This is a genomic window from Kitasatospora sp. NPDC001603 (assembly GCF_040298365.1).
Taxonomy (GTDB): domain Bacteria; phylum Actinomycetota; class Actinomycetes; order Streptomycetales; family Streptomycetaceae; genus Kitasatospora.
The window spans coordinates 1-44295 of sequence record NZ_JBEPAA010000066.1 but is presented as its reverse complement, the minus strand read 5'-3'; the positions used below and the strand labels follow the sequence as shown (position 1 = coordinate 44295).

Sequence of the window (44295 nt, the reverse complement as noted above, 5' to 3'; positions counted from 1 at the left end):
CGACGGCCTGAGACGGGCCGTGCCGCCGGACCGACCGGTCCGGCGGCACCGTGGGGCGGGCCCGAGGGCCCCGGGTGCGGGGCGCGCCTTCAGGCGGACCCGGCGCCGCCGCGTCGCCGCAGCAGCCAGAATCCGCCGATACCGCCGACCACCAGCGCCGCGCCGCCCGCCAGCTCGGCGGGGTCGGCCGCGACCGAGCCGCCGAGACCGGTCTGCACGGCGCCGTGCGGGGCGACCTGCTGGCTGCCCGCACCGGACTGGCCGAGCGAGCCGGCCCACTCCCCGGCCGCCTTGCCCCACTCGCCGAGGCTCTGGCCGGGCGAGGAGGAGGCTCCGGAGGACGCGGCGACGGTGGTCACCGTGACGCTGGTCGAGAAGGCGGCGCCGTCGGGGCAGGTGCCGTCGACCTTGCTGTCGCCGCCGGCCTTGCCCGCCAGCCGCGCGGAGCCGGTGTGCCGGCCGTCCGATCCCAGGGTCAGGGTGGCCGGGCCGCCCTCGAAGGCCTGGGAGCTCGCGGTGATGGTCTTGGCGTCGGGCTTGTCGGACTTCTCGCAGGAGACCGTGACCGTCACGGTCTGGCCCGGTGCGGCCTGGGACGGGCTGACCGTGGCGGCGCCGTCCTTGGCCAGCGCGAGGGGGGCCGCCAGGCCGGTCAGCACCGTCGCGCCGATCAGGGCGGCGGCGGCCGTACGCGTGGGGCGCATACCGGAACCTCCGGGATTCTCGGGCGCGGCCGGGGACTCCGAAGTCCACGTGATCGAACAACCACACCCAGTCATTCACCGACGGTAGGCACACACCCAGCGCCCGGCCACCGCTCTGGCCCGTTCGGGCGAGCCGCCGCTACGGGGCGTGACGCCGGGCCCGGCCGGCTCAGAGCTCCAGGTCGACCACGACCGGGGCGTGGTCCGACGTCCCCTTGCCCTTGCGGGCCTCGCGGTCCACGTAGCTGTCCGTGACGGCGTCGGCGAAGGGCTTGTTGGCGTAGGTGAGGTCGATCCGCATGCCCCGGTTCTTCGGGAAGGCCAGCTGGCGGTAGTCCCAGTAGGTGTACGGGCGGTCGTACTTCAGCGGGCGGGGCACGACGTCCTGCAGACCGGCCTCGCCCAGGGCGGCGAGGGCGGCGCGCTCGGCGGGGGTGACGTGCGTCAGGCCCTCGAAGGCCGCCACGTCGAAGACGTCCTCGTCGGTCGGGGCGATGTTGAAGTCCCCGAGGACGGCGAAGGGGCGCTCCCCCGCGGCGTCCTCCAGCGAGGCCAGGCGCAGGGCCTCCAGCCACTCCAGCTTGTAGCGGTAGTGGGCGTGGTCCACCTCGCGGCCGTTGGGCACGTAGACCGACCAGACCCGGACCGGGCCGCAGGTGGCGGCGATGGCCCGCGGCTCGGTGTCGGGCAGCAGGGCGCCGTCGGCGAGGAAGCCGGGCTGGCCGGGGAGGTCGCGCACCACGTCCTCCAGACCGATCCGGGAGACGATGGCCACGCCGTTCCACCGGCCGGTGCCGTACGCGGCGGTCTCGTAGCCGAGCTCGCGGACCGGCTCGTAGGGGAAGGCGTCGGTGGAGCACTTGAGCTCCTGGAGGCAGAGCACGTCCGGCTTGGCGCTCTCCAGCCATTCCAGCAGCTTGGGCAGCCGCGCGGTGACGGAGTTGATGTTCCAGGTGGCGATGCGGACGGTCACGGCGGGCGGCCTTCCCGGTGGTACGGACGAGGGTGGGCGCCCGGCAGGACGCCCACCCCGAATCTACCGCCCGGCACCGACAGGCCCGCGGGCCCGCGGGCCCAGGGGCCACCGCCGTCGGGCGTCGGGCGTCAGGGCGCGGGGCGCACCACCGCCGCCGCGCCGCCGCCGCGCCGCACCGGCTCGGCGGCCGCCACCCAGCGGCCGTCCGGCAGGCGCTCGACGCCGGTCGCGGCGCCGATCTCGGGCGTGCTGGTGAACACGTGGCCGAGCGCCTCCAGCCGGGCCCGCTCGGGCAGGTCCAGGAAGGCCGGCTCGGCCTGGGTGGCGGCCGTGTTGCGCTGGCTGGCCCGTGGCGCGGCGATCGCCTGCTCCAGGCCGAGGCCCCGGTCCAGGCGTCCGAGCAGGACCTGGAGGGTGGTGGTGATGATGGTCGCGCCGCCGGGCGAGCCGGCCGCCAGCACCGGCTCGCCGTCGCGCAGCACGATGGTCGGCGAGAGCGAGGAGCGCGGGCGCTTGCCCGGTCCGGCGAGGTTCGGGTCCGGCACCCCGGGGGTCAGCGGGGTGAAGTTGAAGTCGGTCAGCTCGTTGTTGAGCAGGAAGCCCCGGCCGGGGACGGTGATGCCGCTGCCGCCGGTCTGTTCCAGGGTGAGGGTGTAGGAGACGACGTTGCCCCAGCGGTCGGCCACGGTCAGGTGACTGGTGCTCAGGCCCTCGTAGGGCTCGGGCTGGGCCGCGCCGGTGTTCGCGCAGTCGGCCGGGTGGCGCGGGTCGCCGGGGGCGAGCGGGCTGGTGAGCGCCCGGTCGGGGCTGATCAGGCAGGCCCGCGAGGCGACGTACCGGGGGGAGAGCAGTTCCTTGGCCGGGACGTCGGAGAAGGCCGGGTCGCCGACCCAGCGGTTGCGGTCGGCGAAGGAGATCCGGGAGGCCTCCAGGAAGTGGTGGTAGTACTGCGTGTCGTCGTACCGGCCGACGTCGCCGTCCTCCAGGATGCCGAGCGCCTCGCCGACGGTGGTGCCGCCGGAGCTGGACGGGGCGATCGAGTAGAGGTCGTAGTCGCGGTAGGCCACGTGGGTGGGCTGCTGGCGGCGCACCTGGTACGCGGCCAGGTCGGCGGCGTCCACCTTGCCGGGGCGGGCGTTGCGCCCGGAGGCCGGGTCCACCGGCGGGTGCTGGATGGTCCGGACGATGTCGGCGCCGAGGTCGCCCCGGTAGAGCGCCGCGGTGCCCTGCTCGCCCAGCTGGCGGTAGGTGGCGGCGAGCTCGGGGTTGCGGAACGTGGAGCCGACCGCGGGGAGCTTGCCGCCGGGCAGGAAGAGCTTCGCGGTGGCGGGGAAGTCCTTGAACCGGTCCTGGTTGAGCGCGGTCTGATCCTGGAAGGTCTGGTCGACGGTGAAGCCCTGCTCGGCGATCCGCCGGGCCGGCTTCAGCGCGTCGGCGAAGGAGCGCTTGCCCCACTGCCGCACGGCCGTCTCCCAGGTCGCCGGGGAGCCGGGCACGCCGACCGACAGCCCGCTGGTGACGGCGTCCGCGAAGGCCAGCGGCTTGCCGCCCTCCAGGAAGAGCGACGCGTCGGCCGTCCGGGAGGCCGTCTCGCGGCCGTCGATGGTGGACACCCGGCCGCTGTCGTGGTCGTAGTAGACGAAGTACCCGCCGCCGCCGATGCCGGCCGAGTACGGCTCGGTGACACCGAGCGCCGCCGCGACGGCGACGGCGGCGTCCACCGCGTTGCCGCCCTTGCGCAGCACCTCGATGCCGGCCGCCGTGGCGTCGGCGTCCACGCTGGCCACCGCGCCGCCCCAGCCCACCGCCTCGGGCACCTTCGGCGGCGGGGCTGCCGCCCCGGCCGGCCCGGCGGCGGAACAGACCAGAGCGGTGGCAAGCAGGAGCGGCGGGGCGATTCGGGCCAGAGCTCTCATCCGGAGGCCTCCTGAGTTGACGTCAACTCCGTTGTTTCACAGGAGGCATGGCTCGGACAACAGGGCGCCGCGACTACCGGCGGGTAGTCCGGCGCTACAGCACGCTGCGCTCCACCCGGCGCCGCTTGATGGTGCGGAAGCGGCGGGCGACCTGGCGGGCGAGGTCGGCGGCGCCGACCAGGCCCGCCTCGTTGCCCAGGGCCGCGTGCGCGATGGTCGCCTCCGGCCGGAAGCCGCGCCCGGTGAGGGTGCGGCGGAAGGCGTCGCGGGCCGGGGTGAGGAGGAGGTCGCCGGCCTCGGAGACGCCGCCGCCGACCACGAAGCGTCCCGGGTCCAGGGCGGCCGCGAGGTTGGCGATGCCGACCCCGAGCCAGGTGCCGACCTCGTAGAGCAGCTCGACGGCGGTCGCGTCACCGGCCCGGGCGGCCTCGGTGACCAGCGGGCCGGTGATGCCCTCGACCGCGCCGCCGGCCCTGGCCAGCAGCAGCTGGACCACCGGCGACTCCTCGGCGACCAGCTCGCGCGCGTCGCGCACCAGGGCGTTCCCGGAGGAGTACTGCTCCCAGCAGCCTCGGTTGCCGCACGGGCAGCGGTGGCCGCCGGGCACCACCTGCATGTGCCCGAACTCCCCCGCCAGCCCGTACTTGCCCCGGTCGACGTAGCCGTCGCGGACCACCGCGCCGCCGATGCCGGTGCCGAGGGTGAGCATCACCATGAGGTCCTCGCCGCGCCCGGCGCCGAACCGCCATTCGGCCCAGGCCGCCGCGTTGGCGTCGTTCTCGACGATCACCGGGAACCGCAGCCGCTCGCTGAGCGCCTGCTGGAGCGGTTCGTTGCGCCAGTTCAGGTGCGGGGCGAAGAGCACCCGGGAACGCTCGGCGTCCACCCAGCCGGCCGCGCCGATGCCCACCGCGTGGACGTCGTGGCGGTCGGCGAGTTCGAGCACCAGCTCGACGATGACGTCCTCGACGACCCGGGGGCTCTTGCTCTTGTCGGGGGTGTCGGTGCGCAGCTTCTCCAGCACCTTGCCCTCGCCGTCCACCACGCCCGCGACCACCTTGGTGCCGCCGATGTCGACGCCGATGGTGGGCAGCCGCAGGAGGCCGGCGGGCAGGGCCCGGCGGCGGCGCTCGGCCCGCGGCCCGAGGCCGAGCAGGCTGGGCAGGACCGGTGGCCGGGAGGCGGCGTTGGGGGTGGTCACGGCTGCGGACGCTCCTCACGGGGATCACGGGAGTCACGGGGTTCAGGGGTGTCGGTGCCCGGGCGGGCCAGCTCGTGCGAGAGCTCCTCCAGGTCGGAGCCGCCGGCCATCTCGGTGGTGAGCTCCTCCAGGCCGATCTCCGCCCGCGGGTGGCTGCCGGCCATCCGGCCCCGCTTGAGCAGGGTGAAGTGGTCGCCGACCAGGTAGGCGTGGTGCGGGTTGTGGGTGATCAGCACCACCCCGAGGCCGGCGTCGCGGGCGGCGGTGACGTACTTGAGCACCACCCCCGACTGCTTGACGCCGAGTGCGGCAGTGGGCTCGTCCAGGATCAGCGCCTCGGCGCCGAAGTGGACGGCCCGGGCGATCGCCACGCACTGGCGCTGGCCGCCGGAGAGGGTGCCGATCGGGCGGTCGACGTCGTGCAGGTCGATGCCCATCCGGGCGAGCGCCTCCCGGGTGGTGGCGCGCATCCCGTCGGCGTCCAGGCGCAGTCCGCCCCAGCGCCGCAGGCCCCGTTCGGAGCCGAGGAAGAAGTTCCGCCAGACGGGCATCAGCGGGACGACCGCGAGGTCCTGGTAGACGGTGGCGATGCCGCGGTCCAGCGCCTCGCGCGGGGAGCCGAAGCGGACCTCCTCGCCGCCGACGGTGAAACGGCCCTCGTCGTGCCGGTGCAGCCCGGCGATGATCTTGATCAGGGTGGACTTGCCGGCGCCGTTGTCGCCGAGCACGCAGCTGATCTCGCCGGCCCGCAGGGTGAGCGAGACGTCCTGGAGCGCCCGGACGGAGCCGTAGGTCTTGCCGACGCCTTCGAGGCGGAGCAGCTCGGTCATCGCGGTCCCCGTTCGGCGCGGCGCTTGACGAAGGTGTTCAACAGGGCGGCGAGCAGCAGCATCGCACCCAGGAAGAACTTGAACCAGTCGGGGTTCCACTGGGCGTAGATGATGCCCTTGCTCGCCATGCCGAAGATCAGCGCGCCGAGCGCCGAGCCGACCACCGAGCCGTAGCCGCCGGTGATCAGGCAGCCGCCGATGACGGCCGCCACGATGTAGATCAGCTCGTTGCCGACGCCCTCGCCGGACTGCACGGTGTCGAAGGAGAACAGCAGGTGCTGGCCGAGCACCCAGGCGCCGAAGCCGACGCCGAGGTAGAGCACCGTCTTGGTCCGGGCGACGGGCACGCCGACCGCCCGGGCCGCGGCCGCGTCGCCGCCGACCGCGAAGATCCAGTTGCCGAAGCGGGTCCGCAGCAGCACCCAGCTGCCGACCAGCAGCAGGCCGAGCCACCACCAGACGGTGGCCTTGACCGTCAGCCCGCCGACGGTGACCTCGGAGGCGAACAGCCAACGGCAGGCGCCGAAGCCCTCCATGTCGGAGATCGGCTTGGTCGAGACGGTGCCGGAGACCAGCTTGGTGACGCCGAGGTTGGCGCCGGTGAGCATCAGGAAGGTGCCCAGGGTGACGATGAAACTGGGCAGCTTCGTCCGGCTGAGCATCCAGCCGTTGAAGCCGCCGACCGCCAGCGTCACCAGCAGCGAGACCAGCACGCCGACCCAGGTCACGGCGGTGAGCTGGTAGGACACCATCGACGAGGTCAGCGCGGCGGTGGTGACCAGCACGCCGGCCGACAGGTCGAACTCGCCGCCGATCATCAGCAGCGAGACCGGGACGGCCATGATCCCGATGGTGGAGGCCGCGTACAGCACGGTGCCCAGCGAGGAGACCCGCAGGAACGGTTCGGCGACCGCGGCGAAGACCAGGAAGACCGCGGCGGCGGCGATCAGCGCCCCCAGTTCGGGGCGGGCGAGCACCCGCCGCAGCGCCGCCGGGCGGTCCTGGGCGAGGAGGTCGGTGGTGCTCAACGCGTCCCCCTCGCGACGTACTCGGCGAGGGCGTCGGCGTCGTCGCGGGTGAGGATCTGCGGCCCGGTCAGCACGGGCTTGCCGCCGCCGAGCATGTCCAGGTTGGAGCGGTAGAGCCAGAGCAGGTCGACGCCCTCGTAGCCCTGGAGGTAGGGCTGCTGGTCGACCGCGAAGCCGACCGAGCCGGACTTGAGGCCGGCCACCACCTGGGTGCCCAGGTCGAAGGTGTCGAGCTCGACGGGGCGGCGGGCGTCCTGGATCGCCTGCAGTCCGGTGGCGGCCATCGGCCCGGAGAGGGTCAGCACGGTGTCGATGGCCGGGTCGGCCTGCAGCTTGGCGGAGACGGCGGCCCGGGCGTCGGGCATGTTGACGCCGTCCACGTAGAGCACCTGGAAGGCCCCGCCGGCCTTGGACTGCGCGCCGGAGCAGCGCTGCTCCTGGCCGACGTTGCCCTGCTCGTGGATCACGCAGAGGACGTTCTTGCGGCCCCGGCCGGCGAGCTCGGTGCCGGCCGCCTGGCCGGCGGTGGACTCGTCCTGGCCGATGTGGGTCAGCGCGCCGAACCGGGCGGAGTACTCCTGGCCGGAGTTCACGGTGATCACCGGGATGCCGGCCGCCTTGGCCTTGCCGAGCACGTCGCCGAGCGCGTCCCCCTTGGCGAGGGTGACCAGCAGGCCGTCGACCTTCTGGTCGATGGCGGCCTGGACCAGCTGGACCTGGTTCTGGGTCTGGGCGTCGTTGGAGTACAGGAAGGTGATGTTGTCCTTGGCGGCGGCCTGCTCGGCGCCCTTGCGCACGGTGTCCCAGAAGGCGTCGCCGGCGCCGGCGTGGGTCACCATCGCGATCTTCCAGCGCGGGGTGGTGACGGCACTGCCACCGGCGGCCGCGGCCTGGCTGCGGGCGTGCTCGGCGCGGAGGCCTCCGGTACTGCTGCAGCCGGCCACGGCGGCCAGCACGGCGAGGACGGCGCAGGCGGGCCGGAACCGGCGGAAGGGGCGAAAGCGGGTTGTGCTCATCCCCATAGTCTCGCTGCCCGCCGCGCGCGGCATCGCACCGCCTCGCCCGCCGCCCGGATCCGCCCGGGCGGTATCGTGCCCCCGGTGGCGTTCCTGGGAGCCCGCTGGGTGCAGCGTCCGGGCGCGGGCCGTCAGGATGGCAGACTGGTGCGGGCCCCAAGTAGGGAAACAGCGCCGAAACGTGATGTTCCTCTCAGGTTCCTTACAGATTTGGACGGCAACCGATCCCGCGTTCCCGACCGTCTGATGCCATTGGAGCGCGTTCCGGGCGAGTGGGGCCCCGGACGGCTTTGAACCCGGATACGAGAATTTGATGCAACTGACAGGCACGCCATTCCTCATCTGCACGATCGTCCTCGTGCCGATCTCCATCGCGGCGGCGCTGCTGCTCTGGGGAAAGGTGCGCGGGCCGAGGCCGGTGCAGGTCCTGTCCAGGCTTGCCATGATCGTCTTCTGCCAGATCACCGCCGTGACGACGGTCTTCGTCATGGTCAACAACGCCAACCTGATCTACGGCAACTGGGACGACCTGCTGGGCACCGGCAACCACGTCCGGGCCGTGCCCTCCGTCCCCCCGGCCGAGGCGGGCGCCGGCGGGGCCCAGGCCGGCGGCGACGCCGCCAAGCAGCCGCCCAAGGTCCACCAGCAGTTCCGCAGCGTGGACGACCCCAAGGTGCCGAGCGACGTCCAGAAGACCGACCTCAAGGGCCAGCTGTCCGGCGTGGACGGCGAGGTGCTGGTCTGGCTGCCGCCGCAGTACCACGACCCGGCGTTCAAGGACAAGAAGTTCCCGGTCGTCGAGCTGATCCCGGGCTTCCCCGGCTCCTCCTCCACCTGGTACGGCACGCTCAAGGTCTCCGAGCAGCTCAAGCCGCTGATGCAGGAGGGCAAGGTGGCGCCGTTCATCCTGGTCTCGCCGCGCACCCTGCTGCTGGGCAACAGCACCGACGCCGGCTGCACCGACGTGCCCGGCAAGGTCAACGCGGACACCTGGCTGACCCGCGACGTCCCCCAGATGGTGCTGGACAACTTCCGCGCCGAGCCGTCGGCCGACCGCTGGGCGGTGGCCGGCTACTCGGCCGGTGCCCACTGCGCCGCCAAGCTGTCGCTGGCCCACCCCAACCGCTACCGGGCCGGCATCAGCCTCTCGGGCTACAACGACCCGGCGGTCGAGAAGTCCTCGCTGGTCGGCAAGGACGCCCAGCTGCGCGAGGCGAACAACCCGGTCACCATCGTGAAGACCGCCGCCCAGCCGCCGAAGGTCGCCCTGTACATCAGCGGCAACAAGGGCGACGGCTACGAGGACGGCCAGGCGATCGCGGCCGTCGCGAAGGCGCCGACCACCGTCCAGGTCCAGGAGACCACCGGGCCGCACTCCAGCGACGTCTGGAAGAACATGGTGCCGGGCGTCTTCCAGTGGCTCACCTCGATCATCCCCGTGCAGCCGTAGTCACGCGGAGGGGTCCGCCCCGCACACCGTCGGTGTGCGGGGCGGACCCCTTTCCGCGCCGGCTCAGGCCAGTTCGAGGGCCAGGTAGAAGTCCACCCGGTCCTCCAGCCGGGAGAGGTCACGGCCGGTCAGCTCCTCGATCCGGCCGATCCGGTAGCGCAGCGTGTTGACGTGCACGTGCAGCTGGGCGGCGCAGCGGGTCCACGAGCCGTCCGAGCGCAGGAACGCCTCCAGGGTGCGGACCAGGTCCGCCTGGTGCTCGATGTCGTAGGCGATCACCTTGTCCAGCAGCCGGCTGCGGAACGCCCGGCGGACCTCGTCGGGCACCGCGGCCAGCAGCAGCACGTGCGAGGCCAGCTCCTCCGGGCCGGCCACGCAGACCCGGCCGACCCGGGCGGCGGCGATCCGGCGGGCGTGCCGGGCCTCCTCCAGGGCGCCGCGCAGGCCGCCCGCCTCGGAGGCGGGGGCCGACACGCCGAGGGTGATCCGGCCCTCCGAGCCGAGGCCCGCCTCCAGCGGCGCGAGCAGCTCCCGCAGGGTGTCGGCGGGCACCGCACTGTCCAGCGCGGGCAGCACCACCACCGCGCCGGTGCCCGCCCCGGCGACCAGGGCGCGGTCGGTGGTGCCGTTGAGAGCTTCCTCCAGGATCAGCCGCACCGCACCCTCGGGCAGGCCGGTGCCCTCGGCGCTGAGCACCAGCCAGGAGCCGTCCGGTGACTGCGGCTTGGGCTCGGGGTTCTCGTACCGGGCGGCCATCGCCGAGGAGGCGTACAGGGTGCGGCTGATCTCGCCCGGGTCGGCGTCGCGCTGGAGCAGCGTCAGCACCTCGTCGGCGAGGCGGCGGCGCAGCCGGCGGCCCTCGTCGCGGCGGTGCCGCTCGGCGGCGACCAGCCGGGCCAGGTTCTCGGCGAGCTGCTGGCGCTTGGTGGTCCATTCGGTGACGTCGCCGGCCACCGCGAGCACCCAGTCGGCGAGCGGCGCCTGGACGTCGTCGAGGGCCGGGGCGGGCAGCAGCGAGTAGGAGCCGTTGGCCAGCCGGGCCCGGTGCGGGGGGCGGCGGCGCTGGCGCTGGGCGCCGAGGTGGGCGCGGACCAGCTGGTCGCGGTCCTCGGCGGAGAGCCGGTCGGCCGGGCCGGCGATCACCGCGCCGGTGGGCGTGAGCACCCAGCAGTCGAGGTCGAGGTCGCCGCCGAGGAGGTCGAGGACGGCGTCCAGTCCGCCGCCGCCGGCCGCGGAGACCAGCAGCCGGTGGCGGTCGACCAGGGCGGCCAGGTCGGCGGCGCGGTCGGCGGAGACCTGCCGGCCGATGAACTCGGTGACGGTGCCGAAAGCGATGTCGTCGGGTACCGCCAACAGGGGCATCCGGTGCCGGCGACACGCGTCGACGAGGTCCTCGGGGACGGGGCCGACCTCGGCCTCGCCGGCCGCGAGGGCGACCGCGCCGCCGGCCACGATGGTCCGCACGAAGCGTTCGGAGTCGGCCGGCCCGGTGCGCCAGAGCATGCCGGTGAGCACCAGCTCGCCGCCGTGCAGGTAGCGGCCCGGGTCGTGCAGGTCCGTGGTCATCACGCCGCTGACCTGCCGGTCGAGCTCTTCCTCGGCCGCGAGCAGGCGCAGTCTCGGGGCTCCGGGGGCGAGCAGGTCGCGGACACGCATCCGGGACTCCTTACGGGCTTGGGGTGGGGGTGAGGGGGCCCGAGCGCGCGGTCCGGGGGTCACAGTGTGCCCGAACATCCGTGCTCGGTGTTACGTCCCAACGGACGCCCGGATCACGGGGTCATAGCTTGGGAATCACGGCCGGATTACGGTCGTAGGCAGCACCCGGAAAACAGCTGGGCTGCGAGATTCTCGTCCTTAGAGGAACGTACAGGATGCCGGGCGGGACCACAGCCGGGGCTTCATGCCATCGGTGACTGCCAGTGGGCCCCGTCACAGAGGTTCACTGGCCACACGCCGCCGGACACACCCCGGTGACCAGGACCCGACGCGGAGGCGACGAAGCGGAGAGCGCGGTCCGAACACCGAGTTCCCGGGCACTGTGCCCACCCGTCCGGCCGGCAACGACTTGAGGAGACACCCGCATGGAGTTCCTTCGGCCCGCTACCTGGGACGAGGCACTCGCGGCGAAGGCTGAGTACCCGACCGCGCTGCCCATCTCGGGCGGTACGGACGTCATGGTCGAGATGAACTTCGACGTGCACCGGCCATCCGCGATTCTCGACCTGAACCGCATCACCGAGCTCACCGAATGGTCGAACGACGGCGACGTCGTTCGGCTCGGCGCCTCCGTCCCCTACTCCCGGATCATCGACGAGCTGTCCGGTCCGCTGCCCGGCCTCGCGCTGGCGGCCCACACCGTCGGCTCGCCGCAGATCCGCAACCGCGGCGGCGTCGGCGGCAACCTCGGCGGTGCCTCCCCGGCCGGCGACGCGCACCCCGCGCTGCTGGCCGCCGGCCGCGACGTGTTCGTCGAGGCGGACTCCGTGCGCGGCACCCGGATGATCCCGATCGACGAGTTCTACGTCGGCGTCAAGCGCAACAGCCTGGCGGCCGACGAGCTGATCAGGGCCGTGCACATCCCCGTCGCGGACGGCCCGCAGCAGTTCTCCAAGATCGGCACCCGCAACGCCATGGTGATCGCGGTCTGCGCCTTCGGCTTCGCGCTGCACCCGAAGAACGGCACCGTCGGCACCGGGATCGGCTCGGCCGCCCCCACGCCGCGCCGCGCCGTCGAGGCCGAGGAGTACCTGCGGGGCGTGCTCGCCGAGCGCGGCCTGTGGGAGTCCGGCGAGCTGCTGGGCGCCGAGGTGATCCAGCGGTTCGGCGAGCTGGTGAAGGCCGCCGCCTCGCCCATCGACGACGTCCGCGGCACCGCCGACTACCGGCGGCACTCGCTGGCCGTGATGGCGCGCCGCACGCTCACCTGGACGTGGAACGACTACAGCAAGCAGATCAGGAGCGCGGCATGAGGGTCACTTTCACCGCCAACGGCAAGCCGGTCGAGGCCGACGACGTCTGGGAGGGCGAGAGCCTGCTCTACGTGCTGCGCGAGCGGGTCGGCCTCCCGGGCTCGAAGAACGCCTGCGAGCAGGGCGAGTGCGGCTCCTGCACGGTCTACCTGGACGGCGTCCCGGTCTGTTCGTGTCTGGTCGCGGCCGGCCAGGTGCAGGACCGCGAGGTCCGCACCGTCGAGGGCCTGAGCGACGAGCAGGGCGAGCTGGGCCTGGTCCAGCAGGCCTTCGTCGACGCCGGCGCCGTCCAGTGCGGCTTCTGCACGCCCGGCCTGCTGGTGCAGACCGACGCGCTGCTGGCGAAGGACGCCCAGCCGAGTGACAACGACATCCGCGAGGCGCTGTCGGGCAACCTCTGCCGCTGCACCGGCTACGAGAAGATCATGGACGCGGTGCGGCTGGCTTCCGCCCGTACGTGCGAGAGGGCGACGTCGGAATGAGTACCCGCACCATCCAGGGTCAGAAGAACCTGCAGAACATCAACCAGGCCAGCAAGGACGGCATCGGCGGTTCGCCGCTGCGCCCGGACGGCAACCTGAAGGTCAAGGGCGAGTTCGCCTACTCGTCCGACCTGTGGCACGAGGACATGCTCTGGGGTATGGCGCTGCGCTCGCCGCACCCCCGGGCGAACATCCTCTCGGTGGACATCGCCGACGCGCTGAAGGTCCCCGGCGTGTACGCCGTCCTCACCCACGAGGACATCCCCGGCACCAAGTACTACGGCCTGGAGATCCAGGACCAGCCGGCCCTGGCGATCGACAAGGTCCGCTACCACGGTGAGGCCATCGCGCTGGTCGCGGCCGACCACCCGGAGACGGCCCGCCGCGCGGTGAAGAAGATCAAGGTCGAGTACGAGGTGCTCACCCCGATCACCACCGAGGAGCAGTGCCTCGACCCGGAGACCCACGGCTACGTGCACGAGCCGCACGAGTTCAAGTCGCACGGCTACGGCAACATCTGCCACGAGCAGAAGCTGGTCTCCGGCCTCGGCGTGACCGACGAGGTGCGGGCCCTGGCGGACGTCATCGTCAAGGGCAGCTACGAGGTCGGCATGCAGGACCAGGCCTTCCTCGGCCCGGAGTCCGGCCTGGCCGTGCCGGCCGAGGACGGCGGCATCGACCTCTACATCGCCACCCAGTGGCTGCACGTGGACCGCCAGCAGATGGCCCCCGTGCTGGCCCTGCCGGAGGAGAAGGTCCGCCTCACGCTGGCCGGTGTCGGCGGCGCCTTCGGCGGCCGCGAGGACATCTCGATGCAGATCCACGCCTGCCTGCTCGCCCAGCACACCGGCAAGCCGGTCAAGATCGTCTACGCCCGGGACGAGTCCTTCTACGGCCACGTGCACCGCCACCCGGCGAGGATGACCTACGAGCACGGCGCCACCCGGGACGGCAAGCTGGTCTTCGCCGACTGCCGGATCGTGCTGGACGGCGGCGCGTACGCCTCCGCCTCGCCGGCCGTGGTCGGCAACGCGGCCTCGCTCGGCCACGGGCCGTACGTGATCCCGAACGTGAAGATGCACGCCATCGCGCTGTACAGCAACAACCCGTCCTGCGGGGCGATGCGCGGCTTCGGCGCGGTCCAGGCCGCGTTCGGCTACGAGACCCAGATGGACCGGCTCGCCGCCGAGCTGGGCATGGACCCGGTCGAGCTGCGCCAGCTGAACGCGATGTCGGAGGGCGACTTCATGCCCACCGGCCAGCAGATCGACTCGCCCGCCCCGGTGGCCGAACTCCTGCGCCGGGTCAAGGACATGCCGCTCCCGCCGCCGCTGGACACCGAGCACCTGGACGTCCGCCAGCTGCCCGGCGCACTGTCCAACACCTCGCACGGCGAGGGCATCGTGCGCGGCGTCGGCTACTCGGTCGGCATCAAGAACGTCGGCTTCTCCGAGGGCTTCGACGACTACTCCACCGCCCGGGTGCGCCTGGAGGTGATCGGCGGCGAGCCGGTCGCCATGGTGCACACCGCGATGGCCGAGGTCGGCCAGGGCGGCGTCACCGTGCACGCCCAGATCGCGCGCACCGAGCTGGGCGTCGAGCAGGTCACCATCCACCCGGCCAACACCGAGGTCGGCTCGGCCGGTTCGACCTCGGCCTCCCGGCAGACCTACATGACGGGCGGTGCGGTGAAGCTCGCCGCCGAGGCCGTCAAGCAGGCGCTGATCGAGAAGGGCCGCCGGCGCTACGGCTGGACCCAGCACGACCTGACGCTGACCGGCGGCAAGGTGGTCTCGCCGTCGACGGGCGCCCTGGTCTCCATGGTCGACCTGCTCGGCGACGAGGCGATCGACCTCACCCGCGAGCACCACCACCGCCCGACCGTGCCGTTCGACAAGGAGACCGGGCAGGGCTTCGGCCACGTCCAGTACACCTTCTGCGCCAACCGCGCCGTGGTCGACGTGGACGTCGAGCTGGGCCTGGTCAAGGTGGTCGAGCTGACCGCCGTCCAGGACGTCGGCAAGGCGCTCAACCCGCTCTCGGTGGTGGGCCAGATCCAGGGCGGCTGCACCCAGGCGCTCGGCCTGGCCGTGATGGAGGAGATCATCGTCAAGGACGGGAAGGTCCGCAACGCGTCCTTCACCGACTACCTGATCCCCACCATCCTGGACACCCCGCCGATCCCGGTGGAGATCCTCGAACTCCCCGACCCGAACGCCCCGTACGGGCTGCGCGGGGTGGGCGAGGCGCCGACCGTCTCCGCGACGCCGTCGATCGTGGCCGCCATCCGCAACGCCACCGGTCTGGCGCTCAACCGGATCCCCGTCCGGCCCGAGCACCTGACCACCGAGGCCCCCGGACCGAAGTAGCCACCGGGTCTCCCCCACACCTCCCCGGGGCGGCGACCGTCTTCCCCGCCGCCCCGGGGCAGTTCCACCCCGAAGTACAGGCACCACACATGCACCAGCCGAAGCAAAGCGAACGCATCCTCCCGCTGCCTCTCCCACGCCGGGGTTCTGCAGCGGTGCGCACCACCCACCTCCGGCCGACGGCCGGTGGAACGCACTGCACCGCAGCACTGCCACAGAGTGCGCCCAGTGAGTCGAATCGTCCCCCTGTGCCAACTTCGTTGACTGGCTGTCAGGTCGGCTCGCCCACCCCAACCCCCTTTGACACTTGGGAGTGGACATGACCAGGATCCCCACGGAGCCCGGCACCACTGAAGACAGACCCACCGAGGACGACACCCCCACGTCGGCCCCGGTCGCACCGCCGAAGAACGCCATGGACGCGTACTTCAAGATCACGGCCCGGGGATCGACCTTCGGCAACGAGATCCGCGGTGGCCTCACCACCTTCATGGCGATGGCCTACATCGTCCTGCTCAACCCGATCATCCTGAGCGGCGCCGACGTCAACGGCCTCAAGCTGGACCACGCCCAGCTCACGACCGCCACCGCGCTCGCCGCCGCCGTCACCACGATCCTGATGGGCGTGGTCGGCAACGTCCCCCTCGCGGTCGCCGCCGGCCTCTCGGTCTCCGGCGTGATATCCGCCCTGGTGGTACCGCACACCACCTGGCCCCAGGCGATGGGCCTCTGCGTCGTCTACGGCCTGCTGATCGTCCTGCTGGTGGTCTCCGGACTGCGCGAGAAGATCATGAACGGCATCCCGCTGCCGCTCAAGCACGCCATCACCATCGGCATCGGCCTCTTCGTCTCGCTGATCGGCCTGGTCAAGGCCGGCTTCGTGCACACCGGCGGTCCCACCCCGCTCGCGCTCGGCCCCTTCGGCGAACTCGCCGGCTGGCCCGTGCTGGTCTTCTGCCTCACGGTGCTGACGATCTTCGTCCTGCTGGCCCGCAACGTCCGCGGCGCGATCCTGATCGGCATCGCCGGCGGCACCGTGGTGGCCTTCGTCATCAACGCGGTCGCCGACCTCCCGGCGAAGACCTGGATCAGCTCCGCCCCGGTGTGGCCGAGCGGCGGCCCGGTCTCCGCACCCGACTTCGGCCTCTTCGGCCACATCGACGTCTTCGGGGCCTTCGGCAGCCACGGCCTCGGCGCGATCAGCGCCTCGGTCGCCGTCTTCACCCTGGTCCTGGCCGGCTTCTTCGACGCGATGGCCACCATCATCGGCGTCGGCACCGAGGCGGGCCTGGCCGACAAGCAGGGCCGGATGCCCGGCCTGTCCAAGGCGCTGTTCATCGACGGCGCCGGCGGTGCCATCGGCGGTGTCGCGGGCGCCTCCGGCCAGACCGTGTTCGTCGAGTCGGCCACCGGCGTCGGCGACGGCGCCCGGACCGGCCTCGCCTCGACCGTCACCGGCGGCGTGTTCACCCTCATGCTGTTCTTCTCGCCGCTCGCCGCGATCGTCCCCACCGAGGTCGCCTCCGCGGCCCTGGTCGTCATCGGCTCGATGATGATGAGCCAGGCCCGGCACATCGACTGGGCGGACCGCGAGGTCGCCATCCCGGCCTTCCTCACCTGCACCCTGATGCCGTTCACCTACAGCATCACCGCCGGTGTCGCCGCGGGCGTCATCTCGTACACCGTCATCAAGGCCGGCACCGGCAAGTGGCGCGAGCCCGGCCCGCTGATGTGGATCCTCACCGGCGTGTTCGTGGTCTACTTCGCGCTCACTCCGATCAAGTCCTGGCTGGGCGTCCACTAGCGGCACCGCCGCCGCACGGGAATCGTTTCCCGTACGGCGGCACCTCCCGTTCCGTCTTCCGAGGTGTTGAGGAGCTCCCCGACATGCACGACATCGCCGAGCAGCTGCAGGCCTGGCACGCGTCCGGGCGTTCCTTCGCCGTGGCCACGGTGGTCGGGGTCTCCGGCAGCGCGCCGCGCGACCCGGGTGCCGCGCTCGCCGTCGACGCGGCCGGCGAGGCGATCGGCAGCGTCTCCGGCGGCTGCGTCGAGGGGGCCGTCTACGAGCTCTGCCAGGCCGCCATCGAGTCCGGCCGGCCGGTGCTGGAACGCTTCGGCTACAGCGACGAGGACGCCTTCGCGGTCGGCCTGACCTGCGGCGGCGTGCTGGACGTCTTCGTCCAGCCGGTCGTCCCCGGCGCCGACCCCGCGCTCGACGCCGGCATCACCTACCTCGCCTCCGGCACCCCGGTCGCCCTGGCCCGGGTCATCGACGGCCCCGGCGCGCTGGTCGGCGCCACCGTCGCCGTCACCGCCGACACCCACCACGGGGCCCTCTCCCCCGCGCCCACCACCGTCGCCCCGCTGGAGCGCGCCGTGGTCGCCGAGGCCCGCGCAATGCTGGACGCCGGGCGCACCGGCCGGCTGGTCCTCGGCCTCGACGGACGCCCCTGCGACGACCGGGAGCAGGGCACCGTCACCTTCTTCGTCGAGTCCTACGTCCCCGCGCCGCGGATGATCGTCTTCGGGGCGATCGACTTCGCCGCCGCCGTGGTGCGGATCGGCAAGTTCCTCGGCTACCACGTCACCGTCTGCGACGCCCGGCCGGTCTTCGCCACCGAGCGGCGCTTCCCCGACGCCGACCAGGTGGTGGTCGACTGGCCGCACCGCTACCTGGACTCCCAGCTGGACCGGATCGACGGGCGGACGGTGCTCTGCGTCCTCACCCACGACGCCAAGTTCGACATCCCGCTGCTGGAGCGCGCGCTGCGGCTGCCGGTCGGCTACATCGGCGCGATGGGCTCGCGCCGCACCCACCGGGACCGCGACACCCGGCTGCGCGAGGTCGGCCTGACCGACGCCGAGATCGGCCGGCTGCGCTCGCCGATCGGCCTGGACCTCGGTGCCCGGACCCCCGAGGAGACCGCCGTCTCGGTCGCCGCCGAGATCGTCGCCCACCGGCGCGGCGGCAGCTGCCTGCCGTTGAGCCGCGGCGAGGGGCCGATCCACCACGACCTGGCGCGGGCGGCCGGTCCGGCCACCGGGGACGCGCGGTCCCACGCGGCCTGACCGCACGGCAGCCCGGCCCCGCCGTCAGCGCACGACGTCGTGGACCTCACGGATCAGCGGCGGTGCGGCCGGGATGCCGACCTCCTGGAGGATCGGCAGCAGCACCGCGGAGAAGTGCTCGAAGGCCTCCCGGGACTCCCACACGTCGGTCATGTGCCAGCCGCCGCCCGGCGTCGGGCCGGACACGTGCAGGACCAGCCCGCGCACCGGCCAGTCGGAGGGCGCGTTCAGCCCGGTGCCGCCGGTCAGCCGGTCCACCGCCTCCTCGTACTGGTCCCGGGTGGTACCGGGGAATTCGAACATCACGATGATGGCCATGCGCTGCTCCCGTCGGATGGGCTCCGTCGCCTCCCATGCAGCCCCGCCCCCGCCCGCCCGGCCATCCGGCGCCACCACCCGGGTGACGTCGGGCGGCGCACCGGGCGCGGGCTACTCCGAGAGCGCCAGCCGCACCCCGAAGCCCACCACCACCGCCCCCGTCACCCGGTCCAGCAGCCGGCGCGCGGCGGGCCGGCTCAGCCAGCCGCGCACCGCCCTGGCGAAGCCCACCAGCACGGCCGACCAGAGCAGCCCCTCCACGACGTGGACGCAGGTCAGGGCCACCCCGGCGGCGAAGTGCGGGGCCCCCGCGGGGATGAACTGCGGCAGCACGGCGACGTAGAAGACACCGACCTTGGGATTGAGCAGATTGGTGAGCGTGCCGCGCCGCCACCCGGACCGGACCCCGCCGCCGGTCGGCAGCCGCTCCGGTTCGGCCCCGCCGCCCCGGTTGCGCAGCAGGCCGATCCCCATCCAGACCAGGTACGCGGCCCCGGTCCAGCGCAGGACCTCGTACGCCAGGTGGGAGGCGGTCAGCAGGGCGGTCACCCCGGCCGAGGTGAGGGTGCCCCAGATCAGCGTCCCGGTCTGGATGCCGAGCACCACGCCCCAGGCCTGCCGGCGCTCCCCCAGGGCGGAGGTGCGCAGCACCAGCGCGGTGTCGATCCCGGGCGTGAGCGTGAGCAGTCCCACCACGAGGGCGAAGGACCAGAGGGCGGTCGTCATCTCCATGGGCCTTGATCGTAGGGCCTCGGTCGGCCGGGGCGGGCCGACCGCGGGTCAGAGCGGGCGCACCCGCTCGGCCACCCAGCGCCCCTCCTGCTCCATCGGCTCGTACTCCACCCGCCGCCCCTCGGTGAGGACCCGGTCGCCCTCGGCCAGGATCGAGTCGAAGTAGACGTAGAGGGCGGGGCCGTCCTCGTCGGGGGTGATCAGGCCGTAGCCGTGCTCGGCGTGGTAGGACTGCACGGTGCCGGTGGCCATGGGGGTTCCCTCGCTTCCGCTGGGTGATGGAACTCCTGGGTACCAAATGCCCGGCCCGGAGCGGCCACGGCGCGCCCGGCCGCGCCCCGCGGCCTCGCTCAGCGGTAGCCGGCCGGGTCCAGCGGCCCGGCCGCCGTCTCCTGGTCGACCAGGTAGCGCCAGGCGTCCGGGCGGCTGCCGTCCAGGTCGGTGAAGCCGTACTCCTTCGCCAGGGCGCCGCTGGAGAGCGAGGTGCCGTTGAAGCGCGCCACCCCGGGGTCGCAGGCCAGCGCCACCACGGCGCGGCCGACGTAGCCGGGCGACTCCGAGACGCCGAAGCCGGGCTGCTCCGCGGTCGCGTCGCGCCAGTTCTCCTCGGTGACGCCGAAGTGCTCCAGCATCATCTCGGAGCGCAGCCAGCCGGGGGTCAGCGCGACCGCCGTCGCCCCGCGCGGGGCCAGCTCGTGGCCCAGCGCGAAGGCCATCCGCAGCACCGAGGACTTGGCGAGGTCGTAGCAGAGCGAGTTCCGGTAACGGGTGGCGTTGTAGTCGGCGGTGCCGTCGGTCATCTCCACCACCAGACCGCCCGGGCGGCGCAGCAGCAGCGGCAGCAGGTGGTGGTTGGTGATCACGTGCGTCTCGACGGCCAGGCGCAGCAGGCGCAGCCCGTTGTCCAGGTCGTGCTCCCAGACCGGGCTCTCCCACTCGAAGAGGTTCTCGCCGCCCCAGATGTCGTTCACCAGGAGGTCGAGCCCGCCCTGCTCGGCCTCGATCCGCCGCGCCACGGCCTCGACCTCGGCGGGGACGAGGTGGTCCGCGCGGACCGCGATCCCCCGGCCGCCGGCCGCGGTGACCAGTGCCGCCGTCTCCTCCAGGGTCTCCGCCCGCCCGTACTCCGAGCGGTGCCCGCCGGCACTGCGCCCGGTCGCGTAGACCGTCGCCCCGGCGGCCCCCAGCTGCACCGCGATCCCCCGCCCGGCCCCCCGGGTCGCCCCGGCGACCAGGGCGACCTTGCCCGTGAGCGGCTGCGCCATGTCCCGTCCTTCGCTCGTGCTTCCTCCGACACCATGGATGCTGCCCCGGGGATCCGGGACGACCCGGCGGATGGGCTGACCGGTCACGGCGGCGGCCTGTGATGTCGGTTCGGAGCGTACTCGACACCACAGGCCCACCGGCCGGTCCCTCAGGTCACGTTGAGGCGGGCCGCCAGGCGCAGCAGGCCCGGGGAGAGGCGGCTGAGGAAGCGGGCGGCCTTGGCCTCGGGGGTGACCGGGACGACCGGCTTGCCGGTGCGGACGGCGTGCAGGATCGCGGTGGCGACCTTCTCCGGCGGGAAGCCCCGGCGGGCGTAGAGCTTCGCGGCGCGGGCCTGCTTGGCCGCCTGCTGGTCGGCGCTGGTGGCGGAGAAGGTGGAGGTGCGGGTGATGTTGGTGTTGACGATGCCGGGGCAGATGGTCGAGACGCCGATGCCGTGCCCGGCCAGTTCGGCGCGCAGGCAGTCGGAGAGCATGAACACGGCCGCCTTGCTGGTCGCGTAGGCGGTGAGCGCCTTGGACGGCAGGTAGGCGGCGGCCGAGGCGAGGTTGACGATGTGCCCGCCCCGACCGCGGTCGGCCATCAGCGAGCCGAAGGCGCGGCAGCCGTGGATCACGCCCCAGAGGTTGACGTCCAGGACGCGCTGCCACTCCTTCTCGGTGGTCTCCAGGAACGTCCCGGAGTGGCCGATGCCCGCGTTGTTGACCACCACGTCGGGGACGCCGTGCGCGGCGGCGACCGCCTCGGCGAAGGCGTCGACGGCGGCGCCGTCGCTGACGTCGACCCGGTAGGCGTGCGCCTGGGGGCCGAGCAGCGAGGCGAGTTCGGCGGTGCGCCGGGCGGCGCCGTGGTCGAGGTCGCAGACCACCACCCGGGCACCCTCCTCGGCGAAGGCGAGCGCGGTGGCCCGGCCGATGCCGCTGCCGCCGCCGGTGATGACGACCAGCGGGCCGTCGCCGGCCGGGTCGGGGGCCTGTCCGGCGTCGACACCGGCGGTGAACTCGCGAACCATCCCGGCCACGGCGGTTCCCTTCTCCAGGAGGGCGGACCAGTGGGTGGCGTGCAGGGAGCGGCGGGTCAGCCTGGGCACCCAGCGCTCCAGCCCCTCGGAGAGGTACTCGCCGACGTAGTGGTCCCGGGTGAGGGTGATCAGCTGGACCGGCACCTCGGTGGGCCGCTCGCGCGGATTGCGCAGGGTGGGGCGCATGTTGGCCCGGTAGAGCTCGATGCCGCGCACCGCGTCCCGCCGCAGGGTGGGCTGCGGGTGGCCGGGCCGCGGGGTGACGGCCTCCAGGTCGCGCAGCACCCGGGGCCAGGCGCGGGCCAGGCCGAGCCGCCAGATGCCGGGGGCGAGGTAGGGCAGGTGGAAGGCCGTGATGTACCAGGAGTGCACGCCCTGCGCGAGCAGTTGCCGCAGGTGGCGCGGGGTGGGGCGGCGGTAGCGCTCGCGCATCCAGTGGCCGATGTGGTCCAGGCAGGGGCCGGACATCGTGGTGTAGGAGGCGAGCCGCCGCTCGGCGCCGGGCGAGGTGACGGCCTCCCAGGACTGCAGCGAGCCCCAGTCGTGGGCGACCACGTGCACCGGGCGGTCCGGGCTGACCGCGTCGGCGACCGCGAGGAGGTCGGCGGCCAGGTGCTCCAGCCGGTAGCCCTCGCGCGAGGCGGGCACTCCGGACTCGCCGGCGCCGCGTACGTCGTAGCGGACCACGTGGTGGTCGCGGGCGAGGTCGGCGGCGATGTCGTCCCAGACCACGTGGGTGTCCGGGTAGCCGTGCACCAGCAGGACGGTGGGCGCGTCGGGGTCGCCGTCCTCGAAGACGGCGAGCGGCAGCCCGCCGGAGTGGACGGTGCGGCGGCGGGTGGTGGTCATCGGGTCGCCTCCTGGGCGGTCGCCTCGGCGTGGGCAGCGGTCCAGCGCCGCACGTGCGGCAGGTCGTCGTCGAGCCAGTACGCGTCGTCCTCGGTGACCACCAGCAGCTCCTCGAACTTGATGCCCACCGCGCGGAAGCCGATGTGCGGCTCCACCGCCCACAGGCCCGGGGTCGGCGCGTGCCGGGAGGACCGGCCGTCCGCCCAGAGCGGGGAGCGGCCCTGGAGGCGCTCGCCGATCAGCTCGCGGCCGAGCGTCTGGAGTGTACGCACCCCGAAGCCGAGGACGTTCACCCCGGCCGGGCCGCGGCTGGTGGTCCGGGTGACCTGGTGGCCGATCACCCGGCCCGGGTAGACCCGGTGGCGGTTGTCGTAGCCGTGCGCGGCGATCTGCGCGTCCACCGCCGCGTACACCTCGTCGAGCGGGCGGCGGGCGCGGACCTCGGTGAGGATCAGCTCGCGGTAGACCCGGAGGTCGGCGGCCAGCCAGTCCCAGACCGGGTTCTCGCCGACCTTGCCGCCGTAGCCGATGTCGGCGGTGTAGCCGTCCACGATCGGCGCGCAGTCCAGGACGTACGGCATGCCGTCCTCCAGCCGGCGGTTGCCGGCGAAGAACTGCAGCGGGGTGCGGAAGTGCCGGAAGGCGGTGCGGTCGCCGAACCAGGCGAAGGGGACGTGGAAGAAGTCCTGCACGCCGGCGGCGACCAGGCACCGGCGCAGCTCGGCGGTGGCCTGCCGCTCGGTCACCCCCGGTTCGATCCAGGCGGCGACCTGTTCGGCGCAGTGGTAGGCGAGTTGCTGGACCTCGCGGAAGCGGTCCAGGTCGTGGTGGGTGAACGGGAAGGCCGGGGTGCGGGGCACGGCCGGGGGGCGAAGCGGCACGGCGGGCTCCAGTGCTAGAGGTCCAGGACGAGGGTCTCGCCCCCGGCGGCCCGGGAGACGCAGGGCAGCAGGGCGCCGGCGGCGCGCTGCTCGGGGGTGAGGCGGCGGTCGCGGTGGTCCGCGGCGCCGGCCACCAGCCGGACCTCGCAGGTGCCGCAGAAGCCCTGGTGACAGGAGTACGGCAGGTCCGGACGGGCCTCGCGGAGCACGTCCAGGGCGGACCGGTCGGCGGGGACGTCCAGCACCGGGCCGTCCGTGCCGAGCTGGACGGCGAACGGCTCGCCGCCGGTGACCGGGGCGGCGCCGAACCGCTCGAAGTGCAGGGCCCGGGCCGGCGATCCGTCCAGCGCGCGCTGGACGGCGGTCAGCATGGGGGCCGGGCCGCAGCAGTAGACGGCGGCGCCGCGCGGAGCGTGGGCCAGCAGCTCGGCGCCGGTGGGCACCCCGCCGTGCTCGTCGTCGGTGCGCAGGTGGACCCGGCCCGGGTCGAGGCCGCGCAGCAGCTCCGCGTAGGGGAGGGTGTCGGCGCTGCGGCCGACGTGGACGAGGTGCCAGTCCAGGCCGTGCCGCCGGGCCTCGTGGACCATCGGCAGCAGCGGGGTGATCCCGATGCCGCCGGCCAGCAGCAGGACGGCCGGCTCGGCGCAGAAGGCGAAGCCGTTGCGCGGGTGGCGGGCGGTCAGCCGGGTGCCGGGGTGCAGCTCGCGGTGGATCTCCTCCGACCCGCCGCCTCCCCCGGGCAGCCGGCGGACCGCGATCCGGTAGGCCCGCCGGTCGCCCGGGTCGCCGCAGAGCGAGTAGTGCCGCTCGCGGCCCGAGGGCAGCGCGAGGCGCAGGTGCGCGCCGGGCTGCCAGGGCGGGAGCGCCCCGCCGGAGGGGTCGCCGAGCAGCAGCTCGACGACGTCGGTGGCGATCGTCCGACGGGCGGTCACCACCAGCTGCAGCGCCGGGGTGGGGCGGCCGAACGGGCGCCGGGGGCTGCGGCGCAGCAGCGGGCCGCCCAGCGCCGGGGTGTAGCGGTCGCCGAAGGCGGTCAGGCCTCGCATGAACCGGTCCGCGCGGGGGCGGCCGTAGAGGTCCGGGGGCGGGTTGTGCAGGTCCATCCGGGCGACTCTCCTGGCGTCAGTGGGCGGCGGCGCGGGCGGCCGGGGAGGTGGCGAGGTAGCCGAGGGCCTGGCTGGAGGAGCCCTCCTGGGTGGGGTGGTAGCCGGGCCGCAGGTAGCGCAGGCCGGAGCGGAGCGAGCGGACCGGGTCGGGCAGCAGGCCGCGCCGGGCGAGCCGCCGGGCCTCCCGCCAGCTGGGCCGGATCCGGCCGTCCAGGGTGGGGTCGGCGGCCAGCAGGAAGCGGGCGCCGCGCACCCAGAGGTGGACCAGCAGCGGCCCGGAGACGGCCATGCCGCGGATCCGGCGGGCGTAGCCGGGGTCGAGGTGGACCATCAGGTCGTAGGCGACGCTGCGGTGCTCGACCTCCTCGGCGCCGTGCCAGCGCAGCAGGTCCAGCATCGTCGGGTCGGCCTTCGCCCGGTCCAGGCCGGGGGAGTTGAGCGCCCAGTCGCCGAGGAAGGCGGTGAAGTGCTCGATCGCGGCGACGAAGGCGACCCGCTCGAGGATGTTCTCGCGCCGCCGGACGGGCGGGAGGCCGGGCTTGTCCCCGAGGACGCGCTGGAACAGCCAGGTGACCTGGCGGACGTAGGGACGCGGGTCGAGGCCCTGGCCGAGCAGGTGGTCCAGCACCTCCTGGTGGGCCTCGGCGTGGATGGCCTCCTGGCCGATGAAGCCCAGCACCTCCTCGCGCAGCCGGTCGTCCCGGATCAGCGGCAGCGCCTCCTTGAACACCTTGACGAACCAGCGCTCCCCCTCCGGGAGCAGCAGGTGCAGGACGTTGATGACGTGGGTGGCCATCGGCTCGTCGGGGATCCAGTGCAGCGGCAGCCCGGACCAGTCGAAGCGGACGTCCCGGGGCTCCAGGACGAGGCTGTCGTGGACCCGGGCGGCCGGGGCGGCGACGGCGGGAACGGGTGTGGTGGTGCGGGGCATGGAGGCCCTCCTGACCTGGGGGCGGGGCGGCTCGGCTCGCGCGGCACCAGGCAACTTACTCGCGGGTAGCGCCTGCTACAAGGGTTTCGGCAGCCCTTATCGACATCGAGTCTAATAGGTGATGTGCACCGGACGGCGGCCCGGGAAACACGCGAGCCCCGCCGGGATCCGGCGGGGCTCGTGGGCGGGGGCGGCCCCGGAGGGTCAGACCGCCATCGCGAGCATCAGCGGCGCGGCCAGCAGCTCGGCGGCCGCCTTGAGCCGGTGCACGTTGTCGAGCGGCATCGAGGTGGCCAGGCAGCCGACCGTGCTCCCCGCCGTCACCGGCACGGCGGCGCAGACGGTGCCGAGCGCGTACTCCTGGATGTCCAGCACCGGCACGGTGGCCGGCTGGCGCTCCAGCCGGTGCATCAACTGGTCGGCGTCGACGACCGTCCGCGAGGTGAGCCGGGCCACCGGGTGGCGGGACAGGTGGTCCCGGCGGGCGTCGTGGTCGAGCTGGCTGAGCAGGCACTTGCCGATCGCGCTGGCGTGCGCGGTGGCCCGGAAGTCCACCCACTCCTGCACCGCCGGGGCGTGCTCGGCGGCCGCCACCGCCTCCACCGACAGCTCGCCGTCGTGGTACCGGGTGAAGTACACCGCCGCGCCCAACTCGTCCCGCAGCTCCGCGAGTTTGCGGTCCAGCCGGGCCCGGACCAGCTGCTCCCGGTTGTACTGCCCGAGCAGCGCGAAGGTGCCGCCGAGCACCCAACCGCCGTCCTGGCACTGGAGGTAGCCCTCGATCTCCAGGATCTCGGCCAGCCGGCGGACGGTCGGCAGGGCCAGGGACGTCTCCCGCGCGAGGGAGACCAGGGTGGCACCGCCGGGGTGCCGGTCGACGGCCTCCAGCAGTCTGAGGGCGTGCTGCAGGGAGGTGAACGGACCGGGCACGCCCTCGTCCAGCATGGCGTGGCGACCCGGGGCTGGTGTCGACATGTCGTCCCCTTCCGATGTCCCCCAGGGAGTTACCCGCGGGTGTTCTCCAGCCTAACCACCCGGGGACGTCGGCCGGTGCCGCTCCGCGGATATTCGTGCAGGTACGGTAAAGAACTTGACCGGCGCCGGTGTCGGGTGCTCTGTGCGGACAGCACAACGGCCCCTCCCCCACTGCCCTGGGGGGAGAGGCTCGGTGTGCGGCCGCCGGGGTGCGGGCCCCGGCGGCCGGTGAGGGTGGTTCACAGCGGACCGGAGGGACGCCCGGTCAGCCCTCGTCGCCGGCCCGGAGCTTGGCCACGGCGGCCTCCAGGCGGCTGCCGTACTCCTCGTCGGCCGCGTGGAAGTGGGCGAGGTTCTTCTCGACGATGTCGTCGCGCGTCACCTGCGCCAGGAAGCCCGCGATGTTGTCGATCAGGCGGGTCTTCTCGCCGGCCGACATCAGCCGGTAGAGCTCACCGGCCTGGAAGAAGTCGTCGTCCTTGGTGTGCGCCGGCGTGGTGTAGGTGCCGGTGTGGCCGTTCAGCGCGACCGGCGCGGCGAGCGCGTTGTCGGTCTGGGCCGGGCCGTCGTACGAGTTGGGCTCGTAGTTCTTGCCGCGGCCGGACTTGTTGACGGCGGCGAAGCCGTCGCGGCCGTAGTTGTTCGCCTCGGTCGCCCGGGGGGCGTTGACGGCGAGCAGCGTGTGGTTGACGCCGAGGCGGTAGCGCTGGGCGTCCGCGTAGGCGAACAGCCGGCCCTGGAGCATCTTGTCCGGGGACGGGCCGATGCCGGGCACGAAGTTGTTCGGCGAGAACGCCGACTGCTCGACCTCGGCGAAGACGTTCTCCGGGTTCTTGTTCAGCACCAGGCGGCCGACCTTGACCAGCGGGTAGTCGGCGTGCGGCCACACCTTGGTCAGGTCGAAGGGGTTGAAGCGGTAGTCCGCGGCCTCGGCGACCGGCATCAGCTGGACGTACAGCGTCCAGCTCGGGAACACGCCGCGCTCGATGGCCTGGTGGAGGTCGCGCTGGTGGCTGTCGGCGTCGGCCCCGAGCACCTCGGCGGACTGGCCGCCGTCCAGCGAGCGGATGCCCTGGTTGGTCTTGAAGTGGTACTTCACCCAGAAGGCGTCGCCCTGCTCGTTGACCCACTGGTAGGTGTGCGAGCCGTAGCCGTTCATGTGGCGGTACGAGGCCGGGATGCCGCGGTCGCCGAAGAGCCAGGTGATCTGGTGGGTGGAGGCCGGCGAGTGGGCCCAGAAGTCCCAGACGTTGTCGGCCTCCTGGACACCCGTGTACGGGTCGCGCTTCTGCGAGTGGATGAAGTCCGGGAACTTGATCGGGTCCTTGATGAAGAACACCGGGGTGTTGTTGCCGACGAGGTCGTAGTTGCCCTCCTCGGTGTAGAACTTCAGCGCGAAGCCGCGCGGGTCGCGCACCGCGTCGCTGGCGCCCAGGTTGCCCGCCACGGTGGAGAAGCGCAGGAACAGTTCGGTGCGCTTGCCGACCTCGGAGAGGAAGGCCGCCCGGGTGTACCGCGACACCTCGTCGGTGACCTCGAAGTACCCGTAGGCGCCGGAGCCCCGGGCGTGCACGACGCGCTCCGGGATGCGCTCGCGGTTGAACCGGGCCAGCTTCTCCAGGAGCTGCTGGTCCTGGATGAGCAGCGGGCCGTACTCGCCGGCCGAGGCCGAGTTCTGGTTGTCGGCGACGGGCGCGCCCGACTCCGTGGTCAGGATCTTGGACATGGAGGGTCCTTCAGGGTCGACAAAGGCATGCGTGGAGAGGAGGTTGACGGCGTCTCAGACGCCGAGCAGGCGCCAGACGGCCGAGCGGCGGCGGGAGGAGTGCTCGCCGTCCGGGCCGTCGCCCGGCCGCAGCGCGGCGACGGCGGCGGTGGCCGCGGCCCGGTCCGCCAGCGGGCGGGCGGCGGCCAGGTCGGCGGCCTCCGCGCCGGTGAGACCGGCCTCGGTGAGCGCGGCGGCGGCCTCGGCGGCGGGAACGGCGTTGAACCAGCGCAGGGCGAGGGCCGCGCGGCCGGCCTCGGTCAGCCGGCCGGTGAGGCGCAGCCGGGCGAGGCCGCCGTCCGGGTACACGTTGATCCGGACGTGGGTCGCCGGGCGGCCGACGTCGAGCCGCAGGCGGTGCCGGGTGTCGGGCTGGAGTCGGGTGCGGGGCAGGATCTCGAACCAGCCGTCGGGGTCGGTGGCCGGGTCCCCGCCGTCGGTGGCGTCGTAGCCGGTCAGGTCGGCCCAGCCGGGGGCGTTGGCGACGAAGTGGGTGGTATCCACCTCGGCGGCAAGGACCTCGCCGCCCCCGGCCAGGGCGATCTGCACCCAGTCGTTGGCCTTGTCGCGCCGACGCCGGGTCTCCCAGCCCTCGCCCATGACGGTGGCGCGGCCGGGAGCGTTCAGGTTGTGCGGGGAGGAGAAGTAGCGGTCGGACGCCGCCTCGGCCACGCCGCCGAACTCCTGGGCGGCCAGGTCGAAGGTGAGGCCGTCCAGCTCGCGCGGGTCGGGCAGCACCTCGCCGTGCACCCGCAGCCGGGCGACCCCACCGTCCGGGAAGATGTTGAGGCGTACGTGGGTGTAGCGGGTGCCGTCGGTTATCGCGAACTCGTGCGCGGTGTCGCCCCGGAGCGGGGTGCGCGGCAGCAGTTCGACCCACTCGGCGGCCGCGAGCTCCGCCGGCGACGGGTGCCCGGGAACGGCGGCGGCCTCGACCGAGGCGCTCTCCGGGTAGTTGCCGGTGAAGTGGGCGGTGTCCACGACGAGGCCGCGGATCACGCCGCCGACGCCGAGCCGGACGACCGCCCAGTCGTGGTCCTCGTCGGTGGGGTGCGGCTGCTCGGGGCCGGCGCCGCGGCGGCGCCTGGACTCCCAGCCGTCCATGATCTGGCCCTTGTGGCCGAAGGTGTGCGCGCGGAACTCCGCGGGCTTGGCGACCAGCAGGTTCTCCGCGTCCGCGAAGGTGTCCTCGTTGGTGGCGACGACGCCCGCGCCGAGCCGCCGGGAGGCCAGGTCGACCAGCTCGGTGAACGGAGCGCTCGGGGTGTTGACGGTGCTCACTGGGTCTCCTGGTGACGGGTGATCCGGCGGCCGAAGGGCTCGGCGGCGGTGTCGACCACCCGGCCGCGCAGCCAGGTGGTGCGGACGGCGCCGGCCAGCGTGCGGCCCGCGTAGGGGGTGACGGGATTGCGGTGGTGCAGCTCGGCGGCGTGCACCGCGAACGCGCCGTCCGGGTCGAAGGCCACCAGGTCGGCGTCGTGGCCGACGGCGATGGCGCCCTTGGTGCCGGTGAGGCCGACCAGGGCGGCCGGGCCGCTCGCCATCCAGCGGACCACGTCGGACAGCGTGTGGCCGCGGCGGCGGGCCTCGGTCCAGATCGCCGGCAGGCCGAGCTGGAGGGAGGCGATGCCGCCCCAGGCCGCCGCGAAGTCGCCGCTGCCGCCGAACTCGGGCAGCAGCTTGAGGTCCGGGGTGGACGGCGAGTGGTCGGAGACGATCGCGATGAACTCGCCGGCGGCCAGCGCGGCCCAGAGCGCGTCGCGGTTGGCCTCGTCGCGGATCGGCGGACAGCACTTGAACGCGGTGTCGCCGTCCGGCACCTCCTCGGCGGCCAGCGTGAGGTAGTGCGGGCAGGTCTCGGCGGTCACCCGGACGCCGTCCGCGCGGGCCTGCCGCAGCAGCGGCAGCACCGCGGCGGAGGAGACGTGCAGGATGTGCACCCGGGCGCCGGTCCGGCGGGCGGTGTCGAGCAGCCGGGCGACGGCCGCGGTCTCCGCGTCGGCGGGCCGGGAGGCGAGGAAGTCGCGGTAGTGGACGCCGGGTTGCTGCGGGGCGGCGGCGAGCACGGCCGGGTCCTCGGCGTGGATGATGGCCAGCGCGCCGATCCGGGCCTGCTCGGCCAGCGCGGCCTCCAGGTCGGCCTGCTCGACGTGCGGGAACTCGTCCACGCCGGACGGCGCCAGGAAGCTCTTGAAGCCGAACACGCCCGCGCGGTGCAGCGGTTCGAGGTCCGGCACGTTGCCGGGGACGGCCCCGCCCCAGAACCCGAGGTCGACCCAGGCCTGGCCCTCGGCGGTCTTCCGCTTGGCCTCCAGGCCGTCCACCGTGGTGGTGGGCGGGATGGAGTTCAGCGGCATGTCGATGATCGTGGTGACCCCGCCGGCGGCGGCGGCCCGGGTGGCGGTGGCGAACCCCTCCCACTCGGTCCGGCCGGGCTCGTTGACGTGCACGTGGGTGTCGACCAGACCGGGGAGCAGGGCGGTGTCGCCGAGGTCGGTGAGTCCGCCGTCGCCGGCCGTGAGCGCGCCGTGCCCGGCGATCCGCTCGATCGTGCCGTTGCGGATCAGCACGTCAGCGGGACGTTCGCCGTCCGGCAGCACGACCCGGCGGGAGCGGATCACCGCCGTCTCGCTGAAGGACGCCTCGCTGGGGGGCATGGGGGACCTCCGAAAACCTGGGTACGAGTGGGGTGTGCCGAAGGAATGCCCGGAGCCTAGGGCCGCCTTCAACAAAACGTCAATGTAGGAAGGTACGAGAGCCGGACGGCCCGCTCAGCCGCGCAGCAGCGCCCTCGCGAGGCGCTCCCCCGCGACCTCGGCCAGCTCCCCGGCCCGGGTCATGCTGTCCCCCGGCTGTTCCGCCAGGTCCGTGAGCGCGTAGGCCGCGGTGAAGCCGGCCGCCCGCCACTCGCGCTCCGACAGCTCCAGCCGTCCGGCCACGGCGGCCACCCGAACCCCCGCCCGGGTGGCCGCCGCGGCAACTCCGGCGGGCGCCTTGCCGTGGAGCGTCTGAGCGTCCAGGCAGCCCTCGCCGGTCACGACGAGGCGTGCCCCACGCACGGCCTCGTCGAAACCCAGCAGTTCGAGCATCAACTCGATGCCGGGTCGCATGGTGGCGCCGAGCAGGGCGAGGGCGGCGAAGCCCACCCCGCCCGCGGCCCCGGCGCCGGGGGCCTCCCGGACGTCGCGGCCGACCGCTTCGCCGACCACGTCGGCGAAGCGGGTCAGCCCCTCCTCCAGTACGACCAGGTCGTCGCCGTCGGCGCCCTTCTGCGGCCCGTAGACGGCGGTCGCGCCGCGCGGGCCGAGCAGCGGGTTGTCCACGTCGCAGGCCACCACGACCTCGACGCCGGTGAGCACGTCGGCCAGCGGTCCGAGGTCGAGCCGGGCCAGCTTGCGCAGTGCGGCGCCGCCCGGCGGCAGTTCGGCGCCGTCGGCGTCCCGCAGCCCGGCGCCGAGCGCCTGGACCATGCCCGCGCCGCCGTCGGTGCAGGCGCTGCCGCCCAGGCCGAGCACGATCCGCTTGGCCCCCAGGCTCACCGCCCGGCCGATCAGCTGGCCGACCCCGTAGGAGCCGGCCGCGAGCGGGGCGGTCCGGCCGCCGGGGAGCCTGGCGAGCCCGGAGGACTGCGCCAGCTCGACCACGGCGGTGTCGCCCCGGACGGCGAGCGCGGCGTCCACCGGCAGGCCGGTGGGGCCGGCCACCTTGGCCGGGATCCTGCTGAACCCGGCGGCCAGTGCGGCGGCCAGGGTGCCCTCGCCGCCGTCGGCGACGGGCAGTTCGCGGACCTCGACCCCGGGCGCGGCACGGCGGATGCCGGCGGCGATCCGGGCGGCGACCTCGGCGCCCTCCAGGGTGCCCTTGAACTTGTCGGGAGCTACGACCACATGGCCCTGGGTGGGGGTGGCGGGCATGGTGCGGGCCTCACTTCCGGACGGTTCTGGCGCTGGTTCGTCAAGCATGTGCCCCGGGAGGCCGGGACGCGGGATGCGGCCCCCTCCCCGCCGTTCCCCTCGTCCCGCTTCCGACGTACGAGGGGCTCCCCTCGGCGAGGGAGGGGGCCGGGCGGCGCGCGGGCACGACCGAAGTGCCCCCGACAGGGAGTGCGCGCCGCCGGTTTGGTCGATCGGCAGGAGGCGGATGAGCCCCGGCCCGCCTGCCGATCGGGTCTGGCCTCCTGGTGGCGCGGGCACGACCGGTGAGGTACACGCCACCAGGAGGAGTCTCAGAGGTACCGCGGGGGTACCGCCGGTCCCGCGAGCGTCACGCGAGCTCGCGGCCGGAGAGCCGCTCGACGCCGCGCAGCAGCGCCGAGTGGTCCAGCGAACCGTCGCCGTTGGCACGGGCGGAGGCGACCAGCTGGGCCACCACCGCACCGACCGGCAGCGCGGCACCCACGGCACGGGCGGCGTCGGTGACGATGCCCATGTCCTTGTGGTGCAGGTCGATCCGGAAGCCCGGCGCGAACTCGCGGTTCAGCATGTTCGCCTTCTTGCGGTTCAGCACCGTGGAGCCGGCCAGGCCGCCGCCGAGCACGTCCAGCGCGGCCGCGAGGTCGACGCCGGCGTTCTCCAGGAACACCACGGCCTCGGCCAGCACCTGGATGTTGACGGCGACGATCAGCTGGTTGGCGGCCTTGACGGTCTGGCCGGCGCCGGCCGGGCCGACGTGGACGACCGTGGTGCCCAGCACGTCGAACAGCGGCTTCGCCTCGGCGAAGTCCTCGGCCGCACCGCCGACCATGATCGACAGCACCGCCTCGACGGCCCCGGCCTCGCCGCCGGAGACCGGCGCGTCCAGGGTGCGGACGCCCTTCTCCTTGGCGGCGGCCTCGACCTTGATCGAGGTCTGCGGGGTGATGCTCGACATGTCGATGACGAGCGTGCCGGGCCGCACGTTCTCCAGCACCCCGCCCTCGCCCAGGACGGCCTGCTCGACGTGCGGGTCGGCCGGGACCATGGTGATGACGACCTCGGCGTCCTTCACCGCGTCCGCGATGCTGCTCGCACCGTGGCCGCCGACCGCGACCAGCGCGTCGATCTGCGGCTGGGTGAGGTTGTAGCCGGTGACGTGGTGGCCGGCCTTGACGAGGTTGGCGGCCATCGGGCTGCCCATGATGCCGAGGCCGATGAAGGCGATCTTGCGGCTCATCGCGTCGTTCCTTTTTCCGTGGTGGGGTGGGGTGCGGTGGCTGCCGGAGCGCGGTGCGCTAGCCGGCGCGGTGCTCGCGCGGGAGCCACTCGAAGCTGTCGGCGCTGACGCCGCCCGCCGGGCGGTACTCCAGGCCGATCCGGCCGGTGTAGCCGGCGGCGGTCAGCCGGGCGAAGAGGTCCTCGAAGTCCAGCCCGCCGGTGCCCGGCTCGTTGCGGCCGGGGTTGTCGGCGATCTGCACGTGGCCGAAGCGGTCGGCGTAGGTGTCGATCACGGCCGCCAGGTCCTCGCCGTTCATGGCCAGGTGGTAGAGGTCGCAGAGGAACTTGGCGTTGCCCAGGCCGGTCGCGGCGTTGACCTTGTCGACCACCTCGACCGCGGCGGCCGCGGAGACCAGCGGGTAGTCCGGGGACTCGGGCTTGTTCAGCGCTTCGATCAGCAGGACGGCGCCGATCTCGTGGGCGGCCCGCGCGGCGACGACGAGGTTCTCCAGCGCGAGCGCGTCCTGCTCGGCCGGGTCCACGCCCTCGATCCGGTTGCCGTAGAGCGCGTTGAGCGCCGTGGTGCCGAGCGAGGCGGCCAGCCCGGCGGCGACCGGCACGTTGGCCCGGAAGCGCTCCTTCTCGGCCGGGACCGAGACGGTGCCGCGGGCGCCCTTGCTGAGGTCGTCCAGGAAGTTGAGACCGGTCAGCCGCACGCCGGCGTCGCCGAAGGCCTTGCGGAGCGCGTCCAGCTCGGCCTCGGACGGGGCGTGCTCCTCGCCGAACGGCCACCACAGCTCGGCGGCGGTGAAGCCGGCGGCGGCGGCAGCGGCCGGGCGCTCCAGGAGCGGGAGCTCGCCGAACAGGATCGACAGGTTGACGGTGAAGCTGTGCGCGGAGGCGGCAGTCACGTCAATCACCTCTCATCTCTCTTCCGTCTATCCGCAACTTCCACGATCCGGAAGAGGGATTCTGCTTGGTGGAAGCATGTCCGCCGCGCCGAGCGAGTGTCAAGACCGTCGCAACAATTTGTTGAAGAGGCCGAAACCGGTCCCCCGCACCGGGCCCGCGCTGTTCGATCGACCAGCCGCCCCCCGGCGGCCGACCGCCCGATGACCGGCCGCGCTCCCGCTCGCTACAGTGAGCGGGTGCGATTGATGGTGGAGTTCACGACAGAACCGTTCGAACTGGACACGTTCCCGGAGCACGCCGTGGCGGCCCGGAAGGTGGTCGACGAAGCCGGCCTGGCCGTCGCGGTCGGCCCCTTCGGAACCGGCGCGGAGGGCGAGGCCGACCAGGTCCTGGCCGCCGTGACCAAGCTGCTCCGGGAGACCCTGGACGCCGGCGCGACCCGGATCTCGGTCCAGGTCAGCGTGCTGGGCGAGGAGGGCGGTACGCCGTGACCGAGCACGTGGACCACCCCCTCGCCGCCGCGATAAAGCCGCTGCTGGAGGCCGTCGGCGCGACGCCCGTGCCACTGGCGGAGGCGAAGGCCGAGGACGTCCTGCTGGAGTGGGAGGGCACCCCGGCCCTGGCCGTCCGGCTGCCCCACCTGAGCAGTGCGCTGGACCGGCTGCTGACCGAGATGGCCCGCCAGTTCGACGGCCGGCCGCTGGCCGAGCTGGACCGCTGGGAGAAGCAGCGCGTGGTCGCCCTGCTGGAGGAGCGGGGCGCCTTCACCGTCCGCCACGGGGTGGAGACGGTCGCCTCGGCGCTCGGCGTGAGCCGCTTCACCGTGTACAACTACCTCAACCGCCAGGACGGCACGAAGTCCGGCTGAGCGTGCGACGCCCCGGTCGGCCGCGTCGGCCGAGCGGGTGTGCCCCGCCGGCCCGGCCAGTCTTCATCAGCCCCCGGCGGGGCACACTTGTCTCATCGCACACGAAACGGCCCGGCAACCGGGGCCGGTTCAAAACGTAACCACCAACCGTTCAACAAAGTGTTGACGGCCCGGTTGGGTGGATCTAGCTTGTGCGGGTGGCACCACTCTTCAGGAGGTCCACCCGTGACCAACCACCCCCACGCCCTTGACGCCCTGGCGGCGGCCGACGCCGCCGAGCTGAGAGAGCTCCTGCTGGAGGTCTGCTCCAGCCCCACCTGGGCCGACGCCGTGGCATCGGCCCGGCCCTGGCCGGACCGCGCGGCCCTGCTCGACGCCAACGCGACGGCCATGGCCGCACTGACGGCCGCCGACCTGCACGACGCGATGGCCGGCCACGCCCGGATCGGCACGCCCAAGGCGGGTGACGCCACCTCCGAGCGCGAACAGGCCGGCATCCGGGGAGTGGACACCGCACTCCTCGACGAACTGCACCGGGCCAACACCGCCTACGAGGCCAAGTTCGGCCATGTGTTCCTGATCTGCGCCACCGGCCGCACCGCGGACACCATGCTCGCCGCCCTGCGGGAGCGCTTCCCGAACGACGCCGCCACCGAGGCGGAGATCGTCCGGGGCGAGCTGCGCAAGATCAACGACATTCGGATCAACCGACTGCTCGACGAGAACTGACCTGTCGTCAGTTACTTTCGACGTATCCACGTATCGACGTATCGACGTACCGTCACATCTGCCATCAGTAAGGTCACTTCACCCATGACTGGCATCTCCACCCACGTGCTCGACACCAGCCTCGGCCGCCCGGCCGAGGGTGTCCCGGTCGAGCTCGCACTGCACACCGAGGGTGGCTGGAAGGTGCTCGGCACCTCCGCCACGGACTCCGACGGCCGGGCCAAGGACCTGCCGGCCGCGGAGGCGGGCTCGGTCGTCCGGCTGCTCTTCGACACCGCCGCGTACTACGCGCGCACCTCCGCGGAGCCGCCGTTCTTCCCCGAGGTCGCGATCGTCTTCACCGTCGCGCCCGCGCAGCACCACTACCACGTGCCGCTGCTGCTGAACCCGTTCGGATACTCGGTCTACCGCGGAAGCTAGACCGCTTGATTGATTGGGAGCCTGTCATGGCCCACGTGCTCGGTCAGAACCAGTACGGCAAGGCGGAGAACCGCATCGTCCGCGTCTACCGTGACAGCACCCGTCACGAGATCAAGGACCTGAACGTCTCGGTCGCCCTCTCCGGCGACCTCGACGACGTCCACCTCACCGGCTCCAACGCCAACTGCCTGCCCACCGACACCACCAAGAACACCGTCTTCGCCTTCGCGAAGGAGTACGGGATCGAGTCCGCGGAGCAGTTCGGCATCACGCTGGCGAAGCACTTCGTGGACAACAACGAGCCGATCCACCGGGCCCGGATCCGGATCGAGGAGTACACCTGGGACCGGATCAAGACCCCGGACAACTCCGCGCGCTTCATCGGCTCGGAGGAGGTCGGCCACTCGTTCGTCCGCAACGGCGGCGAGACCCGAACCTGCGAGGTCGTCTACGACGGTGAGACCGTCCAGGTGATCTCGGGCCTCAAGGACCTCGTGGTGATGAACTCCACCAACTCGGAGTTCTGGGGCTACATCAAGGACAAGTACACCACCCTCCAGGAGGCGTACGACCGGATCCTCGCCACCCAGGTGACGGCCCGCTGGAAGTACGGCTTCGACGGCCGGGACGAGGAGCCCCAGCCCAACTGGAACCGCTCCTACACCCATGTGCGGCGCCACCTCCTGGAGGCCTTCGCCGAGACCTACTCCTACTCGCTGCAGCAGACCCTGCACTCGATGGGCACCCGGGTCCTGAACAACCGCGCCGAGGTGGACGAGGTCCGCCTGGAGCTGCCCAACAAGCACCACTTCCTGGTCGACCTGGAGCCGTTCGGCCTCAAGAACGACAACGAGGTCTACTACGCCGCCGACCGGATGTACGGCCTGATCGAGGGCACCGTGCACCGCGAGGGCGTCGTCCCGGTGATCCCGGTCGCCTGACCGCTCCCCACCCATGGACCCCGTCCGGCACCACCGCACCCCCCGGCCTCCCAGGGCCGGCCGGCACCGGACGGTTCGCAGTACCCGCAACTCCTGCACCAGCAGTTTCTCCACCCCCCACCCACCGGAGATCGTGCCCGCCCCACGGCGGCCGGCCCGGGGTGCTGGAGAAGCGTCCCGAGGGATCCTTGCTCCGCCGTCCCGCCCTCGGGGGATCTCCAGCGCCGCGGGCGCGCCGAGAGCCAGGGCACAAGAGGGGCTCGACATGGCACTCCGTTCCACCCGCACCACAGACGGCGGTTCCACCCCGGAAAGACCACCCGGTCCGGACGGTGTGTCAACCCACCTCCCCGACACCCCTTCCGGGCCGGGAGTCCACCCCGTGGACGAGATGCTGCCGACGGTGAAGCTGGTCTCCACCGGTCTGCAGCACGTCGCCGCGATGTACGCGGGAGTCGTAGCTCCTCCACTCATCGTCGGCGCCGGCGTGGGGCTCTCCCCCACCGAACTCGCCCTGCTCATCTCGGCCAGCCTGTTCACCGCCGGACTGGCCACCCTCCTGCAGACCCTCGGCATCTGGAAGATCGGCGCGCGGCTCCCGTTCGTGAACGGCGTCTCGTTCGCGGGCGTCGCGCCCATGATCGCCATAGCCAAGGAGCACGGACCGAAGGACGCCCTCCCGGTGATCTTCGGAGCGGTGATCGTCGCGGGGCTCCTGTGCTTCCTCGCGGCGCCGTACTTCTGCAAGCTGATCAGGTTCTTCCCACCGGTCGTCCAGGGCACCGTGATCACCCTCATCGGGGTGTCCCTGCTGCCGGTGGCGGTGAACTGGGCGCGCGGCGGATCGCCGGGCGCCCCGGGATTCGGTTCCATGCGGGCCATCGGCCTCGCCGCGATCACCCTCCTCGCGGTGGTGCTCTGCAACCGGCTGCTGCGCGGCTTCTGGCAGCAGCTCTCGCTGCTCGTCGGGCTGGCGTTCGGCACCCTGCTCGCCTTCCCGCTGGGCCTGGCCGACTTCGGCGCGGTCCAGGACGCGAAGGTCTTCGCGCTCCCCTCCCCGTTCCACTTCGGCGCCCCCGTGTTCGACGCGGCCGCGATCGTCTCGCTCTGCATCGTCATGGTGGTCTCGATGACCGAGTCGACCGCCGACATGCTGGCGCTCGGCAAGATCGTCGACCGTCAGGCCGACGAGGCCACCCTCGCCGCCGGCCTGCGGGCGGACGGCCTGGCCACCGCGCTGAGCCCGGTCTTCAACGGCTTCGCCGCCAGTGCCTTCGCCCAGAACATCGGGCTGGTGGCGCTGACGAAGATCCGCAGCCGCTTCGTGGTCGCGGCCGGCGGCGGGATCCTGATCCTGCTCGGGCTCTTCCCGGTGCTCGGGTCGGTCGTCTCGCTGGTGCCGCAGCCCGTCCTGGGCGGCGCCGGGATCGTGCTCTTCGGCACGGTCGCGGCGAGCGGCATCCGCACCCTCGCGGAGGCCGGCATGGAGTCCAGCTCGAACACCATCCTGGTGTCGGTCGCGCTCGGGGTCGGGATCATACCGATCGCGGTACCGACCTTCTACGACGCTTTCCCGGAGGCCGTCCGCACCCTGCTGCACTCCGGGATATCGGCCGGCAGCGTGATGGCCGTCCTGCTCAACCTGCTCTTCCACCACGTCGGGGTCGCCCGCCGGTCGCCGGCCGACGGGAACCCCGCCACGACGGTGCCGACGGCGACACCGTCCTGACCGGTTGACGGGGGGCGCGTGCCGCTCATCGCGCGCTCCTCGTCAACCCTCCCCCATAGGAGTAACACCATGGCAGTCCAGCCCCCACCCGCCGACCAGCGGATCGTGATCGAGAACGTCGCGATCGCGACGGTCGACGCCAACGACACCGAGTACGCCCGCGGCCACGTGGTCGTCCTCGGCAACAGGATCGAGTCGGTCGGCGACGGCCCCACCCCGCAGTGGCTGGACAACGTGGTACGCCGGATCAACGGCGAGGGCCACCTCGTCACCCCCGGCCTGGTCAACACCCACCACCACTTCTACCAGTGGATCACCCGCGGGCTCGCCCAGGACAACATCCTCTTCGACTGGCTGGTCGCCCTCTACCCGACCTGGGCCCGGATCGACGACAAGCTCGTGCACGCCGCCGCCCAGGGCTCGGCCGCCGCACTGCTCAAGTCCGGCTGCACCACCGCCGCCGACCACCACTACGTCTTCCCGAAGGACGGCGGCGACATCCTCGGCGCCGAGATCGAGGCCGTCCAGGAGCTCGGCATGCGCTTCACCGCGCTGCGCGGCTCCATGGACCGCAGCAAGAAGGACGGCGGCCTGCCGCCGGACCACGCGGTCGAGAACACCGAGGAGATCCTGATCGCCTCCGAGGCGGCCGTGGACAAGTACCACGACGCCTCCTCCGACGCGATGCTGCAGATCGCCATCGCGCCCTGCTCGCCCTTCTCGGTCTCCACCGAGCTGATGCGCGAGGCCGCCCTGCTGGCCCGCCGCAAGGGCGTCCGGCTGCACACCCACGGCTCCGAGACCGCCGAGGAGGAGGCGTTCTGCAAGGAGCTGTTCGGGATGGGCCCGACCGACTACTTCGAGTCGGTGGGCTGGCTCGGCGAGGACGTCTGGATGGCGCACTGCGTCCACATGAACGACTCGGACATCGCCAAGTTCGCCGAGACCGGCACCGGTGTCGCGCACTGCCCGTCCTCCAACGCCCGCCTCGCCGCCGGCATCGCCCGCGTCCCCGACATGCTGAAGGCCGGCGTCCCGGTCGGCCTCGGGGTGGACGGCACCGCCTCCAACGAGTCCGGCGAGCTGGGCACCGAGCTGCGCAACGCGCTGCTGATCAACCGCCTGCACGGCTACCCGACCGCGCTCACCGGCCGCCAGGCGCTGCGCCTCGGCACCATGGGCGGCGCCCGGGTGCTCGGCCGGCAGAACGAGATCGGCTCGATCGAGGCCGGCAAGCTGGCCGACCTCGCGCTGTGGAAGATCGACGGCATCATGCACTCCTCGATCGCCGACCCGGTCGCCGCGCTCACCCTCGGCGCCCTGCCGCCGCTGGCCGCCCTCTTCGTCAACGGCAACGCCGTCGTGGAGAAGGGGCAGCTGACCACGGTGAACGAGGACCGGATCGCGCAGGCCTGCGCCCGCGCCGCCAAGGAGCTCGCCGCCCGCCCCGTGTAACCCCCTGAACTCCGGGCCGCCCAGGGACGGTGCGTCACCCGGACTCCGTGCGCCACCGCTCAGGACGGCGCACGGACCCCAGCCCCGGACCCACGGCGAGGGTCCGGGGCTGTGGCGTGCCCGGGCGGAGGCGGCCCCTCCGCGTCGGCGGGCCGGCCCGATCGGGGTCCGGACACGACGGAGGGCCTGCGCCGGTCGGCGCAGGCCCTCCGGGCGTGGTGGGGTGTCAGGCCGTGCGGCCCAGGGTGGCGAGGTAGCGGCGCCAGCCGCCGTAGCGGGTGATCTCGCGGTGGACGCCGCGCTCGGCCTCGCCGCGGGCGAGCACCATGGAGAGGCAGGGCGAGCCGTCGGCCAGCGTGATGACGCCGAGTTCGAGCTCACGGGGCTCGCCGGGGAGGATCACGTCACGCAGGTGTTCGAGGGTGATGTCGTACAGCTCGCCCTCGATGGCGGTGTCGACGGACGGGTCGGCGAGCAGTCCGGGGCAGACGTCCCGGATGGAGAAGAAGCGGTAGCCCGGCGCGGTCCGGACCGGGCCGACCAGCGCGTCGGCCACCGAGGGGTGGAAGGGGCCGCCGACCATGGCCTGGCCGTTGAAGAAGATGCGTGCCACGGGGATCGATGCCTCCGGAAACGGCCGTTCCGCACGGCGACGATGAGGACAGCTGGATTCGTCGCCGTACGGAACGGAGCAATGGGGCGCGGCGACTGCTACAAGCCGGCAGGCGGCAGCGGGCGCACGCGCGGATAGATTGGGCTCAGCCCAGCAGGGGCAGCGCGGGCAGGGTCAGGAAGTCCGCGAACTCCTCGGCCAGGGCGACCTGTTCGAAGAGCTTGGCGGCCTCGCGCCAGCGCCCACCGGCGTAGGCCTCGTCGCCCAGCTCGGCCCGGAGCGCGGCGAGCTCCTCGGCCACCAGACGGCGCACCAGGTCGGCGGTGGCCTTCTCGCCCGTGTCGGAGAGCACCACGCCGTTGTGGATCCACTGCCAGATCTGCGAGCGGGAGATCTCGGCGGTGGCGGCGTCCTCCATCATGTTGAAGATGGCGACGGCACCGAGGCCGCGCAGCCACGCCTCGATGTAGCGGACCCCGACCTGGACGGCGTTGTGCAGGCCGGCGTGGGTGCAGTGGCCGCCGGCGCCGGCGATGTCGAGCAGCTGGGCGGCCGTGACGGGCTCGGCCGGGCCCGGGTCGTCCTTCTGGTTCGGGCGCTCGCCGAGGACGGCGTCGAAGCAGGCACGGGCGACCGGGACGAGGTCCGGGTGGGCGACCCAGGAGCCGTCGAAGCCGTGGCCGGCCTCGCGGTCCTTGTCGGCCCTGACCTTCTCCAGCGCGGCCGCGTTGACCTCGGGGTCGCGGCGGCTGGGGATGAAGGCGGCCATCCCGCCGATCGCGTGCGCGCCGCGCCGGTGGCAGGTCTGCACCAGCAGCCGGGTGTAGGCGGCCATGAACGGGGAGGCCATGGTGACGGAGTTGCGGTCCGGCAGGATGTAGTGCTCGCCGGCGTCGCGGAAGTTCTTGACGATCGAGAACAGGTAGTCCCAGCGACCGGCGTTGAGCCCGGCGGCGTGGTCCCGCAGCTCGTAGAGGATCTCCTCCATCTCGAACGCCGCGGTGATGGTCTCGATCAGCACGGTGGCCCGGACGGTGCCGTGCGGGATGCCGAGCGCCGCCTGGGCGTGGGTGAAGACGTCGTTCCAGAGCCGGGCCTCCAGGTGGCTCTCCGTCTTCGGGAGGTAGAAGTAGGGGCCGGAGTTCGGGTCCTCCGCGCCGCGCGCGAGCAGCCGCGCCGCGTTGTGGAAGAAGTAGAGGCCGAAGTCGAGGAAGGCCCCGGCGACCGGCCGGCCGTCGACCAGCAGGTGGTTCTCGTCCAGGTGCCAGCCGCGCGGGCGGACCACGACGGTGGCCAGCTCGGCGGCCGGCCTGAGGGTGTAGGCCTTGCCGGCCGAGGAGGTGAAGTCGATCCGGCCCTCGAAGGCGTCGATCAGGTTGATCTGGCCGCCGACCACGTTCTCCCAGGTCGGCGAGGTGGCGTCCTCGAAGTCCGCCAGCCAGACCCGGGCGCCGGAGTTGAGGGCGTTGATGACCATCTTGCGGTCGGTGGGGCCGGTGATCTCGACCCGGCGGTCCTGGAGGGCGCGGGGGGCCTCGGCCACCGTCCAGTCGCCCGCCCGCACGGCGGCCGTCTCGGGGAGGAAGTCCAGGGTGCCGGCCTCGGCGATCTCGGCACGGCGGGTCCTGCGGCGCACCAGGAGCTCCTGCCGGCGGTCCTCGAACGCGCGGTGGAGGCCGACGACGAAGGCGACCGCCTCCGGAGTGAGCACCTCCTCGGCCCGGTGGACTCGCGGACCGGCGACAGTGACGACCGGAGCGGCGGGGGAGGCGCCGGCGGGTCCCTGATCTGTAGCCATGAGCAGGACACTCCTAAGACGGTTGAGCATGGCGAAGGCAGTTCCGGTGGGAACGTCCTTGATCTGAACCGAGGGGAAACCCCACCTGTCGGAGGGTTCGATTCTGTAAGGTGGAGACTAGTTTCCGCGATACAGAATTTCAACGGTTTGTTGAGGTGATCGCTGGGACTCTACTCCTCCCCCGACAGCGAAGGGAACGCCGGTGGTTGCGACCCCCGACACAGCATCGACGACGGGTCCGGACCGCGCGAGCGGCGGCGTGCAGTCCGTCGAGCGCGCCTTCCTGCTGCTGGAGGCGCTGGCCGACTCCGGCGGCGTGGCGACGCTCAGTGAGCTCTCCACCTCCTCCGGGCTGCCGATGCCCACCATCCACCGCCTGGTTCGTACCCTCGTGCAGCAGGGCTATGTCCGCCAGGACACCGCGCGCCGCTACACCCTGGGCCCCCGGCTGATCCGGCTCGGTGAGACGGCCGGGCGACTGCTCGGCAGCTGGGCCCGCCCCTACCTGGCCGAACTGATGGAGGCCACCGGCGAGACGGCCAACCTGGCCGTGCTGGAGGGCGGCGAGGTGGTGTACGTCGGACAGGTGCAGTCGCGGCGCTCGATGCGGATGTTCACCGAGGTCGGCCGCCGGGTGCAGCCGCACTGCACGGGAGTCGGCAAGGCGCTGCTGGCCCAGTTGCCCGAGGAGGAGGCGCGGGCCGTGCTCGGCCCGAACCCGCTGCCGGCGCACACCTCCTACACCGTGACCGACCCGCAGGAGCTGCTGGTCCAGTTGGCGCAGGCGCGTGAGCGCGGCTACGTGGTGGACGACCAGGAGCAGGAGATCGGGGTGCGCTGCATCGCGCTCGCGGTACCCGGCGCGCCGACGCCGACGGCGCTCTCCGTCTCCGGCCCGGAGGCCCGGATCCGGGCGCTGGAGGAGCAGGCCGGCGCGGCCTCGCTCGTCCCCGTGATGCACCAGATCGCGGCCCGGCTGGGGCAGGTCCTCGCCCCCTGACCCGCCGTCACCGGAGTTCGTCCGTACGGGTCGTCGGACCACCCGGCTCCCCCAACGGGGGTTCCCCCGTTCGAGCGGCCCGGGGGCGGGGCGTCCCGGCGGCGGCGGGCGGGTCGGTCACGCTGGTGCGGACGCGGCCCGCGACGGTGCCGGCCGCCGGAACGCAGAGGGCAGGGTGAGCGACGATGTCGCACAGAAGTTCCGTTCGCAGTTTCCTCGGCAGGGCACTGACGGTGGGGTGCGCGGTGACGGCGCTGGCCGCCGGGCCCGCGTGGGCCACCTGCCCGGTGGCCGAGCCGGACCCGGCGGCCGGCGCCGGGGCCACGGCGCCGGCCAAGGTGCCCGCCGCGGCACCGGCCCCGTCCGACTCCGACCTCCAGGTGGTCCGGATCGACCCGGACGCCGCCGCGCCCGGCGGCACCACCACGGTGCACGCCTTCATCGGCAATCTCGGCCCGGACCGGACGGCCTCGCCGTTCACCGTGGTGATCACCCTGCCGGAGGGTGTGACCCCCGAGGGCCCGTTCTTCCCGGAGGACTGCTCCGTGTTCCAGAACGGCCACCGGGTGCGCTGTGTCTTCCCGGCCGGGCTGCCGAAGTTCCGGAGCGCCACGGCGCTGATCCCGGTACGGCTGGCGGCCGACCTCCCGGCACCCGGCACTCTGACCGGAGGCTGGGTCGCGGTGCGCAGCGACGACGACCGGAACGAGGCGAACAACAAGCAGCCGTTCGAGATCCCGGTGGTGCAGACCGCCCGGAGCTGAACCGGGCCGGCCCGGGCCGTACCGTGCTGGGCCGTCCTGGCCCAGCACTGCTCCCGGGACAGCTCAGTCCCGACGCA

At 73.0% G+C, this 44295-nt stretch carries 39 protein-coding genes and 1 pseudogene; 15 read left to right on the top strand and 25 right to left on the bottom strand.

Annotated elements, in window-relative coordinates; translation table 11 throughout:
- Nucleotides 1-89: 89 nt before the first annotated feature.
- The 7 genes from ABT263_RS30245 to ABT263_RS30215 all read right to left on the bottom strand — a co-directional run bounded on the left by ABT263_RS30245 (nucleotide 90) and on the right by ABT263_RS30215 (nucleotide 7671).
- Nucleotides 90-704 carry a hypothetical protein gene (locus ABT263_RS30245; RefSeq protein ID WP_352295152.1) on the bottom strand — a complete coding sequence of 205 codons (615 nt, stop codon included), beginning with the start codon at nucleotides 702-704 and terminating at the stop codon, nucleotides 90-92.
- Between the two features lie 169 nt (nucleotides 705-873).
- Nucleotides 874-1677 (bottom strand): exodeoxyribonuclease III, encoded by an 804-nt coding sequence (locus tag ABT263_RS30240; RefSeq protein WP_352295150.1) that lies wholly within the window; start codon nucleotides 1675-1677, stop codon nucleotides 874-876.
- A 131-nt stretch (nucleotides 1678-1808) separates the two neighbouring features.
- Nucleotides 1809-3596 (bottom strand): gamma-glutamyltransferase, encoded by a 1788-nt coding sequence (ggt, locus tag ABT263_RS30235; RefSeq protein ID WP_352295148.1) that lies wholly within the window; start codon nucleotides 3594-3596, stop codon nucleotides 1809-1811.
- A 94-nt stretch (nucleotides 3597-3690) separates the two neighbouring features.
- Complete coding sequence (locus ABT263_RS30230; RefSeq protein WP_329492339.1) at nucleotides 3691-4752, bottom strand: ROK family glucokinase; 1062 nt, start codon at nucleotides 4750-4752, stop codon at nucleotides 3691-3693.
- Between the two features lie 41 nt (nucleotides 4753-4793).
- Entirely contained in the window at nucleotides 4794-5627 is an 834-nt protein-coding gene (locus ABT263_RS30225; RefSeq protein WP_329490624.1) for an ATP-binding cassette domain-containing protein, read from the bottom strand.
- A complete protein-coding gene (locus ABT263_RS30220; RefSeq protein ID WP_352295146.1) occupies nucleotides 5624-6655 on the bottom strand; it encodes an ABC transporter permease in 1032 nt (343 codons plus the stop codon). The genes ABT263_RS30225 and ABT263_RS30220 overlap by 4 nt, the downstream gene beginning before the upstream one ends.
- On the bottom strand, nucleotides 6652-7671 hold the full coding sequence (locus tag ABT263_RS30215; protein WP_329490622.1) for a substrate-binding domain-containing protein: 1020 nt from the start codon (nucleotides 7669-7671) through the stop codon (nucleotides 6652-6654). Before ABT263_RS30215 ends, ABT263_RS30220 begins: the two co-directional genes overlap by 4 nt.
- A gap of 358 nt (nucleotides 7672-8029) precedes the next feature.
- Between ABT263_RS30215 and ABT263_RS30210 the strand changes: the two genes are divergently transcribed.
- Nucleotides 8030-9121, top strand: a complete 1092-nt coding sequence (locus tag ABT263_RS30210) for an alpha/beta hydrolase (protein WP_352295144.1) — start codon at nucleotides 8030-8032, stop codon at nucleotides 9119-9121.
- 63 nt (nucleotides 9122-9184) lie between these two features.
- Here ABT263_RS30210 and ABT263_RS30205 read toward each other — a convergent pair whose 3' ends face one another.
- A complete protein-coding gene (locus ABT263_RS30205) occupies nucleotides 9185-10777 on the bottom strand; it encodes a PucR family transcriptional regulator (RefSeq protein WP_352295142.1) in 1593 nt (530 codons plus the stop codon).
- A 425-nt stretch (nucleotides 10778-11202) separates the two neighbouring features.
- On the opposite strand from ABT263_RS30205, the gene ABT263_RS30200 reads away from it, so the two are divergent.
- From ABT263_RS30200 to ABT263_RS30180, 5 genes are all read left to right on the top strand, one after another.
- Nucleotides 11203-12090 (top strand): FAD binding domain-containing protein, encoded by an 888-nt coding sequence (locus ABT263_RS30200; RefSeq protein WP_329490618.1) that lies wholly within the window; start codon nucleotides 11203-11205, stop codon nucleotides 12088-12090.
- Nucleotides 12087-12572 (top strand): (2Fe-2S)-binding protein, encoded by a 486-nt coding sequence (locus ABT263_RS30195; protein WP_329490617.1) that lies wholly within the window; start codon nucleotides 12087-12089, stop codon nucleotides 12570-12572. The genes ABT263_RS30200 and ABT263_RS30195 overlap by 4 nt, the downstream gene beginning before the upstream one ends.
- A complete protein-coding gene (pucD, locus tag ABT263_RS30190) occupies nucleotides 12569-14941 on the top strand; it encodes a xanthine dehydrogenase subunit D (RefSeq protein ID WP_352295140.1) in 2373 nt (790 codons plus the stop codon). The genes ABT263_RS30195 and pucD overlap by 4 nt, the downstream gene beginning before the upstream one ends.
- 319 nt (nucleotides 14942-15260) lie before the next feature.
- Nucleotides 15261-16745: an NCS2 family permease gene (locus tag ABT263_RS30185; protein WP_352295138.1), complete on the top strand. Its 1485-nt coding sequence runs from the start codon at nucleotides 15261-15263 to the stop codon at nucleotides 16743-16745.
- Nucleotides 16746-16828: 83 nt separating this feature from the next.
- The gene (locus tag ABT263_RS30180; RefSeq protein ID WP_352295136.1) at nucleotides 16829-18013 is read left to right on the top strand and encodes an XdhC family protein; all 1185 of its coding nucleotides are present in this window, start codon (nucleotides 16829-16831) and stop codon (nucleotides 18011-18013) included.
- A gap of 24 nt (nucleotides 18014-18037) precedes the next feature.
- Here ABT263_RS30180 and ABT263_RS30175 read toward each other — a convergent pair whose 3' ends face one another.
- The 15 genes and pseudogenes from ABT263_RS30175 to ABT263_RS30105 all read right to left on the bottom strand — a co-directional run bounded on the left by ABT263_RS30175 (nucleotide 18038) and on the right by ABT263_RS30105 (nucleotide 33909).
- Entirely contained in the window at nucleotides 18038-18331 is a 294-nt protein-coding gene (locus tag ABT263_RS30175) for a hypothetical protein (protein ID WP_352295134.1), read from the bottom strand.
- 111 nt (nucleotides 18332-18442) lie between these two features.
- The gene (locus ABT263_RS30170; RefSeq protein ID WP_329490612.1) at nucleotides 18443-19063 is read right to left on the bottom strand and encodes a LysE family translocator; all 621 of its coding nucleotides are present in this window, start codon (nucleotides 19061-19063) and stop codon (nucleotides 18443-18445) included.
- Between the two features lie 48 nt (nucleotides 19064-19111).
- Nucleotides 19112-19315 carry a cold-shock protein gene (locus ABT263_RS30165; RefSeq protein WP_352295132.1) on the bottom strand — a complete coding sequence of 68 codons (204 nt, stop codon included), beginning with the start codon at nucleotides 19313-19315 and terminating at the stop codon, nucleotides 19112-19114.
- 98 nt (nucleotides 19316-19413) lie between these two features.
- Nucleotides 19414-20328 (bottom strand): SDR family oxidoreductase, encoded by a 915-nt coding sequence (locus ABT263_RS30160; RefSeq protein WP_352295130.1) that lies wholly within the window; start codon nucleotides 20326-20328, stop codon nucleotides 19414-19416.
- 149 nt (nucleotides 20329-20477) lie between these two features.
- Nucleotides 20478-22199 (bottom strand): SDR family oxidoreductase, encoded by a 1722-nt coding sequence (locus tag ABT263_RS30155; RefSeq protein ID WP_352295128.1) that lies wholly within the window; start codon nucleotides 22197-22199, stop codon nucleotides 20478-20480.
- Entirely contained in the window at nucleotides 22196-23080 is an 885-nt protein-coding gene (locus ABT263_RS30150) for a M24 family metallopeptidase (RefSeq protein WP_352295126.1), read from the bottom strand. The genes ABT263_RS30155 and ABT263_RS30150 overlap by 4 nt, the downstream gene beginning before the upstream one ends.
- Before the next feature lie 14 nt (nucleotides 23081-23094).
- On the bottom strand, nucleotides 23095-24183 hold the full coding sequence (locus ABT263_RS30145) for a PDR/VanB family oxidoreductase (protein ID WP_352295124.1): 1089 nt from the start codon (nucleotides 24181-24183) through the stop codon (nucleotides 23095-23097).
- Nucleotides 24184-24202: 19 nt separating this feature from the next.
- A complete protein-coding gene (locus tag ABT263_RS30140) occupies nucleotides 24203-25117 on the bottom strand; it encodes a metal-dependent hydrolase (protein WP_352295122.1) in 915 nt (304 codons plus the stop codon).
- A gap of 204 nt (nucleotides 25118-25321) precedes the next feature.
- Complete coding sequence (locus tag ABT263_RS30135; protein ID WP_352295120.1) at nucleotides 25322-26092, bottom strand: IclR family transcriptional regulator; 771 nt, start codon at nucleotides 26090-26092, stop codon at nucleotides 25322-25324.
- Nucleotides 26093-26357: 265 nt separating this feature from the next.
- Complete coding sequence (locus ABT263_RS30130; protein ID WP_352295118.1) at nucleotides 26358-27818, bottom strand: catalase; 1461 nt, start codon at nucleotides 27816-27818, stop codon at nucleotides 26358-26360.
- 267 nt (nucleotides 27819-28085) lie between these two features.
- Nucleotides 28086-29138, bottom strand: a pseudogene (alc, locus tag ABT263_RS30125) (allantoicase); the annotation flags it as partial.
- A complete protein-coding gene (allB, locus tag ABT263_RS30120) occupies nucleotides 29135-30514 on the bottom strand; it encodes an allantoinase AllB (RefSeq protein ID WP_352295114.1) in 1380 nt (459 codons plus the stop codon). The pseudogene alc and the gene allB, both read right to left, overlap by 4 nt.
- 114 nt (nucleotides 30515-30628) lie before the next feature.
- Nucleotides 30629-31771 carry a glycerate kinase gene (locus ABT263_RS30115; protein ID WP_352295113.1) on the bottom strand — a complete coding sequence of 381 codons (1143 nt, stop codon included), beginning with the start codon at nucleotides 31769-31771 and terminating at the stop codon, nucleotides 30629-30631.
- Between the two features lie 349 nt (nucleotides 31772-32120).
- On the bottom strand, nucleotides 32121-33008 hold the full coding sequence (locus ABT263_RS30110; protein WP_329490598.1) for a 2-hydroxy-3-oxopropionate reductase: 888 nt from the start codon (nucleotides 33006-33008) through the stop codon (nucleotides 32121-32123).
- Between the two features lie 58 nt (nucleotides 33009-33066).
- Entirely contained in the window at nucleotides 33067-33909 is an 843-nt protein-coding gene (locus ABT263_RS30105) for a TIM barrel protein (protein WP_329490597.1), read from the bottom strand.
- Between the two features lie 237 nt (nucleotides 33910-34146).
- On the opposite strand from ABT263_RS30105, the gene ABT263_RS30100 reads away from it, so the two are divergent.
- The 7 genes from ABT263_RS30100 to ABT263_RS30070 all read left to right on the top strand — a co-directional run bounded on the left by ABT263_RS30100 (nucleotide 34147) and on the right by ABT263_RS30070 (nucleotide 40043).
- Nucleotides 34147-34392, top strand: coding sequence for a thiamine-binding protein (locus tag ABT263_RS30100; RefSeq protein WP_387887521.1), 246 nt, complete (start codon nucleotides 34147-34149; stop codon nucleotides 34390-34392).
- Nucleotides 34389-34769 carry a helix-turn-helix domain-containing protein gene (locus ABT263_RS30095; protein ID WP_329490595.1) on the top strand — a complete coding sequence of 127 codons (381 nt, stop codon included), beginning with the start codon at nucleotides 34389-34391 and terminating at the stop codon, nucleotides 34767-34769. The genes ABT263_RS30100 and ABT263_RS30095 overlap by 4 nt, the downstream gene beginning before the upstream one ends.
- A gap of 225 nt (nucleotides 34770-34994) precedes the next feature.
- Entirely contained in the window at nucleotides 34995-35498 is a 504-nt protein-coding gene (gene uraD, locus ABT263_RS30090) for a 2-oxo-4-hydroxy-4-carboxy-5-ureidoimidazoline decarboxylase (protein ID WP_352295111.1), read from the top strand.
- Between the two features lie 84 nt (nucleotides 35499-35582).
- Nucleotides 35583-35918 carry a hydroxyisourate hydrolase gene (gene uraH, locus ABT263_RS30085; protein ID WP_329490593.1) on the top strand — a complete coding sequence of 112 codons (336 nt, stop codon included), beginning with the start codon at nucleotides 35583-35585 and terminating at the stop codon, nucleotides 35916-35918.
- Between the two features lie 26 nt (nucleotides 35919-35944).
- Nucleotides 35945-36859: a factor-independent urate hydroxylase gene (gene pucL / locus ABT263_RS30080; protein ID WP_329490592.1), complete on the top strand. Its 915-nt coding sequence runs from the start codon at nucleotides 35945-35947 to the stop codon at nucleotides 36857-36859.
- A gap of 265 nt (nucleotides 36860-37124) precedes the next feature.
- On the top strand, nucleotides 37125-38588 hold the full coding sequence (locus tag ABT263_RS30075) for a nucleobase:cation symporter-2 family protein (RefSeq protein ID WP_380384500.1): 1464 nt from the start codon (nucleotides 37125-37127) through the stop codon (nucleotides 38586-38588).
- Between the two features lie 69 nt (nucleotides 38589-38657).
- The gene (locus ABT263_RS30070) at nucleotides 38658-40043 is read left to right on the top strand and encodes an 8-oxoguanine deaminase (protein WP_352295109.1); all 1386 of its coding nucleotides are present in this window, start codon (nucleotides 38658-38660) and stop codon (nucleotides 40041-40043) included.
- A 226-nt stretch (nucleotides 40044-40269) separates the two neighbouring features.
- Here the strand turns inward: ABT263_RS30070 and ABT263_RS30065 are convergent, their stop codons facing one another.
- Together ABT263_RS30065 and aceB are read right to left on the bottom strand one after the other, a co-directional pair.
- The gene (locus tag ABT263_RS30065) at nucleotides 40270-40656 is read right to left on the bottom strand and encodes an allophanate hydrolase-related protein (RefSeq protein ID WP_352295107.1); all 387 of its coding nucleotides are present in this window, start codon (nucleotides 40654-40656) and stop codon (nucleotides 40270-40272) included.
- A gap of 145 nt (nucleotides 40657-40801) precedes the next feature.
- A complete protein-coding gene (gene aceB / locus ABT263_RS30060) occupies nucleotides 40802-42454 on the bottom strand; it encodes a malate synthase A (RefSeq protein ID WP_352295105.1) in 1653 nt (550 codons plus the stop codon).
- Nucleotides 42455-42656: 202 nt separating this feature from the next.
- Here aceB and ABT263_RS30055 point away from each other — a divergent pair, with 202 nt between their 5' ends.
- Complete coding sequence (locus ABT263_RS30055; RefSeq protein ID WP_329490588.1) at nucleotides 42657-43454, top strand: IclR family transcriptional regulator; 798 nt, start codon at nucleotides 42657-42659, stop codon at nucleotides 43452-43454.
- Between the two features lie 185 nt (nucleotides 43455-43639).
- Nucleotides 43640-44218 carry a hypothetical protein gene (locus ABT263_RS30050; protein ID WP_352295103.1) on the top strand — a complete coding sequence of 193 codons (579 nt, stop codon included), beginning with the start codon at nucleotides 43640-43642 and terminating at the stop codon, nucleotides 44216-44218.
- Nucleotides 44219-44295 lie beyond the last annotated feature (77 nt).

What these genes read in the sequence shown, in the direction of transcription:
- ABT263_RS30245 (WP_352295152.1), bottom strand. Translation starts at nt 704, where the DNA reads ATGCGCCCCACGCGTACGGCCGCCGCCGCCCTGATCGGCGCGACGGTG.
- ggt (WP_352295148.1), bottom strand. Translation starts at nt 3,596, where the DNA reads ATGAGAGCTCTGGCCCGAATCGCCCCGCCGCTCCTGCTTGCCACCGCT.
- ABT263_RS30225 (WP_329490624.1), bottom strand. Translation starts at nt 5,627, where the DNA reads ATGACCGAGCTGCTCCGCCTCGAAGGCGTCGGCAAGACCTACGGCTCC.
- ABT263_RS30215 (WP_329490622.1), bottom strand. Translation starts at nt 7,671, where the DNA reads ATGAGCACAACCCGCTTTCGCCCCTTCCGCCGGTTCCGGCCCGCCTGC.
- ABT263_RS30205 (WP_352295142.1), bottom strand. Translation starts at nt 10,777, where the DNA reads ATGCGTGTCCGCGACCTGCTCGCCCCCGGAGCCCCGAGACTGCGCCTG.
- ABT263_RS30200 (WP_329490618.1), top strand. Translation starts at nt 11,203, where the DNA reads ATGGAGTTCCTTCGGCCCGCTACCTGGGACGAGGCACTCGCGGCGAAG.
- ABT263_RS30195 (WP_329490617.1), top strand. Translation starts at nt 12,087, where the DNA reads ATGAGGGTCACTTTCACCGCCAACGGCAAGCCGGTCGAGGCCGACGAC.
- pucD (WP_352295140.1), top strand. Translation starts at nt 12,569, where the DNA reads ATGAGTACCCGCACCATCCAGGGTCAGAAGAACCTGCAGAACATCAAC.
- ABT263_RS30185 (WP_352295138.1), top strand. Translation starts at nt 15,261, where the DNA reads ATGACCAGGATCCCCACGGAGCCCGGCACCACTGAAGACAGACCCACC.
- ABT263_RS30180 (WP_352295136.1), top strand. Translation starts at nt 16,829, where the DNA reads ATGCACGACATCGCCGAGCAGCTGCAGGCCTGGCACGCGTCCGGGCGT.
- ABT263_RS30175 (WP_352295134.1), bottom strand. Translation starts at nt 18,331, where the DNA reads ATGGCCATCATCGTGATGTTCGAATTCCCCGGTACCACCCGGGACCAG.
- ABT263_RS30170 (WP_329490612.1), bottom strand. Translation starts at nt 19,063, where the DNA reads ATGGAGATGACGACCGCCCTCTGGTCCTTCGCCCTCGTGGTGGGACTG.
- ABT263_RS30165 (WP_352295132.1), bottom strand. Translation starts at nt 19,315, where the DNA reads ATGGCCACCGGCACCGTGCAGTCCTACCACGCCGAGCACGGCTACGGC.
- ABT263_RS30160 (WP_352295130.1), bottom strand. Translation starts at nt 20,328, where the DNA reads ATGGCGCAGCCGCTCACGGGCAAGGTCGCCCTGGTCGCCGGGGCGACC.
- ABT263_RS30155 (WP_352295128.1), bottom strand. Translation starts at nt 22,199, where the DNA reads ATGACCACCACCCGCCGCCGCACCGTCCACTCCGGCGGGCTGCCGCTC.
- ABT263_RS30145 (WP_352295124.1), bottom strand. Translation starts at nt 24,183, where the DNA reads ATGGACCTGCACAACCCGCCCCCGGACCTCTACGGCCGCCCCCGCGCG.
- ABT263_RS30140 (WP_352295122.1), bottom strand. Translation starts at nt 25,117, where the DNA reads ATGCCCCGCACCACCACACCCGTTCCCGCCGTCGCCGCCCCGGCCGCC.
- ABT263_RS30135 (WP_352295120.1), bottom strand. Translation starts at nt 26,092, where the DNA reads ATGTCGACACCAGCCCCGGGTCGCCACGCCATGCTGGACGAGGGCGTG.
- ABT263_RS30130 (WP_352295118.1), bottom strand. Translation starts at nt 27,818, where the DNA reads ATGTCCAAGATCCTGACCACGGAGTCGGGCGCGCCCGTCGCCGACAAC.
- allB (WP_352295114.1), bottom strand. Translation starts at nt 30,514, where the DNA reads ATGCCCCCCAGCGAGGCGTCCTTCAGCGAGACGGCGGTGATCCGCTCC.
- ABT263_RS30115 (WP_352295113.1), bottom strand. Translation starts at nt 31,771, where the DNA reads ATGCCCGCCACCCCCACCCAGGGCCATGTGGTCGTAGCTCCCGACAAG.
- ABT263_RS30110 (WP_329490598.1), bottom strand. Translation starts at nt 33,008, where the DNA reads ATGAGCCGCAAGATCGCCTTCATCGGCCTCGGCATCATGGGCAGCCCG.
- ABT263_RS30100 (WP_387887521.1), top strand. Translation starts at nt 34,147, where the DNA reads ATGGTGGAGTTCACGACAGAACCGTTCGAACTGGACACGTTCCCGGAG.
- uraH (WP_329490593.1), top strand. Translation starts at nt 35,583, where the DNA reads ATGACTGGCATCTCCACCCACGTGCTCGACACCAGCCTCGGCCGCCCG.
- pucL (WP_329490592.1), top strand. Translation starts at nt 35,945, where the DNA reads ATGGCCCACGTGCTCGGTCAGAACCAGTACGGCAAGGCGGAGAACCGC.
- ABT263_RS30075 (WP_380384500.1), top strand. Translation starts at nt 37,125, where the DNA reads ATGGCACTCCGTTCCACCCGCACCACAGACGGCGGTTCCACCCCGGAA.
- ABT263_RS30070 (WP_352295109.1), top strand. Translation starts at nt 38,658, where the DNA reads ATGGCAGTCCAGCCCCCACCCGCCGACCAGCGGATCGTGATCGAGAAC.
- aceB (WP_352295105.1), bottom strand. Translation starts at nt 42,454, where the DNA reads ATGGCTACAGATCAGGGACCCGCCGGCGCCTCCCCCGCCGCTCCGGTC.
- ABT263_RS30050 (WP_352295103.1), top strand. Translation starts at nt 43,640, where the DNA reads ATGTCGCACAGAAGTTCCGTTCGCAGTTTCCTCGGCAGGGCACTGACG.